Source organism: Pseudacidovorax sp. DMC4, from assembly GCF_056314265.1.
In genome coordinates this window covers 1-56,409 of record NZ_JBQUYR010000018.1, presented here as the reverse complement: position 1 = coordinate 56,409, position 56,409 = coordinate 1, and the positions used below count along the sequence as shown (strand labels likewise).

General features: G+C 68.1%; 50 protein-coding genes and 1 riboswitch (1 of these 51 only partly in view). Of the genes, 18 read left to right on the top strand and 32 right to left on the bottom strand.

Annotated features, from left to right (window positions below; translation table 11 throughout):
- Nucleotides 1-1,071: the 3' portion of a tRNA uridine-5-carboxymethylaminomethyl(34) synthesis GTPase MnmE gene (gene mnmE, locus ACT54X_RS26015; protein ID WP_294376565.1), read on the top strand. 348 nt of this gene lie to the left of the window's left edge; 1,071 of the gene's 1,419 nt are visible here — the last part of the coding sequence; its start codon lies beyond the left edge, outside the window; the stop codon is at nt 1,069-1,071.
- Between the two features lie 59 nt (nt 1,072-1,130).
- Here the strand turns inward: mnmE and ACT54X_RS26010 are convergent, their stop codons facing one another.
- Nucleotides 1,131-3,119, bottom strand: coding sequence for a monovalent cation:proton antiporter family protein (locus tag ACT54X_RS26010; protein WP_294376785.1), 1,989 nt, complete (start codon nt 3,117-3,119; stop codon nt 1,131-1,133).
- Nucleotides 3,120-3,188: 69 nt separating this feature from the next.
- On the opposite strand from ACT54X_RS26010, the gene ACT54X_RS26005 reads away from it, so the two are divergent.
- From ACT54X_RS26005 to ACT54X_RS25990, 4 genes are read left to right on the top strand one after another with little or no spacing between them, the layout of a single operon-like run.
- Nucleotides 3,189-4,175, top strand: a complete 987-nt coding sequence (locus ACT54X_RS26005; RefSeq protein WP_294376562.1) for a KpsF/GutQ family sugar-phosphate isomerase — start codon at nt 3,189-3,191, stop codon at nt 4,173-4,175.
- Complete coding sequence (locus ACT54X_RS26000; RefSeq protein WP_294376557.1) at nt 4,175-4,753, top strand: KdsC family phosphatase; 579 nt, start codon at nt 4,175-4,177, stop codon at nt 4,751-4,753. The genes ACT54X_RS26005 and ACT54X_RS26000 overlap by 1 nt, the downstream gene beginning before the upstream one ends.
- Entirely contained in the window at nt 4,750-5,385 is a 636-nt protein-coding gene (gene lptC, locus ACT54X_RS25995) for an LPS export ABC transporter periplasmic protein LptC (RefSeq protein ID WP_017760456.1), read from the top strand. Before ACT54X_RS26000 ends, lptC begins: the two co-directional genes overlap by 4 nt.
- Before the next feature lie 21 nt (nt 5,386-5,406).
- On the top strand, nt 5,407-6,210 hold the full coding sequence (locus ACT54X_RS25990; protein WP_294376551.1) for an SDR family oxidoreductase: 804 nt from the start codon (nt 5,407-5,409) through the stop codon (nt 6,208-6,210).
- Nucleotides 6,211-6,356: 146 nt separating this feature from the next.
- Here the strand turns inward: ACT54X_RS25990 and ACT54X_RS25985 are convergent, their stop codons facing one another.
- Nucleotides 6,357-6,896 (bottom strand): RNA recognition motif domain-containing protein, encoded by a 540-nt coding sequence (locus ACT54X_RS25985; protein ID WP_476349476.1) that lies wholly within the window; start codon nt 6,894-6,896, stop codon nt 6,357-6,359.
- A gap of 387 nt (nt 6,897-7,283) precedes the next feature.
- Nucleotides 7,284-7,461, top strand: a riboswitch (yybP-ykoY riboswitch).
- Between the two features lie 16 nt (nt 7,462-7,477).
- On the opposite strand from ACT54X_RS25985, the gene ACT54X_RS25980 reads away from it, so the two are divergent.
- From ACT54X_RS25980 to metW, 3 genes are all read left to right on the top strand, one after another.
- Complete coding sequence (locus ACT54X_RS25980; RefSeq protein ID WP_294376543.1) at nt 7,478-8,050, top strand: TMEM165/GDT1 family protein; 573 nt, start codon at nt 7,478-7,480, stop codon at nt 8,048-8,050.
- 156 nt (nt 8,051-8,206) lie between these two features.
- On the top strand, nt 8,207-9,334 hold the full coding sequence (gene metX / locus ACT54X_RS25975; protein WP_234193396.1) for a homoserine O-succinyltransferase MetX: 1,128 nt from the start codon (nt 8,207-8,209) through the stop codon (nt 9,332-9,334).
- Nucleotides 9,331-9,981, top strand: a complete 651-nt coding sequence (metW, locus tag ACT54X_RS25970) for a methionine biosynthesis protein MetW (protein ID WP_354321554.1) — start codon at nt 9,331-9,333, stop codon at nt 9,979-9,981. The genes metX and metW overlap by 4 nt, the downstream gene beginning before the upstream one ends.
- Here metW and ACT54X_RS25965 read toward each other — a convergent pair.
- Nucleotides 9,962-10,909: an ion transporter gene (locus tag ACT54X_RS25965; RefSeq protein ID WP_476349473.1), complete on the bottom strand. Its 948-nt coding sequence runs from the start codon at nt 10,907-10,909 to the stop codon at nt 9,962-9,964. The two genes, metW and ACT54X_RS25965, sit on opposite strands and share 20 nt — an antisense overlap.
- Nucleotides 10,910-11,076: 167 nt before the next feature.
- On the opposite strand from ACT54X_RS25965, the gene ACT54X_RS25960 reads away from it, so the two are divergent.
- The gene (locus ACT54X_RS25960; protein ID WP_354321555.1) at nt 11,077-11,607 is read left to right on the top strand and encodes a bactofilin family protein; all 531 of its coding nucleotides are present in this window, start codon (nt 11,077-11,079) and stop codon (nt 11,605-11,607) included.
- 34 nt (nt 11,608-11,641) lie between these two features.
- On the opposite strand, the gene ACT54X_RS25955 is transcribed toward ACT54X_RS25960, so the two are convergent.
- On the bottom strand, nt 11,642-12,436 hold the full coding sequence (locus tag ACT54X_RS25955; protein ID WP_476349471.1) for a DUF72 domain-containing protein: 795 nt from the start codon (nt 12,434-12,436) through the stop codon (nt 11,642-11,644).
- Nucleotides 12,437-12,538: 102 nt separating this feature from the next.
- Here ACT54X_RS25955 and ACT54X_RS25950 point away from each other — a divergent pair, with 102 nt between their 5' ends.
- The gene (locus ACT54X_RS25950) at nt 12,539-14,038 is read left to right on the top strand and encodes a M20 family metallopeptidase (RefSeq protein WP_294376526.1); all 1,500 of its coding nucleotides are present in this window, start codon (nt 12,539-12,541) and stop codon (nt 14,036-14,038) included.
- A gap of 81 nt (nt 14,039-14,119) precedes the next feature.
- Here ACT54X_RS25950 and ACT54X_RS25945 read toward each other — a convergent pair whose 3' ends face one another.
- A complete protein-coding gene (locus ACT54X_RS25945; protein WP_294376525.1) occupies nt 14,120-14,557 on the bottom strand; it encodes a YidB family protein in 438 nt (145 codons plus the stop codon).
- On the opposite strand from ACT54X_RS25945, the gene ACT54X_RS25940 reads away from it, so the two are divergent.
- The gene (locus tag ACT54X_RS25940) at nt 14,556-14,681 is read left to right on the top strand and encodes a hypothetical protein (protein WP_294376523.1); all 126 of its coding nucleotides are present in this window, start codon (nt 14,556-14,558) and stop codon (nt 14,679-14,681) included. The two genes, ACT54X_RS25945 and ACT54X_RS25940, sit on opposite strands and share 2 nt — an antisense overlap.
- Before the next feature lie 5 nt (nt 14,682-14,686).
- Here the strand turns inward: ACT54X_RS25940 and ACT54X_RS25935 are convergent, their stop codons facing one another.
- Nucleotides 14,687-16,072: a M20/M25/M40 family metallo-hydrolase gene (locus tag ACT54X_RS25935; protein ID WP_476349469.1), complete on the bottom strand. Its 1,386-nt coding sequence runs from the start codon at nt 16,070-16,072 to the stop codon at nt 14,687-14,689.
- 143 nt (nt 16,073-16,215) lie between these two features.
- Between ACT54X_RS25935 and ACT54X_RS25930 the strand changes: the two genes are divergently transcribed.
- Nucleotides 16,216-17,139: a LysR substrate-binding domain-containing protein gene (locus ACT54X_RS25930; protein WP_294376519.1), complete on the top strand. Its 924-nt coding sequence runs from the start codon at nt 16,216-16,218 to the stop codon at nt 17,137-17,139.
- Between the two features lie 7 nt (nt 17,140-17,146).
- On the opposite strand, the gene ACT54X_RS25925 is transcribed toward ACT54X_RS25930, so the two are convergent.
- The 13 genes from ACT54X_RS25925 to sucC form a co-directional block, all read right to left on the bottom strand.
- Complete coding sequence (locus tag ACT54X_RS25925; protein WP_294376516.1) at nt 17,147-17,872, bottom strand: 16S rRNA (uracil(1498)-N(3))-methyltransferase; 726 nt, start codon at nt 17,870-17,872, stop codon at nt 17,147-17,149.
- Nucleotides 17,872-19,032 carry a tRNA 2-thiouridine(34) synthase MnmA gene (mnmA, locus tag ACT54X_RS25920; protein ID WP_294376513.1) on the bottom strand — a complete coding sequence of 387 codons (1,161 nt, stop codon included), beginning with the start codon at nt 19,030-19,032 and terminating at the stop codon, nt 17,872-17,874. Before mnmA ends, ACT54X_RS25925 begins: the two co-directional genes overlap by 1 nt.
- A 145-nt stretch (nt 19,033-19,177) precedes the next feature.
- Entirely contained in the window at nt 19,178-20,587 is a 1,410-nt protein-coding gene (locus ACT54X_RS25915; RefSeq protein ID WP_476349466.1) for a PglL family O-oligosaccharyltransferase, read from the bottom strand.
- Nucleotides 20,588-21,025: 438 nt separating this feature from the next.
- Nucleotides 21,026-22,675 carry an NAD(P)/FAD-dependent oxidoreductase gene (locus ACT54X_RS25910; RefSeq protein WP_476349464.1) on the bottom strand — a complete coding sequence of 550 codons (1,650 nt, stop codon included), beginning with the start codon at nt 22,673-22,675 and terminating at the stop codon, nt 21,026-21,028.
- A 9-nt stretch (nt 22,676-22,684) separates the two neighbouring features.
- Nucleotides 22,685-24,592 carry a hypothetical protein gene (locus tag ACT54X_RS25905; protein WP_476349462.1) on the bottom strand — a complete coding sequence of 636 codons (1,908 nt, stop codon included), beginning with the start codon at nt 24,590-24,592 and terminating at the stop codon, nt 22,685-22,687.
- 50 nt (nt 24,593-24,642) lie between these two features.
- On the bottom strand, nt 24,643-25,113 hold the full coding sequence (locus ACT54X_RS25900) for a pilin (protein WP_476349460.1): 471 nt from the start codon (nt 25,111-25,113) through the stop codon (nt 24,643-24,645).
- A gap of 236 nt (nt 25,114-25,349) precedes the next feature.
- Nucleotides 25,350-26,174, bottom strand: a complete 825-nt coding sequence (locus ACT54X_RS25895) for an MBL fold metallo-hydrolase (RefSeq protein WP_294376779.1) — start codon at nt 26,172-26,174, stop codon at nt 25,350-25,352.
- Nucleotides 26,175-26,367: 193 nt separating this feature from the next.
- The gene (locus tag ACT54X_RS25890; protein WP_476349458.1) at nt 26,368-28,509 is read right to left on the bottom strand and encodes a CHASE2 domain-containing protein; all 2,142 of its coding nucleotides are present in this window, start codon (nt 28,507-28,509) and stop codon (nt 26,368-26,370) included.
- A gap of 31 nt (nt 28,510-28,540) precedes the next feature.
- Nucleotides 28,541-29,200: an FHA domain-containing protein gene (locus ACT54X_RS25885; protein WP_017761549.1), complete on the bottom strand. Its 660-nt coding sequence runs from the start codon at nt 29,198-29,200 to the stop codon at nt 28,541-28,543.
- Between the two features lie 97 nt (nt 29,201-29,297).
- Entirely contained in the window at nt 29,298-30,083 is a 786-nt protein-coding gene (locus tag ACT54X_RS25880; protein WP_294376497.1) for a Stp1/IreP family PP2C-type Ser/Thr phosphatase, read from the bottom strand.
- Nucleotides 30,084-30,088: 5 nt separating this feature from the next.
- Entirely contained in the window at nt 30,089-30,781 is a 693-nt protein-coding gene (locus ACT54X_RS25875; protein WP_294376495.1) for a TerC family protein, read from the bottom strand.
- A gap of 184 nt (nt 30,782-30,965) precedes the next feature.
- Nucleotides 30,966-31,859, bottom strand: a complete 894-nt coding sequence (sucD, locus tag ACT54X_RS25870) for a succinate--CoA ligase subunit alpha (protein ID WP_076507033.1) — start codon at nt 31,857-31,859, stop codon at nt 30,966-30,968.
- Between the two features lie 13 nt (nt 31,860-31,872).
- Nucleotides 31,873-33,033 carry an ADP-forming succinate--CoA ligase subunit beta gene (sucC, locus tag ACT54X_RS25865; protein ID WP_114801612.1) on the bottom strand — a complete coding sequence of 387 codons (1,161 nt, stop codon included), beginning with the start codon at nt 33,031-33,033 and terminating at the stop codon, nt 31,873-31,875.
- A gap of 191 nt (nt 33,034-33,224) precedes the next feature.
- On the opposite strand from sucC, the gene argC reads away from it, so the two are divergent.
- Entirely contained in the window at nt 33,225-34,148 is a 924-nt protein-coding gene (gene argC / locus ACT54X_RS25860; RefSeq protein ID WP_294378868.1) for an N-acetyl-gamma-glutamyl-phosphate reductase, read from the top strand.
- A gap of 5 nt (nt 34,149-34,153) precedes the next feature.
- On the opposite strand, the gene ACT54X_RS25855 is transcribed toward argC, so the two are convergent.
- The 8 genes from ACT54X_RS25855 to ACT54X_RS25820 form a co-directional block, all read right to left on the bottom strand.
- The gene (locus ACT54X_RS25855) at nt 34,154-34,987 is read right to left on the bottom strand and encodes a M55 family metallopeptidase (protein ID WP_294378866.1); all 834 of its coding nucleotides are present in this window, start codon (nt 34,985-34,987) and stop codon (nt 34,154-34,156) included.
- 76 nt (nt 34,988-35,063) lie between these two features.
- Entirely contained in the window at nt 35,064-36,140 is a 1,077-nt protein-coding gene (locus ACT54X_RS25850) for a P1 family peptidase (RefSeq protein WP_294378874.1), read from the bottom strand.
- Nucleotides 36,141-36,208: 68 nt separating this feature from the next.
- Entirely contained in the window at nt 36,209-37,132 is a 924-nt protein-coding gene (gene gsiD, locus ACT54X_RS25845; protein ID WP_294378864.1) for a glutathione ABC transporter permease GsiD, read from the bottom strand.
- 38 nt (nt 37,133-37,170) lie between these two features.
- Nucleotides 37,171-38,094, bottom strand: coding sequence for a glutathione ABC transporter permease GsiC (gsiC, locus tag ACT54X_RS25840; RefSeq protein WP_114801611.1), 924 nt, complete (start codon nt 38,092-38,094; stop codon nt 37,171-37,173).
- Nucleotides 38,095-38,340: 246 nt separating this feature from the next.
- The gene (gene gsiB / locus ACT54X_RS25835) at nt 38,341-39,888 is read right to left on the bottom strand and encodes a glutathione ABC transporter substrate-binding protein GsiB (RefSeq protein WP_294378862.1); all 1,548 of its coding nucleotides are present in this window, start codon (nt 39,886-39,888) and stop codon (nt 38,341-38,343) included.
- A 54-nt stretch (nt 39,889-39,942) separates the two neighbouring features.
- On the bottom strand, nt 39,943-41,832 hold the full coding sequence (locus ACT54X_RS25830) for a dipeptide ABC transporter ATP-binding protein (protein ID WP_476349454.1): 1,890 nt from the start codon (nt 41,830-41,832) through the stop codon (nt 39,943-39,945).
- Nucleotides 41,833-41,838: 6 nt separating this feature from the next.
- Nucleotides 41,839-42,813, bottom strand: coding sequence for an isoaspartyl peptidase/L-asparaginase family protein (locus ACT54X_RS25825; RefSeq protein WP_476349452.1), 975 nt, complete (start codon nt 42,811-42,813; stop codon nt 41,839-41,841).
- Nucleotides 42,810-43,748, bottom strand: a complete 939-nt coding sequence (locus ACT54X_RS25820) for a MurR/RpiR family transcriptional regulator (protein ID WP_294378856.1) — start codon at nt 43,746-43,748, stop codon at nt 42,810-42,812. The genes ACT54X_RS25825 and ACT54X_RS25820 overlap by 4 nt, the downstream gene beginning before the upstream one ends.
- A 356-nt stretch (nt 43,749-44,104) precedes the next feature.
- On the opposite strand from ACT54X_RS25820, the gene ACT54X_RS25815 reads away from it, so the two are divergent.
- Nucleotides 44,105-46,216 carry a carboxypeptidase regulatory-like domain-containing protein gene (locus ACT54X_RS25815; RefSeq protein ID WP_294378854.1) on the top strand — a complete coding sequence of 704 codons (2,112 nt, stop codon included), beginning with the start codon at nt 44,105-44,107 and terminating at the stop codon, nt 46,214-46,216.
- 96 nt (nt 46,217-46,312) lie between these two features.
- Here ACT54X_RS25815 and recX read toward each other — a convergent pair whose 3' ends face one another.
- Nucleotides 46,313-46,768 carry a recombination regulator RecX gene (gene recX / locus ACT54X_RS25810; protein ID WP_294378873.1) on the bottom strand — a complete coding sequence of 152 codons (456 nt, stop codon included), beginning with the start codon at nt 46,766-46,768 and terminating at the stop codon, nt 46,313-46,315.
- Nucleotides 46,769-46,936: 168 nt separating this feature from the next.
- Nucleotides 46,937-47,992, bottom strand: a complete 1,056-nt coding sequence (recA, locus tag ACT54X_RS25805; protein WP_294378852.1) for a recombinase RecA — start codon at nt 47,990-47,992, stop codon at nt 46,937-46,939.
- A 127-nt stretch (nt 47,993-48,119) separates the two neighbouring features.
- Between recA and ACT54X_RS25800 the strand changes: the two genes are divergently transcribed.
- From ACT54X_RS25800 to ACT54X_RS25790, 3 genes are all read left to right on the top strand, one after another.
- The gene (locus tag ACT54X_RS25800; protein WP_476349450.1) at nt 48,120-48,599 is read left to right on the top strand and encodes a MarR family winged helix-turn-helix transcriptional regulator; all 480 of its coding nucleotides are present in this window, start codon (nt 48,120-48,122) and stop codon (nt 48,597-48,599) included.
- Between the two features lie 26 nt (nt 48,600-48,625).
- Nucleotides 48,626-49,300, top strand: a complete 675-nt coding sequence (locus ACT54X_RS25795) for a response regulator transcription factor (RefSeq protein ID WP_076507056.1) — start codon at nt 48,626-48,628, stop codon at nt 49,298-49,300.
- Nucleotides 49,301-49,403: 103 nt separating this feature from the next.
- On the top strand, nt 49,404-50,936 hold the full coding sequence (locus ACT54X_RS25790; RefSeq protein WP_476349447.1) for a sensor histidine kinase N-terminal domain-containing protein: 1,533 nt from the start codon (nt 49,404-49,406) through the stop codon (nt 50,934-50,936).
- A gap of 66 nt (nt 50,937-51,002) precedes the next feature.
- Here ACT54X_RS25790 and ACT54X_RS25785 read toward each other — a convergent pair whose 3' ends face one another.
- The 3 genes from ACT54X_RS25785 to ACT54X_RS25775 are packed head-to-tail and all read right to left on the bottom strand — an operon-like array spanning nt 51,003 to nt 52,724.
- Nucleotides 51,003-51,233 carry a sporulation protein gene (locus ACT54X_RS25785; protein WP_354321577.1) on the bottom strand — a complete coding sequence of 77 codons (231 nt, stop codon included), beginning with the start codon at nt 51,231-51,233 and terminating at the stop codon, nt 51,003-51,005.
- Between the two features lie 7 nt (nt 51,234-51,240).
- Entirely contained in the window at nt 51,241-52,050 is an 810-nt protein-coding gene (locus ACT54X_RS25780; protein ID WP_476349445.1) for a biotin--[acetyl-CoA-carboxylase] ligase, read from the bottom strand.
- Nucleotides 52,050-52,724 (bottom strand): SET domain-containing protein, encoded by a 675-nt coding sequence (locus ACT54X_RS25775; RefSeq protein ID WP_476349443.1) that lies wholly within the window; start codon nt 52,722-52,724, stop codon nt 52,050-52,052. Before ACT54X_RS25775 ends, ACT54X_RS25780 begins: the two co-directional genes overlap by 1 nt.
- A gap of 188 nt (nt 52,725-52,912) precedes the next feature.
- On the opposite strand from ACT54X_RS25775, the gene ACT54X_RS25770 reads away from it, so the two are divergent.
- A complete protein-coding gene (locus ACT54X_RS25770; protein WP_476349442.1) occupies nt 52,913-55,879 on the top strand; it encodes a DNA topoisomerase III in 2,967 nt (988 codons plus the stop codon).
- Nucleotides 55,880-56,409: the final 530 nt, after the last annotated feature.

The window sequence follows — 56,409 nt, the reverse complement described above, 5'->3', positions numbered from 1 at the left end:
GGCCTGCGCGTGGCGCAGCCGGGCGAGTTCAGCCAGCGCGCCTTCCAGAACGGCAAGATCGACCTGGCCCAGGCCGAGGCCATCGCCGACCTGATCGACGCCAGCACCGAGGCGGCGGCGCGCAGCGCCGGCCGTTCGCTGGGCGGCGCCTTCTCGCGCGAGATCCATGCGCTGCGCGATGCGCTGATCCACCTGCGCATGCTGGTGGAGGCGACCCTCGACTTTCCCGAGGAGGACATCGACTTCCTGCAGCAGGCCGATGCCGCGGGCCAGCTTGCGCGCCTGCAGGCGCAGCTGGCGTCCGTGCAGCAGCGGGCCCGTCAGGGGGCTCTGCTGCGCGAGGGCATCAAGGTGGTGATCGCCGGCCAGCCCAATGCCGGCAAGAGCTCGCTGCTGAATGCGCTGGCCGGCGCCGAGCTTGCGATCGTGAGCCCGGTCGCCGGCACCACGCGCGACATCGTCTCGCAGACCATCCAGATCCAGGGCGTGCCGCTGCATGTGGTGGACACGGCCGGCCTGCGCGAATCGGGCGACGAGGTAGAGCGCATCGGCATCGCCCGCGCCTGGGGCCAGATCGAGGATGCGGATGCGGTGCTCTTCCTGCACGACTTGACGCGCGCCGCCCAGCATGACTACCAGGCCGCCGACGCCGAGATCCGCGCGGGCCTGGCCGGCCGCTTGCCGCCGCGCGTGCCGCTGCTGGAGGTCTGGAACAAGTCCGACGCGGTCGAGGCCGCCTCGATGCCGGCGCTGCCTGAAGAGGCCCTGCGCCTGTCGGCCAAGGCTGGCGAGGGGATCGAAGCCCTGCGCCAAAAGCTGCTGGCTCTGGCGGGCTGGCAGGCAGTGCCCGAGGGTGTCTACCTGGCCCGCGCCCGCCATGTGCAGGCGCTGCATCGGGTGGCCGGCCATCTCGACATGGCATCGGCCCATCTCGAGGCGCCGATGCCCGCGCTGGATCTGCTGGCCGAAGAACTGCGCCTGGCCCAGAACGCGCTCAACGAGATCACCGGAGAGTTCGGGTCGGACGATCTGCTGGGCGTGATCTTCTCGCGCTTCTGCATCGGCAAGTAACCGGGCCGCCAGCGCGCCGGCCGCCCTGGCGTTCCCGGCCGCGGGCTGCGACGAAGACTTCAGCCGCGTTGGAGCCGTTCGGTGGCCGTGGCGAGCGGCCCGGGCAGGCCCGAGAGCACCAGCGTGTCGCCGGGCTCCAGCACCGTGTCTTCCTCCGGCTCCATCGTGCGGCCGTGGCTGCGCCGCAGGCCCACCACGCGCACGCCCGCATCGGACAGGCCCAGGCGTGCCAGCGCCTGTCCGACCCAGCGGCTGCCGGTCTGCAGGGTGAAGCTGTCCAGCCGCTCCTGCTCCAGGTCTTCCAGCGAGGCATCGTCGTCCGCGCCGCGGAAGTAGCCGCGCAGCAGGTGGTAGCGGGCATCGCGCGCCTCCTGGGCCAAGCGGATCACCCGCCGCATCGGCACGCCGACCAGCGCCAGTGCATGGCTCGCCAGCATCAATGAGCCTTCCACCGTCTCCGGCACGACGGCGGTGGCGCCGGCGCGCCGCAGTTTCTCGAGCTCGTGGTCGTCCTGTGTGCGCACCACCACGGGCACCGTCGGCGCATGGGCACGCACCGCGGCCAGCACCTTGAGGGCGCCCGGCACGTCGAGGTAGGTGATGGCCACGGCGCTGGCCCGCGACAGGCCGGCCGCCATCAGCGCCTGCGGGCGCGCCGCGTCGCCAAAGACCACCGAGTCGCCCGCGGCGGCGGCCTGGCGCACGCGGTCGGGGTCCAGGTCCAGTGCCATGTAGGGAATGCCTTCACGCTCCAGCATGCGGGCCAGGTTCTGGCCGCAGCGGCCGTAGCCGCAGATGATCACGTGCTCCGCCGTGTCGATCATCTTGCGCGCCAGGCTGGTCACCTGCAGCGACTGCTGCATCCAGTCGCTGGCCACCAGCTTGCGCACGATGGCCTCGCTGTACATCACGATGAAGGGGGTGGCCAGCATCGAGACGATCATCGAGGCCAGGACCGGATCGCCCAGCCACGGCGGCATCAGCCCCCGGCCACTGGCCAGCGACAGCAGCACGAAGCCGAATTCACCGGCTTGGGCCAGGTACAGCCCGGTGCGCAGCGAGACGCCGGCCGTCGCGCCCAGCAGCCGCGCCAGCACCGTCACCAGCAGCAGCTTGAAGCCCAGCGGCACCATCAGCAGCACGACCACCAGCGACCAGCGCTCGACCACCACATGCCAGTCCAGCGACATTCCGATGGTGATGAAGAACAGGCCCAGCAGCACGTCGTGGAAGGCGCGGATGTCGCTTTCCACCTGGTGCTTGTATTCGGTCTCGGACACCAGCATGCCGGCGATGAAGGCGCCCAGCGCCAGCGACAGGCCAGCCATCTCGGTCAGCCAGGCCAGGCCCAGCGTCACCAGCAGCAGGTTGAGCATGAACAGCTCCTCGCTGCGGCGGCGCGCCACCAGCGTGAGCCACCAGCGCATCACGCGCGGACCGCCGTAGAGCAGCAGGCCGATCAGGGCGGTGGCCTTGATCAGGGCCAGGCCCAGGCCACGCAGCAGCGCCTCGGGCGGCGCACCCAGGGCGGGGATCAGCACCAGCAGCGGCACCACGGCCAGATCCTGGAACAGCAGCACGCCCATCACGCGGCGGCCATGCTCGCTCTCCAGCTCCAGCCGCTCGGCCATCAGCTTGACCACGATGGCGGTGCTGCTCATCGCGAGGGCGCCCGACAGGGCGAGCGCCGTCTGCCAGCTCATGCGCCAAGGGTCGGGCAGCAGGCGGGCCAGGGCCAGGGCACCCGCCGTGGCCAGCAGCATGGTCAGCGCCACCTGCAGAAGGCCCAGACCGAACACATGCTGGCGCATGGCGCGCAGCTTGGGCAGGCTGAACTCGAGCCCGATCACGAACATCAGGAACACCACGCCGAACTCGCCCAGGTGGCGCACGCCGTCCGAATCCTGCGCCAGCGCGAAGGCGTGCGGGCCGATCAGCACGCCGGCCACCAGATAGCCGAGCATGGGTGGCAGCTTGAGCGAGCGGCAACCCACCACGCCCAGCACGGCGGCCAGCAGGTAGAGCAGCGTCAGCTCGAAGGTGTTCATCCGCTGGATGCTAGCAAGGGCCATGCACTGCACCGGGGCGGGGGCAAGGCGCGCCGATAAAATCGCCCGATGAGCTTTCCGGCCCCGGACCCCGACGCGTTGCTGGCCCGCGCACGCGCCACTTTCGACATCGAGGCCGCCGCCGTGCTCGGCCTCAAGGCACGCGTCGGCCAGAGCTTCGTCGAGGCGGTCCGGCGCATCCTGGCCCTGCAGGGCCGGGTGGTGGTCATGGGCATGGGCAAGAGCGGCCATGTGGGCCGCAAGATCGCTGCGACTCTGGCCTCCACCGGCACGCCTGCCATGTTCGTGCACCCCGCCGAGGCCAGCCATGGCGATCTGGGTATGGTCACGGCCGCGGACGTGGTGCTGGCCATCTCCAACAGCGGCGAAAGCAATGAACTCGACGCGATCCTGCCCGTGCTCAAGCGCCAGGGCGTGCCTCTGATCGCCATGACCGGCGGCGCGACCTCGTCGCTGGCCCGGCATGCCGACCTGGTGCTGGACAGCGGCGTCGAGAAGGAAGCCTGCCCGCTGAACCTGGCACCGACCGCCAGCACCACCGCGCAGATGGCGCTGGGCGACGCGCTGGCCGTCGCGCTGCTCGATGCGCGCGGCTTCGGTGCCGAAGACTTCGCCCGCTCGCATCCGGGCGGCGCGCTGGGGCGAAAGCTGCTCACCCATGTGGCCGACGTCATGCGCCAGGGCAGTGCGGTGCCGCAGGTCTCGCCACAGGCCGGCATCACCGAGCTCATGCGCGCCATGAGCGTGCAGGGCTTCGGCGCCGCGGCGGTGATGAATGCCCAGGGCCGTGCCGAAGGCATCTTCACCGACGGCGACCTGCGCCGGCTGATCGAGGCGGGCGCCGACCTGCGCGGGATCCGTGCGGCTGACGTCATGCACCGCGGCCCGCGCACCATCCGCCAGGACGCCCTGGCCGTCGAGGCGGCCGAACTCATGGAGCAGCATGGCATCACCCGCCTGTTCGTCGTCGATGCCGAAGGCCGGCTGGCCGGGGCACTCAACACCACCGACCTGATGCGGGCGAAGGTCATCTGATGGCGCCGCAACCGCAGGGCGCCCGACCCGTGCTCAACTTCGACCCCGAACTGCTGCTGGCCGCGCAGGATGTCCGCGTCGCCTTTTTCGATGTCGACGGCGTGCTGACCGATGGTGGCATCTACTTCACCGACGCCGGCGAGACGCTCAAGCGCTTCAGCGTGCTCGACGGCTACGGGCTGCAGATGCTGCGCAAGGCCGGCATCGAGCCCGTGGTGGTCACCGGCCGCGACTCGGCGCCGCTGCGCGCCCGGCTGCAGGCATTGGGCGTACGGCATGCGCGCTACGGGGTGATGGACAAGATCGCTGCGTCCACCGAGATCCTGGCGGCCCTGGGCCTCGACTGGGCACAGGCGGCGGCCATCGGCGACGACTGGCCCGACCTGCCCGTGCTGCGCCGGGTGGCCTTCGCGGCCGCACCTGCCAATGCGCATCCGGAGGTGGCGGCCACCGTGCGCCATGTCACCCGCCTGCGGGGCGGCGAGGGCGCGGCCCGCGAGTTCTGCGACCTGCTGCTGTGCGCATGCGGGCGCTATGCCGGCCTGCTCGACGCCGCCATCGGGGTGCCCGACGCATGAAGCGCGTCGTCTCCGTCTTCGGGCTGGCCTTCGACCGGCTGAGCCTCTACCTGCCGATCATCCTGACAGGCCTGCTGGCGCTCGGCACCTACTGGCTGGTGCGCAACGCGCCGGAACTGATCAAGCCGCACGCCGCGGCCCCGGTCTCGCACGACCCGGACTTCTTCATGCGCAACTTCACCGTGCGCAGCTTCCTGCCCGACGGCTCGCTGCACAGCGAGATCAGCGGCCGGGAAGGCCGTCATTACCCCGACACCGACACGATGGAGGTCGATGACGTGCGCGTGCGCTCGGTGTCGCCCCAGGGGCTGGTCACGCGGGCCACGGCCAACCGCGGTCTTTCCAATGGCGATGCCAGCGAGATCCAGCTCTTCGGCAATGCCGTGGTGATCCGCGACGAAGGCAAGCTTCCCGATGGCAAGCCGGCGCCCCGGCTGGAATTCCGGGGCGACTTCCTGCATGTGTTCACCAACGAGGACCGGGTGCGCTCCCATCTGCCGGTCACGCTGATCCGGGGCAGCGACACGTTCAAGGCCGATGCGATGGACTACGACCACATGAGCGGCATCGCCAATCTGCGTGGGCGCGTCCGGGGCCAGATCATGCCGCCGGCCCCGGCGGGCAGGCGCTAGCCGTATCTGCGGGAGCCGTCCATGTCCGCCCCTGCCCTTGCCCCCCTGGTCTTCATCACCGGCGCGTCCAGCGGTATCGGGCAGGCGATGGCGGCCCGCTATGCCCAGGCGGGCTGGCGGCTGGCGCTCGTGGCGCGGCGCACGGCGCAGATGCAGGAGTGGGCGGCGTCCCAGGGCCTGGGGCCGGAGCGCTGCGGCATCTACGGCGCCGATGTGGCTGCGGTGGACAGCATCGTCGCGGCGGGCGAGGCCTGCCTGGCTGCGCAGGGTCTGCCCGAGGTGGTCATCGCCAATGCGGGCATCAGCGTCGGCATGGACACGGCCGAGCGTGCGGATCTGGACGTGATGGCCGAGACCTTCGCACTCAACAATGTGGGCTTGGCCGCCACCTTCCATCCCTTCATCGCCGCGATGGTGCGCCGGGGGAGCGGGCGGCTGGTGGGCATCGGCAGCGTTGCCGCGATTCGGGGGCTGCCGGGGCACGGCGCCTACTGCGCCAGCAAGGCGGCGGTCGTGGCGTATTGCGAGAGCGTGCGCACCGAGTTGCGCGACAGCGGCGTCCGGGTGGTGACAGTCTGTCCGGGCTATGTGGACACGCCGCTCACCCGGGGCAATCGGTATGGCATGCCCTTCCTCATCTCCGCGGAGGTCTTTGCCGACCGAGCATTCCGCGCCATCGAGGCCGGGGTCAGCTACCGCGTCATTCCCTGGCAGATGGGGGTCGTCGCCAAACTGATGAGGGTGCTGCCCAACGCCATCTACGACCGGGCGGTGCAAGGCCGCGGCCGAAAGCGCCGCCGGGACGAAGCCGATACGCCTCGCTGAGCGCTGCGGCGTCGCAGCCTGTCTGCTTGACCGACTGGCGTGCGGAGGGCTGTGGCAGGACCGTCACAAGCAGGCGCGCATGAAAAAGGCTCCCGAGGGAGCCTTTCATTGAGTCGTTCCGCAAAGCGGAACGGCAACGTGTGCGATCAGTAGTTGTTCCCGCCGCCACCGCCGCCGTAGCCGCCGCGACCACCGCCGCCACCGCCACCGCCACCGCCACGGGGGCCGGTGCCGTAGGGGCTGCGGAAGCTGCCGTCGTTGCCGCCGCCACCGCCGCCGCCGCGGCCGCCGTAGCCGCCGCCACCGCTGCGGCCACCGCCGCCGCCGCCGTAACCACCACCGCCGCCGCCGTAGCCGCCGCCACCGCCGCCGCCGCCGCCGCCGTAACCACCGCCACCACCACCGTAGCCGCCGCCACCGCTACGGGGCGGACGCGGCTCCATGGGGCGCGCTTCGTTGACCACGACACTGCGGCCGCCCAGCGGCTGGCCGTTCATGCCCTGAATGGCAGCCTGCGCCTCGGCGTCGCTGCCCATTTCCACGAAACCAAAGCCTTTGGAACGGCCGGTTTCGCGCTCCATCATGACCTTGGCGCTGGTCACTGCGCCGAACTGGCCGAAAGCCTGTTCGAGATCACCGTCGCGCACCGAATAGGGCAGGTTGCCGACGTAGAGTTTGTTGCCCATGAATGGGACTCCTGTAAAACACAAAGAAAAGCAGCGATGGAGTCCCGGGCGCAAGACCCGCAGCATGTTGGCCTGCGGGGCTGACGAAACTGACCGATCACCCAATGGCCTGCGGCTTTCCGGGCCGAAGGTCCACCCATTATGGGTGATTTATTTGGGAGGGGGGCAGGAATTTCCCTTGAATTGCAACAACCTCCGTGAGTCTGCGAAGCTTGCGCACACTGACATCGATGGCCCGGTGAAAACACAGGTTTCCTAAGTAGTCGGAAGAGATCATCGCGTTAATCGGGCGCGGTTGCGCCTCCTTTTTCTGACGCCAACTGCGGCAGGCGTTCCTGCGCCCGCACCCATAGTTCATGCTGCAGTGCGGCAAGAGCCGCTAGAATCTGCCCCGTCTTTGGGGAGTAGCCGCCTTCCGAGTTCGAGAAGGGCATGCGTCAACAGACTTGTACCGCGCCCCACGCGGAACATGGCGCATGCAGTGAAGACCTGGCGAGACCATTGACCACGCAGCTTCGGGAACAAGGCCGAAGGCGCTGCGTGGTCGATTGCGTCCTTCGGCCGAGGAACCCCACATCTCTATGGAAGCCTTTCTGGTAGCCACCGGCATCGTCGCGCTGGCTGAAATGGGTGACAAGACCCAACTCCTTTCCCTCGTCCTCGCGGCGCGTTTCCGCAAGCCCTGGCCCATCGTGCTGGGCATCTTTGCGGCCACGGTCGTCAACCATGCGCTGGCGGGCGCCGTCGGCGCCTGGGTGACCGGCTTTCTCGGGCCCACGGTCCTGCGCTGGATCCTGGGCCTGTCTTTCATCGCCATGGCCGTCTGGATGCTGATTCCCGACAAGCTCGACGAGGACGAGGCGCCCCGCGGTGTCTCCAAGTTCGGCGTCTTCGGCACCACGCTGGTGGCCTTCTTCCTGGCCGAGATGGGCGACAAGACGCAGATCGCCACCGTCATGCTGGCGGCCCGCTTCACGCACGACTACCTGTGGGTGGTGATCGGCACTACGCTGGGCATGATGCTGGCCAATGCACCCGTGGTATGGCTGGGCGAGCGCATCGTTCGCAAGGTGCCGATCAAGCTCGTGCACAGCATCTCGGCCGTGATCTTCCTGGTGCTGGGCGTGGCCGCGCTCATCGGCTGGGGCGCCTGAGGCATGACCCTCGCCGGGCGGCGACGGCGCCGCCCGGCCTATACTTTCCACAGCGCCGATTTGCTCCAGCTTGCGGGCGCTTGATAAATGCAGCTAAAGACGGATGCCCGCAACCCGGCTCGTTTTTGGCGAGGCCGGGTTTTCTTTTTTGCTCCCATGTCCTTCGACGTCACACCCCAGTCCATGTCCTTCGCGACGCCGCTGCCGCTGCGCAGCGGCAGCGCCATCGGCGACTACGCGTTGGCCTACGAGACCTACGGCACGCTCAATGCCGACCGCAGCAATGCCGTGCTGGTCTGCCATGCGCTCAATGCCTCGCACCATGTGGCCGGCCAGTACGCCGGCCAGCCGAAGTCGCAGGGCTGGTGGGACAACATGATCGGCCCCGGCAAGTCGGTGGACACCGACCGCTTCTTCGTCATCGGCATCAACAACCTGGGCTCCTGCTTCGGCTCGACCGGGCCGATGCACACCAATCCCGCGACGGGGCGGCCCTGGGGCGCGGACTTTCCGGTGGTGACGGTGGAAGACTGGGTGGATGCCCAGGCCCGCCTGCTCGACGCGCTTGGCATCGACACCCTCGCGGCCGTGATGGGCGGCAGCCTGGGCGGCATGCAGGCGTTGTCGTGGACGCTGCAGTACCCCGAGCGTGTGCGCCACGCCGCGGTGATCGCCAGCGCGCCCAACCTGAATGCCGAGAACATCGCTTTCAACGAGGTCGCGCGCCGGGCCATCGTGACCGATCCCGACTTCCACGGCGGCCACTTCTACGACCACGGCGTGGTGCCCAAGCGCGGGCTGACCATCGCCCGCATGATCGGCCACATCACCTACCTCAGCGACGACGTGATGAACGCCAAGTTCGGCCGCCAGCTGCGCGAGGGCATGCAGGTGCGCTACACCACGCACGACGTGGAGTTCCAGATCGAGAGCTATCTGCGCCACCAGGGCGACAAGTTCAGCGAGTACTTCGACGCCAACACCTACCTGCTGATCACCCGCGCACTCGACTACTTCGACCCGGCCGCGGCCTATGGCGGCAGCCTGCGTGCGGCCTTCGAGCGGGCCATGGCCAAGTTCCTGCTCGTGAGCTTCACCACCGACTGGCGCTTCTCGCCGGCGCGCAGCCGCGAGATCGTCAAGGCGCTGCTCGACAACCGCCGCAGCGTCAGCTATGCCGAGATCGACGCGCCGCATGGTCACGACGCATTTCTGCTGGACGACACCCGCTACCTGGGCGTCGTGCGCGCCTGGTTCGACGGCATCGCGAAGGAGCTGCAATGACCACCCGCCCGGCTGCTCCCAAGGGCCCTCGCACCGCAGGCGACGCCGAAGGCACGCCCTTGCGCACGACCCACGACATCAACGACCGCATCGTCCGCCTCGTGCCCGAGGGCGCGCGCGTGCTCGACCTCGGCTGCGGCGACGGCGCGCTGCTCGAGCGCCTGCAGCGCGAGCGCGGCTGCACCGGCTACGGCGTGGAGATTGCCGACGGCAACGTGCTGCAATGCGTGCGGCGCGGCGTCGACGTGATCCAGCTGAACCTCGACGAAGGCCTGTCGATGTTCGAGGACGCCAGCTTCGACGTGGTGCTGCAGATCGACACGCTGCAGCACCTGCGCAATGCCGAAATCATGCTGCGCGAGACGGCGCGCGTGGGTCGCATCGGCATCGTCGCCTTTCCCAACTTCGCACACTGGCCCAACCGGCTGAGCATCCTGCAGGGCCGCATGCCGGTGACGCGGCGGCTGCCCTACCAGTGGTACGACACGCCCAACATCCGCGTGGGCACCTTCCGCGACTTCGACGCCCTGGCGCGCAAGAACCGCCTGCGCGTGCTGGATGCGTTCGGCGTGCAGCACGGCCGCGAGGTGCGCTGGTTGCCCAACCTGCGCGCCGCGACGGCCGTCTTCAAGTTCGAGCGGGACTGAGTGCGACCCCGGCGCGCGGCAGCGCGGTGCCGCACCGCCGGCAGTAGTGCGCGTCGTCCGCATGGCCGCCCGCGCCGCAGGCGGTGCAATGCGCATCGGCGGCGGCGCGGTCGCGCAGCGTCTGCAGCCGCCGCTGCGCGCCCATCTCGGCCGTGACGATGCCGGTGGGCACCGCCAGCACACCCCAGCCGGTCAGCATCATGGCCGACGCGATGAGCCGGCCCATGTCGGTGCGGGGCACCAGATCGCCGAAGCCCACCGTCGTCATCGTCGAGACCGCCCAGTACATGGCGGTGGGAATGCTGGTGAAGCCGTGCGGCGGCCCTTCCACCACGTACATGAGCGTGCCCGATACCAGCACCAGCAGCATCACGAAGCCCAGGAAGACCGTGATCTTGCGCGCGCTGGCCGCCAGCGCGAGGGCGAGCGTGCGGTATTCGTGCGCATAGCGCGACAGCTTGAAGATGCGGAACACCCGCAGCAGCCGCAGCACGCGCACGTCGATCAGCGCGCCGAGCGATGGCTCCAGGGCCACCAGGTAGGTCGGCAGCAGGGCCAGCAGGTCGATCACGCCATAGAAGCTGAGGGCATAGCGCAGCGGGCGCTGGACGCACACCAGGCGGGCCAGGTACTCCAGGGTGAAGAGCGCGGTGAACACCCATTCGAGCCCGTGCAGCAAGGCGCCATGGCGGGCCCGCATCCCGGCCATGCTCTCGAGCATGACCACGCCGACGCTCGTCAGGATGGCCGCGATCAGCAGCAGGTCGAAGCTGCGGCCGGCCCGCGTCTCCGATTCGAAGATGACCGTGAAGAGCGTGCGGCGCCAGCCGGAAGCGGGTTTGCCGAAGCGGGCGTCGGCCGCCCGGTCATCGAACATGCCTGGGATGTCGTCGTCGGCGTGATGGGCGGGGTCGATGTGCGGGGCCATGAAGAGAGAGGTACAGCGGCGTGAGCCGGACGCGGCGAATTCTGACGGCAAGGCGGCGAGGCCGGCGACATCGGCCTTGCCGCGGGTTGTTACCGATCTTTCGCAAAGAAGTGTCAACATTCAGAATCACTTGCCTACCATTGGCGCTTTCGCAAGGAGATCACCCTTTGGCTTCGCAATCCCCCTTCTTCGGCAAACGTGACCGTGACCCCAACGACAGTCTGACCTCGCGTCCCGCCCCGCTGATGGGCGCCGGCACGCTGTCGGGCCATCCTGTGGGTGGGCCGGCGCTGGCCTCGGCACCTGCCGCCACGCCAGCCGCCGCACAGGCTCCGGTGCAGGAAACGGGCAGCAAGCTGACCGTCGGTCCCAACATCAAGCTCAAGGGCGTCGAGATCACCGACTGCGACACGCTGGTGGTCGAGGGCACGGTCGAGGCGACCATGGATTCGCGCGTCATCCAGATCGCCGAGCAGGGCGCCTTCAAGGGCTCGGCCGAGATCGACATCGCCGAGATCCGAGGCGTGTTCGACGGCAACCTGACCGTGCGCCAGAAGCTGGTGATCCATGCCACCGGCAAGGTGTCGGGCAAGATCCGCTACGGCAAGATCGTGATCGAGGAGGGCGGCCAGCTCTCCGGCGAGATCAGCGTGGGCACGAGCACCTCCAGCGACGCCAAGCCCGCCCTGGCGGCCTGAGCATCGCCATCGCCCGCGCCGCTCGGCGCGCCGTTCAAGGCGCGTCGGCCAGCCGCTTCAGAAGAGCCTCCGCCGCGGCGGGGGCTTTTTCTTTGTGGCCGTTGATGAAGAAGACATAGGTGGGCCGCTCGGCCACCCAGCCCCGCGCCTGGGTCGCCAGTGCATCGAGCGCACTGGGCGCGTAGCCGTTGGCGAAGCGCGGCTGCGCATCCATCAGCCGCGCATAGACGATGGGGCCCTGCGGCGCGTCGAAGGACGGGAATTTCGGGCTGTCGGTGAAGACAGTCGCCGCGCCATGGCGCTTGGCCAGGGCCTGGTAGGTCGGGTCGATGAAGCTGGGATGGCGCACCTCCATCACATGCTGCAGCGGCAGGCCATCGACCTGGGGCGGCAGCAGTTCCAGGAAGGCGCCGAAGTCCACGGCGTCGAAGGCGTGCGTGGGCATGAACTGCCAGACGATGGGCCCCAGCCGGTCGCCCAGTTCGGCCAGGCCGCTGCCGATGAAGCGCTGCACCGCATCGCCGGCCTTGGCCAGTTCGCGGCGGTGCGTGGTCACACGGTGCGCCTTGAGCGAGAAGACGAAGCCCTCGGGCGTGGCTTCGCGCCACTTGCGGAAGGTGTCGGGCTTGAAGGTGCTGTAGAAGGTGCCGTTGACCTCGATGGCCGTGAGCCGCCGGCTGGCGTGGACCAGCTCCTGCGCATGCGGCAGGCCGGGCGGGTAGAAGCTGCCGCGCCAGGGCGCGAAGGTCCAGCCGCCGATGCCCACCCGCACGGGCGTCTGCGGCGGGGCGGGCAGGTCGGCGGCGGTGGGCGCAGCTTTCTTGGGCATGGGCGTGCTGGGGTGATGCGGCTGGCGCACTCTACGCCGGGGGGCATCCCGGCGCAAAATGGATCGACTGCCCCGGCCACGCGCCCCCAAGGAGAAACGCCGATGAACGCCCCTTTGCACAAAGAAATTCCCGCTGGCCTGCTCGACACCGAGCGCGCTCTGGCCGACGTCACCGCCCGCTGGGATGGCGACATCGTCCGCCAGCTCAGCGACTACATCGCCATTCCGGCCAAGTCGCCGGGCTTCGATCCGGACTGGTCGGCCAACGGCTACCTGGAGACGGTGCTGCGCAATGCCGCCACCTGGGTCGAGGCGCAGAAGGTCAAGGGCCTCAGGCTGGAGATCGTGCGCCTGGAAGGCCGCACCCCGGTGCTGTTCTTCGAGCTGCCCGCCAGCGGCACGTCGATGAACGAGACCGTGCTGATGTACGGCCACCTGGACAAGCAGCCCGAGTTCACCGGCTGGCGCCGCGACCTCGGCCCCTGGACGCCCAAGTACGAGGACGGCCTGCTCTACGGCCGTGGCGGCGCGGACGACGGCTACGCCATCTACGCCAGCGTGGCGGCCATCCAGGCGCTGAAGGCGCAGGGCGTGGCCCATCCGCGCATCGTCGGCCTGATCGAGACCTGCGAGGAATCGGGCTCCTACGACCTGCTGCCCTACGTGGACACGCTGCGCAGCCGCCTGGGCGAGGTGGCGCTGGTGGTCTGCCTGGACTCGGGCGCCGGCAACTACGACCAGCTCTGGCTCACCACCTCGCTGCGCGGCCTGGCCGGCGGCACACTGAAGGTGGAGATCCTCACCGAGGGCATCCATTCGGGCGACGCCTCGGGCCTGGTGCCGTCGAGCTTCCGCATCATGCGGCAGGTGCTGGACCGGCTGGAGGACAGCAAGACCGGCCGCCTGCTGCCCGCCAGCTTCCACTGCGAGGTGCCCGCCGAACGTCTGGCCCAGGCCAAGGCCACGGCGGCCATCCTGGGCGACGAGGTCTACAAGCGCTTCCCCTGGGCGCACTACGACTGCGGCGGCGCCACCGCCTTCGCGCTGCCGACCACCACCGATCCGGTGGAGGCGCTGCTCAACCGCACCTGGCGGCCGACGCTGTCGGTGACGGGCGCCGAGGGCTTCCCTGCGCTGAAGGATGCCGGCAACGTGCTGCGGCCCTACACGGCCTTCAAGCTCTCGCTGCGCCTGCCGCCGCTGGTGGAGGCGGCGCAGGTGGTGCAGGAGCTGAAGGCGCTGCTGGAGGACAACGCGCCCTACCAGGCCAAGGTGACCTTCGAGTCCGGTGGCGGCGCCACCGGCTGGAACGCGCCGGCCATGGTGCCGTGGTTCCAGCAGGCGCTGGACGCTGCCAGCCAGGCCCATTTCGGCGCGCCCTGCGGCTACATCGGCCAGGGCGGCACGATTCCGCTGATGAACATGCTGAGCGCCGGCTTCCCGAAGGCGCAGATGATGGTGTGCGGCGTGCTCGGTCCGAAGAGCAACGCGCACGGGCCCAACGAGTTCCTGCACGTGCCCTATGCCAAGCGGCTGACGGCCGCCGTCGCGCAGGTGATGGCCGCGATGCCGGCCAAGCACGCGGCCGAACAGGCGGCCTGAAGCGAGGTTGTTGCCGATGTGGCCGGGCGTTCAGCCCGGGCGCTGGCGTGCGCCGGCCGACTGATCGGGCCGGACCGCCGTTTACCGTCGGCCGAGCAGCGGGCCCAGCGCTCCGAGCAGATCGCCCAGCCCGCCCGCGCCGGCCGACAGCGACGGCTCCTGATCCGGCAACCGGCCGTGCGGCGTCAGGCGGTCGATGAGCACCGGCAGCAGCGTCGCCAGCAGCGGCAGCAGCGTCTGCACGTTCAGGCCCAGCTTCTGCGCCACGGCGCCGATCACGTCCTGGCCCAGCGCGCCGTGCACCTGGTCGGGCGACACGGGCTGGTTCTGGCCGGTGCCGATCCACGAACCTACGGCGTCCCCCAGGCCGGCCTGCTGCAGCTTCTGCACCAAGCCACCCACACCGCCGCTTTCCTGCAGCAGGCTGCCGAAGATGGCGACCGGATCGCTGCCCGGCGAATGCGGTGCCGGTGCGCCGCTGTTGAGCACCTGGCCGAGGACGGAATCGAGCAAGCCCATGGCTTCTTCCCTGCGAAATGAAAACGAGGCCGCCATTGTTCAGGGCAGCCTCGTGTTCTTCGCGGAACGGCGCCGCTTTTTCAGCGAAGCCGTGCGTAATTCACCTTTTGGACACTGGATTTGACGCAATCACGGCGCGCGCGGCGGCCGCTTTTCCAGCAGCGGCGGCGTCACGCCCTGGACGCCCACCAGGCCCAGCACCGTGGCCAGGGAGTTCTGCGCGCCCTTCCAGCCGTCGGTCAGGTCGATCCATTCGCTCAGCGCGTGGAAGCCGCCCGTCTTGCCGCCGCCGCCCACGATGATGGCCGGAATGCCCAGCGCCATCGGCACGTTGGCGTCGGTGCTGGCGCCCGTCAGCAGCGTCTTGTGGCCGAAGGAGGCGTTGGCACGCGTGGCCGCTTCCACGATCACCGAGTCCGACGGCGTGCGGCCGCCCGGCCGGTCGCCGATCAGCTTGGTCTGCACGGTGAGGGTCTCGACGTTCCAGCGCTTGTTTTCCTCGGCCACGGCTTCGTCGATGGCAGCGAGGATCTTCTTCTCGGTGGACAGCAGCGAATCCATCTGGTCCGAGCGGATGTCCACGGCCATGCGCGCATCCGGCGCGATGGTGTTGACCGAGGTGCCGCCACCGACGGTGCCCACGGTGAAGGTGGTTTTGGGGAAGGTGGGCGTGCGCACCTCGGCGATCTTGGCGATGGCGCGGCCCATGCCGTGGATGGCGCTGGGCACCTGGCCGAAGGCGGCGTAGCTGTGACCGCCCGGGCCCTTGAAGTTGACCTCGTAGCGGTGGCTGGCGGTGCCCAGGATCAGCACGGTGCCGTCCGGCGCCGGCTCCAGGCCGACCATGCCGTCGATGTCGCGGTGCTCGGCAAAGATGTGCTTCATGCCGCGGAGGTTGCCGAGTTCTTCCTCGCCCACGTTGCCCACGAAGAGCAGGTCGCCAACGGTCTGGATCTTCTGGTCGTTCAGCACCTTGAGCCAGGACAGCAACACCGCCAGGCCGCGCGTGTCGTCGGAGATGCCCGGCGCATACAGGCGGCCGTCGCGCTCCTTGACCTTGACGTCGGTGCCGGCGGGGAAGACGGTGTCGAGGTGGGCCGAAATCAGCAGCTTGGGCCCCTGGCCGCTGCCCTTGCGCAGGCCGACGACGTTGCCTTCGCTGTCGATGCGGGCGTCCGCCAGGCCCAGGGCCTTCATGCGCGCGAGGAAGGCCTCGGCGCGCGGGCGCTCCTTGAAGGGCGGCGCCTCGATCTCGGTGAGCATCTTCAGGTCGTCGATGGAGCGCGCATGGTCGGCCTTGACCGCCTCCATCAGCGCCTGGATCTGCGGGGCCGACAGCAGTTGCGTGTAGGCCTGGTCCACCGCCGGCCGCACCTGGGCGGGCGTGGGGGCGATGGCGGCGAAGGACTGGGCCCAGGCCGCCGAGGCGCCGGCAAAGGCAAGGGACAGGGCGAGCAGCGAGGCGAGCGGCCGCAGGCGTGGCATGGGGGGCCGGTTCGAAGAGGGGCGAGTCATGGGCGTCGGTTGGAGGGCAATCGGGGCGGGGGGATGCGGCACCTGTCATCAGGCTGACCGGGTGCCGCGGGTCGGCGGAAATTCTGGCGGCTGCATGCAGGCCCCGCTCTGATTTAATCCGCCGCACCGTCAGTTTTTCTTACATGCCCCGGCACCTTCCCAGTACCCGCGCCCTGCTCGTGTTCGACGCCGTCGCCCGCTGTCACGGCGTGGGCAAGGCCGCCGAGGAGCTGTGCCTGACGCACAGTGCCGTCAGCCAGCAGTTGCGCCTGCTGGAGCTGCAACTGGGCGTACGCCTCGTGCAGCGCAGTGCCCGGGGCACGCTGCTCACCGAGGCGGGCCGGCGCTATCACGCGCAGGTGGCCGGCGACCTGCTGCGGCTGGAGAACCACACCCTCGAGGCCATGGCCCAGCGCCCCGACGGCGAGCGGCTGCTGGTGGGCGCCGTGCCCATGCTGGCCGAGCGCTGGCTGCTTCCACGGCTGCCGGGCTTCCTGGCCGAGCAGCCGGCCTGCAGCGTGCATCTGCAGGTCTTTCCCACGCAGGTCTACATGGACGAGCCCCATTTCGACGTCGCCTTGCAGTACGACGACGCCAGTTGGCCCGGTGCGGCCGTGTGGCCGCTGCGCGCCGAGCGGGTGGTCGTGGTGTGCGCACCGCGGTCGCGCTGGCGTGCCGCGGTGGCCCAGGGCGACTTCCGCGACGTGCCGCTGCTGCAGCTCAGCTCGCGCCTGGGCGCCTGGCAGGCCTGGTTCGCGCAAGCTGGCATCGCCCGGCCTCCGGCGAACGCGATGGTGGGCCACCGCTTCGATCTGTTCTCGATGGTGCTGGAGGCGGTGCGCGCCGACCTGGGCATCGGCCTGCTGCCGCGCTACGGCGTGGCGCGCGAGCTGGCCAGTGCCGAACTGTGCCTGGCCCATCCCTTCGAGGGAGACGGGCCGCGCGGCTACAGCCTGTTCGTGGCACCGCACCGGGCGGGAGACGCGACCGTGCAGGCCTTCGGCGCCTGGCTGGATGCGCAGGTGGCCGAGGAGTCGCAGGGCATCCCGCCGCCGGGCGGCCGGTGAAGCCGGCTCAGCCGGCCACGGCCAGCAGGTGCACCAGCGCCGCCAGCGGCGCCGTCTCGGCACGCAGGATGCGCGGGCCCAGGGTGGTCAGCACGAAGCCACTGGCGCGGGCCCGGGCCTCTTCCTGCGGGTTGAGTCCGCCCTCGGGGCCACTGAGGAACAGCGCGCTGCCCCCCGCTGGCGCCCCGCGGCCCAGCGGCTGCGCCTCGTCGCCGAAGCCGAGCACATGGCGGGCGGCGGGCGCATCCGCGCCCAGCCCGTCCAGCCAGGTGCCCAGGTCGCGCACCGGATGCACCGCAGGCACCTGGTTGCGGCCGCACTGCTCGCAGGCGGCCACGGCCACGGCCTGCCAGTGGTCCTGCTTCTTCTGTGCCCGCTCGCCCGCCAAGCGCAGCACGCCGTGGGCCGTCTGCAGCGGCTGGATGCTGGCCACGCCGAGTTCGGTGGCCTTTTCGACCAGCCAGTCCATGCGGTCGTTGGCGGGCATGCCCACGGCCAGGTGCACGGCCAGCGCGGCCTCGCGCTCGACCGTGTGGTGGGCGCCCACACGCACGTCGACATCGTTGCGGCCCATGCGCTCGACCGTGGCCTCGAACTCGCCGCCGCGGCCGTCGAACAGCGTGATGCCGTCGCCGGGCTGCAGCCGCAGCACCTGCACGTGGCGGGCGGCGCCGGGCGGCAGGCCCAGCGACTGGCCGCTGGCCAGGGGCGTGGCGCAATGGATGCGCGGCATCAGCGTGCGCCCTCTGCCGCGTCGATCACGCCGCCGCCCAGGCAGACCTCGCCGTCGTACAGCACGGCCGACTGGCCGGGCGTGACCGCCCATTGCGGCTGCGGAAACACCAGCTGGAAGCGGGCTTCGGGCAGGGCCTGCAGCAGCGCGGGCGAATCGGCCTGGCGATAGCGGGTCTTGCTGCCGTAGGTGCCTGCGGCGGGCGGCGCGCCGGCCACCCAGCTCGCGTCGGCCGCCAGCAGCGCGCGCGACTGCAGCCAGGGATGGTCATGGCCCTGCACCACCCACAGCGTGTTGGCCTCCACGTCCTTGCGGGCGACGAACCACGGTGCGTGCTCGCCGCCGCCGCGCTGTGCGCCTTTTTCCTTGATGCCGCCGATGCCCAGGCCCTGGCGCTGGCCCAGCGTGTAGAAGGACAGGCCGTGGTGCTCGCCCAGCTTGCGGCCGCGCTCGTCCTTGATCGGGCCCGGTGCCTTGCTGATGTAGCGGTTGAGGAACTCCCGGAAAGGCCGCTCGCCGATGAAGCAGATGCCGGTCGAATCCTTCTTGGTGGCCACGGGCAGGCCGATGTCGGTGGCGATCTGGCGCACCTGGGTCTTGTGCAGTTCGCCCACCGGGAACAGCGCCTTCGACAGCTGCGCCTGGTTGAGTCGGTGCAGGAAGTAGCTCTGGTCCTTGGCGGGGTCCAGGCCCTTGAGCAACTCGTAGCGCGCGGAGGCCGGCACCGGCTCTCCGGCGGCGAAGGCCAGCCCGGTGGCGGCGTCGACAGCGCGCACGCGGGCATAGTGGCCGGTCGCGATCTTCTCGGCGCCCAGGCGCATCGCGTGGTCGAGGAAGGCCTTGAACTTGATCTCGGCGTTGCACAGCACGTCGGGGTTGGGCGTGCGGCCGGCCTGGTATTCGCGCAGGAATTCGGCGAAGACGCGGTCCTTGTAGTCGGCGGCAAAGTTGACGTGCTCGATCTCGATGCCCAGCACGTCGGCCACGCTGGCGGCGTCGACGAAATCCACGTTCGACGAGCAGTATTCGCTGTCGTCGTCGTCTTCCCAGTTCTTCATGAAGATGCCGACGACCTCGTGCCCCTGCTGTTTGAGCAGGTGCGCCGTGACGGCCGAGTCCACGCCGCCCGACAGCCCGACGACGATCCGATGTTTGGTCATCCGGCGATTGTCCCTTGGCCACGGTGGGCGTTGCCTGGGCGGGGGCACGGGCGGATCGGTGGCCTCGGGGCGTGGACGCGCCCAGGCTGATCGACGTTCTGGCTTGGGTAGGGTCTGTCGGCTCGGCGTGCCGCGCCGCGCCCGGTTAGGCGGGCGGCTTTCCGGCCAGCCAGCGCGCGTAGGTTTCGGGATAGACCACGCGCAGGCGCTCCAGGTGGAACTGCGCCTCCTGCTCCAGCCCCAGCAGGCGCGCGCTGTCGATCAGCTTGACCACCACGCGCGGCTCCGGCGAGAAGGCCAGTGTGGCCTGGGCGAGTGCATGCACGCGCGCAGCCGTCTGCGGCGTCAGGGGCGTCAGCGCCAGTTCCGCAAAGCGCGCCTGGCGGGCGAAGAGCCAGTCCCGGCCGTCCGGATCCAGCTGCGCGAGCGGATCGTCACGCCAGCCGGCGAGCCGCTCTGCCGCCGGAAGGAAGGGCTGGCTGACGCGCACGTAGCTCCAGCCCGCGTAGGCGACGACGGCGAGCAGGGCCGCCGCCGTCAGGCGGGCCGCCCACCGCGCGCGGGCGGCCTGGCGCTGCAGGACGGCAATCGACGCGGCGCCGGCGCCGGCGTCGTGCGGCACGTCGCAGGCGCGCCTGCGGCCGGGCCAGAGCATGCCCAGGCACAGCCCGAACACGAGCTGGAAGGGCCCGTACCACAGCGGATATTCGACCAGGCTGTGCAGCACGATCATGGCCAGCACGCCCCAGGCCATCAGCCGGGCGGGATCGCGCTCCTGCCAGGGCCGGGCCGCCGCCACCATCCACAGGAAGCCGCCGCAGATCAGCACCGCGGCCGGAATGCCGAGCTCCACCGCCAGATGCAGCGGCAGGTTGTGGGCGTTGTCCAGGATCTCGACAAAGCGCGGGCCCGGGTATTCGGCCAGGTAGTGCGCGAGGCTGAGCTGGCCCCAGCCCCAGCCCGTCCAGGGCCGCTGGGCGATCAGCCACAGCACGTTGTGCCACAGCAGCCAGCGGCTGTGGCCGGGCGGCGCGCCTTCGCGCAGCCGGGTGAGCATGCCCTGGACGTCGGCCCCGGCGCTCCCGCCGCCTGCCAAGAACGACGCGACCATGACGGCCGACCAGGGGAGCGCCCAGGACAGCAGGGCGTAGAGCGCCAGGGCGCCCAGGAACCAGCCGGGGTGCGGCAGCAATGGCTGCCGGGCGGCTCCTTGCGCCACGGCGCCGGATTCGACCGGCCCGCGCTCGTGCCATGCCATCCACGCACCCACGGCGGCGATGACTCCCAACTGCAGCAACCCGGTGCGGGATGTTGAGGCGGCCAGGCCCGCGACGAGCAAGGCGCCGGCGGCCATCAGGACGCGCCGTCCGCGGGGGCCCGCCTGGCCATGCGCCCAGAGCAGGGCCACGAGCCCCATGCTCAGCAGCGTGGCGAACTGGTTGCGCTGGCGCAGGTTGCCGTAGGCCATGCCGATGGGCTCCATGGGGACGGCGACCCAGGGGCGCAAGGGGGCGGCGAGCCCGTGGTACTGGAGGAGGCCTGCGGCGGCATTCAATACGCCGACTCCAACAAGCGCGCCCAGTGCATGGCGGCGCCATACGTCCAGAGAGGAGCGAGGCACCCGCCGCGAGGCCCCAGAAATCAGCGAAATCGCGCCGATCAAAGGTGCATATTTCGCGCTAACAGCAAGAGCTACGAGACAGGCCGCAACGATTGAAAGCAGCCACATCCATCCACTGACCCAGGCGGGACTTCGCGCCATTAATAGAAATGAGCACAAGAACAAGAAACCCGTTGCCAAGCCCTGCCATGCAGCGAAAGAAAAACCTCCAAAAAATGGCAATAGGAACACAGGATAGAGAATCAACGCTGCTCCCGAATAGTCGAAACGGAAAAGATCTTTGAAAACCTTCCTTGGCCGTCGAATCGAAAACTATATTTGTCCGCGTCATCCTCGAAAGCAGTCGAATTCCCGAAGAAATTTCTTCGAAGATCAGCGAGCCATGGAAATGTTTCCTGCTTGCTCTATCGTAGCTCCGGCTTCTGAAGAAGGCACGTCATGCGCGGACGCCATGATTTTCTTGGGCACTTCCTTTTCCTCGTGGTATTCATCATCGATGTTGATGGACCAGATTTTTTCCTTGTTGATCTTTCCACTGATAATTTGCTGTGCCGCCTCCCGCGCTGTGAGCATCGAGTGATCTTGATTGTTGTAGCGATGCATGCCGTTGCGTCCAATCAGGAAAAGATTGGAGATCTTGTCAACTTCACTGCGTAATACATCGAATCTTTCGTACGATTCGCCAAAATACCCCGGGTAAGCCTTAGGCACCTTTAGTACGATGAAATCCAGTGCGCGTGACGATTTTACGATCTGCAGTCGTTTGATTTCTGATTGTGCAATCATATTTATTTGATCGTCAGTCATTGGCCAAAAGTCGTCGTCTTCTCGGCAGAAAAATTCCAGTCCAAGCCAGACGCAGGAAGCATCCGCGACCATATATGGACTCCAATTATTAAAGACCTGAATTCGCCCGACCTTGTATCCCGGTTCTTGGACGTATATCCAGTTGTCGGTCAATTCCGCACAAAGATCACTCTTCTTGTAGAGCAGTCCAACCGTTATAAAATCCCGATACTCCAGGTTTTCGGCGACTTTCTTTACTTCTGGGTTCCAGTAACTCGATGAGGCGCTTACAAGGTCTTTGACAGGCATCGTGGAAATCAAATGGGTGCAATTGATTTTTTTTGTCGAGCCATCGCTATCTTGCGCGACGACGGATCTAACTGCACCACTTTGGATATTGATGCGACTCGCCGTATGACGGAGTAGTAAGGTTCCGCCTCGCTCAACAAATCGCTTGGCTACTTCTTCCCACATTTGTCCTGGACCATACTTGGGATAAATGAATGATTCGATCAGCGAGGTTTGTTTTGCCTGCTGCGAACCAATTCTAAAAAGCGATTTGATTCCGTGGATCAACGCGCCTCCCACCGAGAGGCTCTTAACTCTTTGGGCTCCCCAATCAGCACTGATTTCGCTGCAGGAAACGCCCCATACTTTTTCTGTATATTCTTTGAAAAATTGCAGATAAAGAAGCTTTCCAAATCGGTTGATAAAAAAATCTTCGAGCGATGTTTCAGGCTTGATTGGCCGCAAATGGGCACGAATATAGCTAATGCCGAATGAAAATGTCTTCTTCAATCCTAGCTTTTTAATGGTGGAAAAATTGATCTTCAGAGGATAGTCGAAGAATTTTCCATTGAAGTAAATCCTGGACTGACGCTGACGGATGAGCATGGATGCTTGGATGAAGCAAGCTTTGCTGGCAGTCAATGCGCCGGGGAGCCCTTGGCGTTCCCGCCCCTGGTACGCGAATCGCATATTCTGGTCCTGGATTTTTTCAAGTGGAAGAATGCTGTTCCACCAATCCATTACCCAGTCAGATTTGGAGAAAAATCGATGTCCTCCAATATCTATACGATTTCCATGGTGCTCTACAGTACGCGAGATTCCTCCGACCTGATCATCGGTTTCAAGAACACAGATATTTTTTAACCCGGCTTTTTGAAGCTCGTAGGCTGCTGTCAGGCCTGCAGGTCCTGCGCCAATAATAACAACGTTGAATTCAAGATCATTCATGCTCGTCTTTCAAAATTGTGACCGTTTATGATTTGCGGCCGCGCTCATTGACTCATATTGCTGCAATATATGAGTACACTTGTATAAATAGTATGTTTTTGCTCGGCTTTTATCCCTGAGAGGAGGCGTCCAAGCACTCAGATAAAACGGTTCAATACGTGATGAAGTGACGACAAAATCGAGTGCTCTATCGGCCTCGCACGTAGGAACCAAGGACAATATATCCAGTGTGCAGCGACCATTCTGATTGTGTAGCGCATCCAGTAAACCGCACATTTCCTTTTGTAGATCGAAGGGTGCTGTAACTGATCTTCGACGCTCGAGTTCCATTGCTGTGCCGCGGTTGAACACAATCCCTGCTGCCTGTATCCCGCTTACATAGCTTTTTCGATGCATCAGCAACCAAGGTGCTAATGCCTCACCTTGCCAATAGACCTCTGCCGTGGATGGAACAAAGGCCTGAAATATGTGTGGCCCACTGATAGAAGTTTCTTCAATGATCTTTGATATTTCTGGACGGCGATCCCAATCCGCGATACTAAGCGGCGTAACGACGAGCATTGATATCATGAAAATGCGTTTACCTATTACACCAGCGCGCAAAGAAAAAAAGGAAAATAGTATAAATATACTCGCTGCCAGATAGGGTTGTTTTAGAAGAATCGCAAGCTTCGTGGTTAGTGTCAGTTCAGTTCCATCCAGCAAATAGTTTTGGACTTTTATAGCTTGAATAAAGTCGATCTTCCAGTTGTAAAAAGCGGCTAGCATGAGCAGTAGAGCGCAACTGAAGAACACGGTCCTCGAAATATCAGGTGATCTTTTTGTTTCGACCAACAATAGCAAAATAATACCCATGAGGATTGCCAAAGTTCCGGTGGTCAAGTCCTTAAAAATTAGTCCATAGACGAGAACGCTCGCAGCCAGTCTACCTAAATTTCCCTGTTTGACCGCACTTAGTAAATACGGCGAAATCAATATCAAAGCTATGATGTGGCATAGCCACTGAATTCGCCATAGCTGAAGACTGGCAAAAAAAGCGTTGGAGAGAAAATCTGCTCCAACGAATGATGCGGCGCAACAAGTGATTAGCGAACCTAGAGTTACAGCAGCTAGCTTGCGAGACTGGGCTGTACTGAAGTGGGTACAAAAACCAAGAATGGCAAAATCGCAACCCAACGCAAGCCAACTTTGCAGAGGCCAATCGCTCATGAAAATGTAGTTGTACGAGTGGACGAGTTCACGCCACTCGCTATCCAAATACACATGCAATCGATCAAACGGCTGCAAGGAAAATAGTCCGGCGAGCCATGCGAGTGGTACAACGACGATGAGCCAAAGCCACCGCTTATCTTCAAGAGATTGCCACAGAAAAAAAATAACTACTCCAGGTAAAGCCATTACGGGATGAATAATGGCGGCAGCGGCGATAGCAAAAACCGATAGGAATGTGTGGCGGCGTATCAAAAAAACAATGCCGAGAAGAACAAAAATTTCTGCATAGGTTCTCGCGGTGAGAAATGGTTCAGCGTAATGAAAAATGGTCGAGTGGCCATACGCGCTCGAAGAGCCAAAAATTAGCAATAGTGCAGGCGCACGCGAATGTTCTGGAACGACAGCCTGCACCAATTGATAGCAGAACAAAAAAAACAGAATTTGAGCAACGGAAACGCCAATGGCAGATGCCGTAGAAAATCCGAGATGAGCTACCGCGATTCCATATATTTTCCCAAATATAGAAAATGAATCTTGCGATCCATATTTGAAGAAAAGGTCGGAAGAAAATATTTCCGGATCGATATTCTTTAGCGCTTGTGCCGCGTAAAGAAGACCATCATGCCGAATTCCGGAATATGAATGATTCAGCAAAAATACGGGGACTGCCAAAAGCAAAAGCGAAAAATCAACCTTTTGTTTCATGATGAAATAAAAAAGCCCACTTTCGTGGGCCTTTAGTATTTTAACTGTTCTCAGGTGGGCGAAGCATTACGGCATTCGCTCGGAACATATTTGAACTTGTCCGAGGAAGTGGAGCAGGTCCAGGTAATTTGCTTGGTCGGCGGAGTATTTGCTGCGATCGCAGTTCCGTTAGATTGGGGCGTCAATTTGAGAGTGACGCTACCAGCTGCCGCGGTTGTGACGATGGTGATAAGACCACTGCTACCGTCGATGGTCATGGAACTGACATTCTTCGTTGAAGATACAGACGTAGAGTCGAAGCCAAGGCTCAGACTGGACGCAGCGTTGGCGGCGTTCTCGCCGACCAGCGTCTTAGCTGCCGAGCCAAGCACCATCGCTTCCGACACCCGTGCGCGCACGGTGTAGTCCTGGTAGGCGGGCAGCGCGACGGCGGCCAGGATGCCGATGATCGCCACGACGATCATCAGTTCGATAAGGGTGAAGCCCTTCTGGGCGGTGCGGGCGATGGTGCGACGGTTCATGGTCAGACTCCAGGTTGAAAGCGGTCCGGGTACTGCCCCGGTCGTGCCTTCTCTTTGCAGACCGCGTGCCATGCGGCCGCCTGCCTTGAATGCGCCTAAAAGTTCACACTCAGGCCACACAGTCTGACACTTCTTGTTTGTAAACAACTGTTTCCGAGTGACAAAAAAGTCAGAGTCGCTGGCGGTGACAGCTTTGGTCGCCCCTTGCGCCTCCGCGGAGGCCGGGCCTGCAGGCCTCAGCTGCGCGGATGCCCCGCGCCGTGCACCTCAATCGTCTGCCCCGCCTCCAGCCAGCGCAGTTCGATCCGGTCCCACAGCCGCAACTGGCCCACCAGGGCGTTGACCTCGGCCATGATCTCGGCGGCGGCGGCCGGCTTGGTGTGCGTCACGTAGACGGGGTAGCGGGCCATGGGGGACATCTGCGCCAGCTCTTCCACCAAGGTGGGGGGCGACAGGTGCAGGCTGCGTTCGGCCAGCTGGCGCTCGCGCGTGCTGAAGGCGGTCTCGATCACGAGGGCGCCCACGTCCATCTGGTTGATCCGGCGCCAGAAGGGCTTGTTGCGCTCGGTGTCACCGCTGTAGACCCAGTGCGAATGGCCGTCCGCGCGCCGCACGGCGAAGCCGCAGGCGGGCACGGTGTGCACGGCGGGCAGCACCTCCACCACCTTGGGCGCGCGGCGGCCGAGCATCAGGCTCTGGCCGACGTCGAACTCGACGAAGTGGACCAGCGGCGCATCGCTGCTGGGCAGGGCGGTGAAGTCCGGCCAGACCAGGTTGTTGAACACATGCGCCCGCAGCACCTGCAACGTGGCGCGCAGCCCGTGCACCCGCAGCGGCCGGCGGCGCAGGCTGGCGACCGCGTCCACCATCAGGGGAAGGGCCGCGATGTGGTCCAGGTGCGAGTGGGTCAGCACCACGTCGTCGATCTGCGCCATCTCTTCCAGGGACAGGTCGCCGACGCCGGTGCCGGCATCGACCAGGAGGTCGTCGTCGATCAGGAAGGAGGTGGTCCGTGCGCCCCGGGCGATGGCGCCGGAGCAGCCCAGAACACGCACCTGCAGGCTGTTCATGAAGAGCTCTGAATAAAGGAGGCGATGGAGCCGGGCGGGCACCGCGGCAGGCCGGCTCGCCCGCGGACAGTGCAGGCTAAGGCGTCGGTTGCTGCGGCGCAAAGGACTTCCGTCACGCCGCGCCGGGGCGCGAGTATGCCTGTTCGTCGGGGCCGCACAGGATTGGTTGTCACTAATTTGCAGTTCAGGCCGGCGCCGGTGGGCGAGAGCCCCCAGCGTGCCCCCGGTGCACCGGAGCGGCGGCAGGCGGCCTGGCCGGCGCGGGCCCCTCGGGCGTGTAGATGCGCACGCCCCGCTGGCGCCCGCGCACCTGCACCTCGCCCAGTTCGCGCCAGGGCGCATCCGGCATCAGCGCGCGGGTGTTCTCGCCGACGACGATGGGCACGCCATGGGGCGTGCACAGGCCTTCCAGCCGCGCGGCGAGGTTCACGGCGTCGCCGATCACGGTGTAGCTGCGGCGTAGCGCCGAGCCCATGTTGCCGACCACCACCGGGCCGGTGTTGAGGCCGATGCCGATGGCCACCGCGGGCAGGCCAGCCGCCTCGTGCTGCGCATTGAGCGCGGGCAGCGCGGCGACGATGTCCTGCGCGGCATGCACCGCCCGCGCGGCATGGTCGGCCTGCGCGACCGGTGCGCCCCAGAAGGCCATGAGGCAGTCGCCCATGTATTTGTCGACGGTGCCGCCATGCCGGTTGACGATCTCGGTGAAGCGGGTGAAGACCTCGTGCAGCAGGGCCTGCAAGGTCGTGGGCGCCATGTGCTCGGCCAGGTGGGTGAAGCCCCGCATGTCGCAGAACATGATGGTGAGCACCCGGCTTTCGGCCCGCATGCTGTAGCGGTGCGGCTCGCGGGCCATGTCGTCCACCAGCTGCGGCGGGACATAGGCGCCGAACAGGCGCATCAGTCCCCGGCGCTTGCGGCTTTCCACGAAGTAGCCCCAGCTCATGCTGAGCAGCAGGCCCACGGCGCCGGCCAGCAGCGCGGCGGCCTGGGGCAGCACCAGGCCGCCATGGCGGTAGAGCAGGTCATTGAGCAGCAGCAGCCCGCCGCAGGCCCCCAGCCCGATGGCGAAGCCGGCGGCGGCCGAGCGCCGGGTCACGCCCAGAACCAGCAGCAGGCCGATCACGACCAGACTGGCCCAGGCATAGCCCGGCGCGTAGTCGGGCACATGCGGCAGGCGCCGGTCGAGCAGGCCGGAGAGCACATGGGCATGCACTTCCACCCCCGGCAGGGCCGCGGCGATGGGTGTGGCGCGCAGGTCCTGCAGGCCGGCGGCGCTGGCGCCGACCAGGACGATGCGGTCCCGCAAGGCCGCAGGCGGCAGGCGGCCTTCCAGCACGTCGCGGGCCGAGACATAGCGAAACCGCGGCCCCGCGTCCTCGCCAGAGCGCCGGTAGGGGACGACGAGGCCGCCGTCGGTGCCCACCGGCACGTCCAGGCGGCCGCTGGCGGTCTGCAGCCCCAGGGCGACGAGCCGCGGGGACGCCCCCGGCGCCGTGGCGAGCCGCAGCACCGGTGGCGCGCTGCCGGTGGCGGCCCGGAAGGTCGCCAGGGCCAGCGACTCGTAATAGCCGCCGGGCGCGGTGTCCAGCCGGGCCAGCAGCGGTACGGTGCGCACCACCCCGTCCTGGCCGCGTTGGAAGACGACGTTGATGAAGCCCGGTCGGGCGCCCGTCGTCCGGCCGGGCAGGCTCGCGACCAGCGTGGGCCAGGCCGGAATCCGGGCGGCATCCGGCCCCAGTGCGTCGGCGGGCAGAAGCGGCGCTGGCGGTTGCACGTTGGGTGCGGCGGACGGGTGGTCCGGGGCGCCAGCCTCGCCGTCGAAATGGACGCCCAGCACCACGCGGCCGGGCGCCGCGGCCAGCGCCCGCGCGAATTCGCCATCAGGGTCGAGGGCCGATGCGCGGCGGGCGAGTTCGGCATCGAAGCCGGGCTCGGCCGGCCAGCGGCCGCCCAGCGCCTGCACCAGCGCCGGTCCGCTGGTGCGATCCGCTTCCGCGAACACCATGTCGAAGGCCAGAACGCGCACCTGCTGGCGCTGCGTCAGTTCCTGCGTCAGGCGGGCCAGCCGCTCGCGGCTCCAGGGCCACTGGCCGAAGGCCTTCAGGCTGGGCTCGTCGATGTCGACGATGACGATGCGGGGGTCGATGCCGCGCGGGGCGTGCCAGCGCAGCCGGGCGTCCTGCAGCTGGGCATCGAGCCGATCCACGCCAGGCAGATGCAGCAACCCTGCCGTGTGGGCCAGCCCGGCGAGGAGGGGCAGCAGGGTGATCGCGATGCGCCAGCCATGGCCCCGAAGGCCGCGCAACAGCCTTCCCGGTCCCATGCCGTGGCTCGGTGCCCTGACGTCCGGGCCCTCAGCCCAGCACGAACTGCATGCGGGTGCCGCCCAGCTCCAGGATGTCGCCGTCCTGCAGGGCCGCCGCGCGCGGCTGGAGTGTCTCGCCATTGAGCGTGGCGCTGCCGTCCACGGGTGCCACCACATAGCCCTGCAGGCGACGGGTGACGGCCGCCACCGCCACGCCGGGCTTGCCGATGGTGGTCACTACCTTGCGCAGCACGATCTCGTGGCCCGCCGCCGATCCGCTGAGGATGCGGATGCAGGCCTGCGCCCCGCTGCCGCCTTCCAGCGCCGCCGGCACCGTCTCGCCCTCGGTCAACGGCATGGGTCGCGAGTCGTGCAGCGGTGCGGTGGCGGTCATGCGCAGGTGTGCGCCTTCGTCGATCTCCGCCGTCTGCAGGTAGCGGATCTTGTACTTGCCGACCTCGATCAGGTCGTTGTGCTCCAGCACCTGCTTGCGGATGGCCCGCGAGTTGACGTAGGTGCCGTTGGTGCTGTCCAGGTCCTCGAGGTACACGCTGCTGCCGATCTTGTGCAGCACCGCGTGCTCGCCGCTGATGGCGAGGTTGTCGATGACGATGTCGTTGTAGGGGCGCCGACCGAGCGTGGTGCGTTCCTTGAGCAGGGGCACTTCCTTCAGCACGACGCCATCGATGGCAACTACCAATTTCGGCATGGCCGACACTCCTCAGACCGGACGGGCGCGCAGGCGCAGGACATCAATTTGTAACCGCGAGCGGGCAGGCCCGCAACCTTTCGGATGACATGGGCGGTCAATGGCCGCCGAAGCGTGCCAGGATGACCGACACGTTGTCCTTGCCGCCGTTGTCGTTGGCCACCGTGATCAGCAGGGCGACCTTGTCGGCCAGCGGGATGTCGGGGGTCAGCAGCGACACGAGCTGCTCGTCGGTGACCATGTCGGTCAGGCCGTCCGAGCACAGCAGGTACAGGTCGCCGCGCTGCGCGGGCTCGTGCAGCAGATCCACCTCCACCTCGGCGCCGATGCCCAGTGCGCGCGTCACCAGGTTGCGATGCGGCGAGGCGAGGGCCTCCTGGGCCGTCATGAGGCCGGCGTCGATCTGGGCCTGCAGGAAGGAATGGTCGCGCGTCAGCGCGGTCAGGCGGCCGCCCCGCAGCCGGTAGCAGCGCGAGTCGCCGATGTGGCCGACCACCGCGCCGCACGGCCCGAATACGGCGCTCACCAGCGTGGTGCCCATGCCGCGCAGGGCGGGGTTGACTGTGCTGGCGTTGAAGACGGCACGGTTGGCCTGAGCGATGCCTTGATGCAAGGCCTTCATGACCGCCCGGCTGCCGGGCGCGTGGCCGGCCTGGGCCAGCCACCGGCCCATGGAGGCCTGCAGCAAGGCCACGGCCATCTCGCTGGCCACCTCGCCGCCGGCATAGCCGCCCATGCCGTCGGCCAGCACCGCCAGACCCAGGCGTGGGTCGAAGGCGATGGAATCCTCGTTGTTGCGACGCAGCCGGCCGGTGTCGGTCTGCGCGGCGAACTCCCAGGGCGGCCCGGCGAGGTCCTGGAGGATGGCAGCCGGGCGCGCCATGGGGCTCAGTGCTGCGCGGCCTGCTGCCGGCCGCGGCTGGCCAGCAGCTTGCCGATCGCCACCACGAGCACGGCGCCGACAGCGGCCGCCACGTAGTGCAGCGCAGGATTGGCGGCCATGGCGTCGTGCAGCGACACGTCGCTCGCCATCGTCTCGCCGCCGACCCAGCCGATCAGGGCTGCACCCAGCAGGATGATGATCGGGAAGCGGTTCATGAGCTTGATCATGAGCGAACTGCCGAAGATCACCAAGGGGATGCTGATGGCCAGGCCCAGCACCAGCAGCACCATGCTGCCGTTGGCGGCCGCGGCCACGGCGATCACGTTGTCCAGGCTCATCACGAGATCGGCGATCAGGATGGTGCGCACGGCGCTGGCCAGGGTCGAATGCTGCTTGCCGCCGCCTTCCTCGCCCTCGTCCTCGCCGCCGAGCAGCTGCACGCCGATCCACAGCAGCAGCAGGCCGCCGATGATCTGCAGGTAGGGCAGGGACAGGAGCTTGACCGCCACGATGGTCAGCACGATGCGCAGCACGACGGCCGCGGCCGAGCCGAGCATGACGGCCTTCTTCTGCTGGTCGGGCGGCAGGGCACGCGCCGCCAGGGCGATCACCACGGCGTTGTCGCCCGAAAGAATGATGTTGATCCAGATGATCTTGAGCAGACCGATCCACAGATCAGGGTTGGAAAGAATCTCCACGGCTTGCTACCTCCACGGTGTAGTGAATTGATGAAGGGCGCCTGCGGTCTCCGACAACCACGGGCGCCCTCCGGCTTTTTTTATGGAGTGGCTGAAGGCACGGCGTTCGTTCGACGCCTCTGGCTTCGCCTGGGATGCGGGCGCCCGCCGGATCGATCGACCGGCTGGGCGCGCCGTCACCCGTTCAGATCAGCGACTTCAGGATGCGGCCCATCTCCGACGGGTTGCGCGTGACCTTGAAACCGCACTCTTCCATGATGGCGAGCTTGGCATCGGCCGTGTCGGCGCCGCCCGAGATCAGCGCGCCGGCATGGCCCATGCGCTTGCCGGGAGGGGCGGTGACGCCGGCGATGAAGCCGACCACCGGCTTCTTCATGTTGGCCTTGCACCATTGGGCTGCTTCGGCCTCGTCCGGGCCGCCGATCTCGCCGATCATGATGACCGCGTCGGTGTCCGGATCGTCGTTGAAGGCCTGCATCACGTCGATGTGCTTGAGGCCGTTGATCGGGTCGCCGCCGATGCCCACGGCCGACGACTGGCCGATGCCCAGCTCGGACAGCTGCGCCACGGCTTCATAGGTCAGCGTGCCGGAGCGCGAGACCACGCCGATGCGGCCCTTCTTGTGGATGTGGCCGGGCATGATGCCGATCTTGATCTCGTCGGGCGTGATCAGGCCGGGGCAGTTGGGGCCCAGCAGCAGCGTCTTCTTGCCGCCCTTGGCTTCCTTGGCCTTCATCTTGTTGCGCACTTCGAGCATGTCGCGGACGGGGATGCCTTCCGTGATGCAGATCGCCAGGTCCAGGTCGGCCTCGACGGCTTCCCAGATGGCGGCGGCAGCGCCCGCCGGCGGCACGTAGATCACCGACACGGTTGCGCCCGTCTGCTGGGCGGCTTCCTTGACCGAGGCGTAGATCGGGATGTTGAAGATCGACTCGCCGGCCTTCTTCGGGTTCACGCCGGCCACGAAGGCGTTCTTGCCATTCGCGTATTCCTGGCACTTCTCGGTGTGGAACTGACCGGTCTTGCCCGTGATGCCCTGGGTGATGACCTTGGTGTCCTTGTTGATGTAGATCGACATGGCTGGTGATTCCTTACTTGACGGCCGCCACGACCTTCTGGGCCGCTTCTGCCATGGTGTCTGCGCTGATGATCGGCAGGCCGGATTCGGCCAGCATCTTCTTGCCCAGCTCTTCGTTCGTGCCCTTCATGCGCACGACCAGCGGCACGGACAGGTTCACGGCCTTGCAGGCGGTGATCACGCCGGTGGCGATGGTGTCGCACTTCATGATGCCGCCGAAGATGTTGACCAGGATGGCCTTCACGTTCTTGTTCTTCAGCATGATCTTGAAGGCCTCGGTGACCTTCTCGGGGGTGGCGCCGCCGCCCACGTCCAGGAAGTTGGCCGGCTCGCCGCCGAACAGCTTGATGGTGTCCATGGTGGCCATGGCCAGGCCGGCACCGTTCACCAGACAGCCGATGTTGCCGTCCAGGCTGATGTAGGCCAGGTCGAACTTGGAGGCCTCGATTTCCGCGGGATCTTCCTCGTCGAGGTCGCGCAGGGCGACGATCTCGGGATGGCGGAACAGCGCGTTGGCGTCGAAGTTGAACTTGGCGTCCAGGGCGATGATGTTGCCCTTGCTGTCACGGTTGAGCGGGTTGATCTCGACCAGCGAGGCGTCCGTCTCCATGTAACAGGTGTAGAGCTTCTTGCAGACGTCGATGAACTGCGCTTCGGAGTCGGCGGGCAGCTGGATGCCCTTGGCCAGTTCCTTGGCCAGCTCGTCGGTCATGCCGGTGAGCGGGTCGACGAAGACCTTGACGATCTTCTCGGGCGTGCTGTGCGCCACTTCCTCGATGTCCATGCCGCCTTCGCTGGAGGCGATGAAGGCCACCTTCTGCGTGCCGCGGTCGGTCACGGCGGAGAGGTAGTACTCCTTCTGGATGTCGGCGCCGTCTTCGATGTACAGGCGGCGGACCTTCTGGCCTTCGGGGCCCGTCTGGTGCGTGACCAGCTGCATGCCGAGGATGTCGGTGGCGCGGGCCTTCACGTCCTCGATCGACTTGGCGACCTTCACGCCGCCGCCCTTGCCGCGGCCGCCGGCGTGGATCTGGGCCTTCACCACCCACACGGGGCCGCCCAGCTTCTGTGCGGCCTCGACCGCTTCTTGCACGGTGAACGCCGGAATGCCGCGCGGCACAGGCACGCCGAACTTGGCAAGGAGTTCCTTGCCTTGGTACTCGTGAATCTTCATGGAAAGAGTCTCTCGGAACGGAGGATGGGAGGTGCTGTTGTCCGCAGGCCACGCCAGCCGGCCGGCCGGGAGCGGCGGAGCAGCCCGCGAATGTATCATGGTGCGCCGCGTCATGGCGGCCTCGCGCCGTTGTGGCGATCACGTAGTCTTCCCACTGTCCATGGGGAGAACACCCCATCGAGGATCCCGCCATGACCCAGGTTTTCATCGACGGCGAGGCCGGCACCACCGGCCTCCAGATCCGCGAACGGCTCACCGGCATGCCCGGCATCGAGCTCGTTAGCATCGCCCCCGAACTGCGCAAGGACGCCGCCGCCAAGCGCGACCTGATGGCGGCTGTCGATCTGGTCATCCTCTGTCTGCACGACGATGCGGCCCGCGAATCCGTGGCGCTGATCGACGGCCTGGGCGGCCGCAAGCCCCGCATCATCGACGCCTCCACCGCGCACCGCGTGGCGCCGGGCTGGGTCTACGGCTTCCCTGAACTCACCGAGGGGCATGCCGCCAAGGTGAAGGCCGCCGAGCGCGTGGCCAACCCCGGCTGCTACGCCACCGGCGCCATCGCCATCGTGCGCCCGCTGGTCGATTCCGGCCTGCTGCCCAAGGACCATCCCATCGCGCTGCCCGCGGTCAGCGGCTATTCGGGCGGCGGCCGCACCATGATCGAGGCCTACGAGGCGGGCACCGCGCCGGCCTTCGAGACCTACGCGCTGGGCCTCAAGCACAAGCACATCCCTGAGATCATGGCCTGCACCGGCCTCACGGCGCGGCCGGTGTTCATCCCCTCGGTGGGCAACTTCCGCCAGGGCATGCTGGTCAATCTGCCGCTGCACCTGGACGCGCTGCCCGGCAAGCCCACGGCGGCCGACCTGCACGACGCGCTGGCCGCCCACTACGCGAAGAGCAACACGCCCGAGCAGTACGTGAAGGTGCTGCCGCCGACGGAAGACGGCAAGCTGGAGCCGCAGGCGCTGAACGACACCAACGACCTCGAGATCCGCGTCTTCCCCAACGAAGACCATCGGCATGCCGTCGTCATCGCCCGCCTGGACAACCTGGGCAAGGGCGCGAGCGGGGCGGCGGTGCAGAACATGCGGCTGATGCTGGGGGTCTGAGCCCCTCAGCGCAGCATCATCGCCATCGCCGAGCAGCAGTTGAGCATGCGCACCGCCGCCTCCATGGTGGGGGCGTCGAAGCGCAGCACGGTGCCGTCCACCCGTTCGAAGCTGGGCCACTGGCAGAACAGGTCGGCATGGGCCGGCGTCTGGGTGTGCAGTTCCACGTTCAGCGGCCCGGGCACGCGCAGCGGTGCGGGCCGGGCATCGGCGGCCGTCGCCACGGCGCGCGCCACGCCTTCGCGGATGGCCGCGCAGGCGGCCTCGGACGACAGCGAGACGCCGCTGTTCATGCCCGTCGCCTCCTTGGTCTGCACGAAGACCGTCCCGGGCAGCCGCGGTGTCGTCTCCGCGATGAAGGCATCGTCCCCGCTGGCCATGAGCACGGGCACGCCATACTCGCCCGCCAGCGCGCCGTAGAGCGTGGCCTCGCTCTGCCACTCGCCGTTGATCCGGATGCCGGCGAAGGCGCCGCTGTTGATGGTGTGGGCCAGGATGCCCGGCGCATGCGCGCGGGCGTGGTAACCCACCATGCACACGCCCGCGGTGCCGGGCCGTTCCGCGCCGGCGACCATGCTCAGATAGCGCGGCTTGCCCTGCACGATGCTGGCGCGCGGATCCAGCCTGGCCGCCGGCATGTTGCGAAAGCTGCCGTGCGAGTCGTTCACCACCACGGCTTCGGCTCCGCCGTCGAAGGCGCCGGCGATGGCGGCGTTGGCCTCGTCGGTCATCCAGAGCCGGGCGCGTTCGTACTCGCCGTTGCCGGGTCGTGTCTGCTCGGGATGGAAGACGCCCGCGACGCCTTCGATGTCGACGGAGATGAGGATGGTGTGGGTCATGGGTTCGGGCGCTTCGCGCAAGGAGTCGACCATCGTCCGATGCGGTGTCGGCAGGAGGAAAGGGCGGATGCGTGCCTCATGCCGAGACCGGCAGCAGCGAACGCGTGAACGCATCCGCCGGCCAGTCGGCCAGCAGTTCGCCCAGGCCGCGCCGCACATGGCCCGCGCGGCCGCGCAGCGTCGACGCATGCCACAGCGAGGACAGGATGGCCTGCTCCACGCTGTCGGCCGCGGCCTGGAAGAAAGAGTCGAGCCGCGCATCGTGCAGCAGCGCGACGGCCGGCATGGGTTGGGCGGCAAGCTGCGGCAGCGTGTAGGCGGTCGACAAGGCCAGCGCGATGTCCCCGCTGCCGTGGCCGAACACCGAGCCGGTACGCGCCAGGCCGGCTCCGGCGCGCAGGGCCAGGCGGCGCAACTGACGCGCGTCCAGTGGCGCGTCGGTGGCCAGCAGCATCAGGATGGAGCCGCGCTCCGGGCCTGTCGCCGGCGCCAGCGCGCCGGACTGCTGCAGCCAGGCGCCAAGCGGCCGGCCTGCCACCTGCAATTGCTCCGGCCGTCCCTGGTTGCTCAGCACCAGCGCGCCGACCGTCCAGCGCAGCGTGCCCGTCTCGTCGGCGATGCGCCGCGATGCGCTGCCGATGCCGCCCTTGAGCCCATGGCACGACATGCCGCGCCCCGCACCCACCGCGCCCTGCGCGAAGCCCGTAGTCGCGGCCTGCCAGGCGGCGAGGTAGTCGGCCTCACCCACGGCGAAGCGCTGCATGTCGCTCAGGAAGCCGTCGTTGCACTCCAGCACCAGCGGATTCAGCGAGGGCCAGCCCCTGCCGCATTCGGGATGGGCCGCGATGCACTGGCGCATCTGTGCCTCGGCCACGGCGGGGACGGCAAAGGTGTTGGTCAGGGCGATGGGCGACTCCAGCACGCCCAGTTCTTCCACCTGCATCAGCCCCAGGCTCTTGCCGAAGCCGTTGAGCACGGCCACGCCGGCCGGCACGCGCTGCAGGTAGGGGCTGCCGGCATGCGGACGCACGACCGTGACGCCGGTGTGCACCTCCTGCTCTGGATCGTCCAGTGTGGCATGGCCAACCATGACGCCGGCCACGTCGGTGATGGCATTGCGGGCACCCGCGGGCAGGGCGCCGATGTGCGGCAGCACCGGGCCGCGCGCCAGCTGGCCGGTGGCGCAGACGCGAGCGCCTTCGTTCGTGACCGGACGGAGGCTCACAGCCGGTCGATCTTCGGGTCCAGCGCGTCGCGCAGGCCGTCGCCCAGCATGTTGAAGGCCAGCACCGTGAAGAAGATGGCCAGCGACGGGAACAGCGCCACATGCGGCGCGTTGACCATGTCGGCCCGCGCCTCGTTGAGCATCGCGCCCCACTCGGGCGTGGGCGGCTGCGCACCCATGCCCAGGAAGGACAGGCTGGCCGCCGTGATGATCGACGTGCCCATGCGCATGGTGAAGTACACGACGATGGCCGACAGCGTCCCGGGCAGGATGTGGCGCAGCAGGATCGTCAGATCGCCCGCGCCGATGCTGCGCGTGGCCTCGATGTAGGTCAGGTTCTTCAGCGCCAGCGTGTTGCCGCGCACCAGCCGCGCGAAGGCCGGCACGCTGAACACCGACACCGCGACCACCACGTTGGTCATGCTGCTGCCCAGGATGGCCACCACCGCGATGGCCAGCAGGATGCCGGGGAAGGCGAACAGCACGTCGCACATGCGCATGATCAGCCGGTCCCACCAGCCGCCATAGAAGCCGGCCACCAGGCCGAGGGCGGTGCCCACCACCGCGCCCAGCGCGACGGAGACGAAGCCCGTGGCCAGCGAGATGCGCGCGCCCATCAGGATGCGGCTGAAGATGTCGCGACCCAGCGGATCGACGCCGAACCAGTGCGCGGCCGAGGGTGGCGTGTTGAGCCGGTCGTAGTCGAAGAAGTTCTCGGCATCGTAGGGCGAGATCCACGGCGCCAGCACGGCCACCACCACCAGCAGCACGATGAAGGCGAGGGCGGCCAGCGCCATCGGCTGGCGCTTGAACTTGCGCCAGAACTCGGACCAGGGCGAGCGCACCGCCAGCGGCGCGCCGCTGGCCGCGGCGGCCGCGGCCGAGGTGTCGGAGGCGGGAAGGGAGGACGAGGAGGACATGGTGCGATGCGAAGCCTGCGTGGGATCGGCAGTCCGGCTCACTTGCCGAAGCGGATGGCCGGGTTGATGAGGCCGTAGAGCACGTCCACCACCAGGTTGATGAGGATGAACTCCAGCGAGAACAGCAGCACCAGCGCCTGGATCACCGGGTAGTCGCGCATGTCCACGGCGTCCACCAGCAGGCGGCCCAGGCCGGGCCAGTTGAAGACGGCCTCCACCACGATGGAGCCGCCCAGCAGGAAGCCGAACTGCAGGCCCATCATGGTCACGACCGGGATCAGCGCATTGCGCAGACAGTGCTTGAACAGGATCCACGACTCGGGCACGCCCTTGGCGCGGGCGGTGCGCACGAAGTCCTCGCCGATCACCTCGATGAAGGAGGCGCGGGTGAATCGCGCCATCACGGCCGCCACGGCCGCGCCCAGCGTGAGCGAAGGCAGGATGTAGTGGCGCCACGAGTCGGCGCCCACGGTGGGCAGCCAGCCCAGCTGCACCGAGAACAGCTGCATCAGCAGCATGCCCAGCGCGAAGGCCGGAAAGGAGATGCCCGAGACGGCCAGGGCCATGCCCAGCCGGTCGGGCCATTGGTTGCGCCACACGGCCGAGGCGATGCCGATGGCCATGCCGAACAGCGTGGCCCACACCATGCTCGTGACCGTCAGCCAGAAGGTGGGCATGAAGCGTGCGCCGATCTCTTCCGACACCGGTCGCTTGGTGCGCAGCGAGGTGCCCAGGTCGCCATGCAGCAGGCGGTTGAAGAAGGCGACGAACTGCTGGGGCAGGGGCTTGTCCAGACCCAGGTCCTGGCGCACCAGTTCCACCGTTTCCGGGCTTGCGTCCACGCCCGCGGCCAGCCGCGCCGGATCGCCGGGCAACAGGTGCACGAACAGAAAGACCAGCACGGCCACGATCAGCAGCGTGGGAGCAAGGCCGAACAGGCGGCGGACGACGTAGTGGAGCATGGAGATACAGGTGGCTCAGGCAGGAAGCGCGGTACGGGCTCAGGCAGATGAAAGGCGCGGGTGGCGGCGGACCGCGCCGCGGCACTTGAAGCGCACTTTCAAAGATCAAGCGGCCGCGGAGCAGGCCCCGCCAGTGCACCCGCGGAACCGGCTTTGCCGGGCTGCCGGGTGCGCCCCTTGAGGGGTAGGCAGCTACACGAAGTGAGCAAGCAACGGGGAGGGCCTTGTGCTCAAGCAACGGGGGTGTTACTTGAGTTCCACTTCGTCGAAGTTGAAGCTGCCGTCCGGAATCACATAGAAGCCCGCCAGGTTGCGCGCACGCACCGACAGCAGCTGCTCGGTCACCAGGAAGGCCCAGGGTGCGTCCTTCCAGATGCGTTGCTGCGCATCGGCGTAGATCTTGGCCTTCTCGGTGTTGTCGGTGGTCACCAGCGCCTTCTGGATGTCCGCATCGACCTGCTCGTTCTTGTAGTAGGCCGTGTTGAACAGCTTGGGCGGGAAGGACTCCGAGGCCAGCAGCGGGCGCAGCGCCCAGTCGGCCTCGCCGGTCGAGGAGGACCAGCCCACGTAGTACATGCGCACCGGCGCGGTGGCCGGGTCCTGTGCGCTCTCCACGCGCTCCACGCGCTGGCCGGCCTCCAGCGCCTGCACCTGCACCTTGATGCCGACCTGCGCCAGCTGCTGCTGCACGAACTGGATCACCTTCTGCGCGGTGCTGTAGTTGTAGGCGCTCCACAGCGTGCTCTCGAAGCCGTTGGGGTAGCCCGCCTCCTTCAGCAGCTCGCGCGCCTTCTTCGGGTCATAGGGCCAGGGGCCGAGCTTGGTGTTGTACTGCACACCCTTGGGCAGCACGCCTTCGGCCGGGATCGCGTAGCCCGAGAACGCCACCTTGGCCAGGGCTTCCTTGTTGATCGCGTAGTTGATCGCCTCGCGCACCTTCGGGTTGTCGAAGGGCTTCTGCTGCACGTTCATCGAGATGTAGCGCTGGATGATCGACGGGGCGCTCGTCACCTCCAGGCTGGGCTTGGCCTGCAGCGTGGCAGCCGCTTCGGGCGGCATCGGGAAAGCGAAGTGCGCCTCGTTGGTCTGCATCATCGCGGCGCGGGTGTTGTTGTCCACCACCGGACGCCAGGTGATCGAGTCGATCTTGGGGTAACCCTTGCGCCAGTAGCCGTCGAACTTGGCGACCTTCAGGTAGTCGGTGGACTTCCACTCCACGAACTTGAACGGGCCCGTGCCCACCGGGTTCTGCGCGATGCCCTTGCTGCCGTACTTGGCCAGCGCGGCCGGCGAGATGATCACCGCCGAGGGATGGGCCAGCGAGTTGATGAAGGGCGAGAAGGCTTCCTTCAGGGTGAAGCGCACCGTGGTCGGGTCCACCGCCTCGGTCTTGGCGATGTTCTTGTACAGGTTGTAGCGCTTGAGCTTGTTGTCCGGGTTGGTCACGCGGTCGAAGGTGGCCTTCACCGCCTCGGCGTTGAAGTCGGTGCCGTCGTGGAACTTGATGCCGGTCTTGAGCTTGACCGTGTAGACCAGGCCGTCCTTGCTGACGGTGTAGCCGGTGGCCAGCACCGGCTGCATCTTCATGTCCTTGTCGAAGCCGAACAGGCCCTGGTAGAAGGACTTGGCCACCGCCTGCGACAGCGTGTCGTTGGCATCGTAGGGGTCGGTGGTGGTGAAGTTGGACTGCACGGCCACGACGATGTCCTTGGCGGCGTGGGCCGAGGCGGCGAAGCCCGCCAGCCCGGCCAGGGCCAGGGCGGCGGCGATGCGGTGGGGACGCTGTTGTTGCATGCGAAGCTCCTTCAGAAGACGAGGGGGACGGAAAAGGGAAAGGCGCACCGGGCGTCAGCCCTGCGGCGGCGCCACGAAATGATCGGGGCCGACCTGCACCAGCGGCGGCACGTCGGGCTCATGGCCGGCCGGGAAGATGGGGCTCGGGATCTCGCCCTGCAGCAGCGCCCGCGGCTGGTGGCGGCGCGACGGGTCGGCCACCGGCACCGCGCTCATCAGCTTGCGGGTGTAGGGATGCTGCGGGTTCTCGAACACCGCGCGGCGCGGGCCGATCTCCACGATGCGGCCCAGGTACATCACGGCCACACGGTGGGCGATGCGCTCCACCACCGCCATGTCGTGCGAGATGAAGAGGTAGGCCATGCCCATCTCGCGCTGCAGCTCGAGCATCAGGTTGACGATCTGCGCCTGGATCGACACGTCCAGCGCCGACACGGCCTCGTCCGCCACCACCACCTTGGGCTGCAGCGCCAGGGCCCGCGCGATGGCGATGCGCTGACGCTGGCCGCCGGAGAACTCGTGCGGATAGCGCTGCGCATGCTCGGGCGCCAGGCCCACGCGGGTGAGCAGCGCCTCCACGCGGGCGCGGGCCTCGTCGCGCGTGGCCAGGCCGTGCACCAGCAGCGGCTCCATGATCGAGAAGCCCACGGTCAGCCGCGGATCGAGCGAGGCATACGGGTCCTGGAAGATGAACTGGATGTCGCGCCGAAGCGCCTGCACCTCGGCCGGCTTGAGCGCCAGCACGTCGCGGCCGTCGAAGCGAATGCTGCCGCGCTGGCTCTCCACCAGGCGCAGCAGCGAGCGGCCGGTGGTGCTCTTGCCGCAACCCGATTCGCCCACCAGCGCCAGCGTCTCGCCGGCGCGCAGGTCGAAGCTCACCTTCTCCACCGCATGCACCTCGCGCGTCACGCGCTGCAGCCAGCCGCCGCGCAGCGCAAAGCGCGTGACCAGGTCGCGCACCTGCAGGAGGGGCTCGGCGTCGTGGCGCACGGTGTCGTGCTCGGGCCGGGGCGAAGCAGCCTCGTCCGCCGCATCCACGCGCAGCAGCTCGAAAGGCGCCGGCCGGTCGGTGCCCTGCATGGCGCCCAGCCGCGGCACGGCCGACAGCAGGGCGCGGGTGTAGGGATGGGCGGGCGCCGCGAAGAGCGGCGCCGCCGGGCCTTCCTCGACCTTGTCGCCGCGGTACATCACCAGCACGCGGTCGGCCACCTCGGCCACCACACCCATGTCGTGCGTGATGAAGACCACGCCCATCTGCATCTCGCGCTGCAGCTCGGCGATGAGGGCCAGGATCTGCGCCTGGATGGTCACGTCCAGCGCCGTCGTCGGCTCGTCGGCGATCAGCAGCTGCGGCTTGCACGACAGCGCCATGGCGATCATCACGCGCTGGCGCATGCCGCCCGACAGCTGGTGCGGATAGCGGCGCAGCACCTCGCGCGCCTCGGGGATGCGCACCAGCTCCAGCATGCGCAGCGCCTCGGCGCGGGCGGCCGTCTGGCTCTTGCCCTGGTGGATGGCGATGGCCTCGGCGATCTGGTCCCCGGCGGTGAAGACGGGGTTGAGCGAGGTCATCGGCTCCTGGAAGATCATGGCGATGTCCGCGCCGCGGATGCCGCGCATCGTCGCCTGCGAGGCCTGTGCCAGGTCCAGCACCTCGCCATTGCGCCGGCGCAGGGCCATGCGCCCGTTCAGGATGTGGCCGCCGCCGTAGTCGACCAGCCGCATCAGCGCCAGCGAGGTGACGGACTTGCCCGAGCCCGACTCGCCCACGATGGCCAGCGTCTCGCCGCGGTCCACGTGGAAGCCCAGGTGCTTGACCGCATCGACGGTGCGCTCGCGCGTGGCGAAGCGCACGCTCAGGTCGTCGACCTGCAGCACGCGGCCTTCGGGAAGGGCGACGCCCGCGCGGGTGGCGGCGGGCGCCTCGGCAATGGCAGTGCTCATGGGGATTCAGCGGTGGATGGCGGTGACGGGCGCGTCGGCGCCGCGCACGTAGGCACGGTACATGCCCTCGGTGTTGAAGGGCAGGGCGAGGTTTCCATGACGGTCCACGGCGATCAGCCCGCCGGTGCCGCCCAGGGCAGGCAGGCTCTGGTGGACCACCGCGTCAGCCGCGTCGGCCAGCGACTGGCCGGCATAGCGCATGCGCGCGCAGACGTCGTAGGCGGCGGCGGTGCGGATGAACATCTCGCCACTGCCGGTGCAGGAGATCGCTGCATAGCGGTCGTCGGCATAGGTGCCGGCGCCGATCAGCGGCGAGTCGCCGATTCGGCCGACGCGCTTGTTGGTCATGCCACCGGTGGAGGTGGCGGCGGCCAGGTGGCCGTGCCGGTCGACAGCGACGGCGCCGACCGTGCCCATCTTTCGGTCCTCGTCCAGCGGCGTGCGCGGCTTCCCGGAAGCCTCGGCCACGGCGGAGGCGCCGTCGTGGTCCAGCACCACGCGGCCGGCGTCGCGCACGCGCGCCAGCTGCTCGCGCCGCATGGGCGTGGAGAAGTAGCTGGGGTCGACGAAGGCCAGCCCGCGCTCCTGCGCGAAGGCCTCGGCACCGGCGCCGGCCAGCAGCACATGGGCGCCGTCCTCCATCACGGCGCGCGCCGTGTGCACCGGATTGCGCAGCCGGCTCACGCCGGCGATGGCGCCCGCGCGCAGGTCGCGGCCGTCCATCACGGCGGCGTCCAGCTCGTGCGTGGCGGCATGCGTGAACACGGCGCCGTGGCCGGCGTTGAACAGCGGGCAGTCCTCCAGCATCTGCACGGCCAGGCAGACGGCGTCGAGCGCGCTGCCGCCGTCCAGCAGCAGCGCCTGGGCGGCGGTGGCGATGTCGTGCAGTGCCTGGTGGTAGCCGAGGGCGTCCTGGGCACTCAGGCTGGCGGCCGTGATGGTGCCGGCGCCGCCGTGCAGCGCGAGGGCGGGAAGGGTCATGCGGAAAGGTCCTTGGGGTCGACGCCGCGGCGGCCGGTGCGGGTGTTCCAGATCCACGGCGCGATGGCCTCGGCCGTGCCGCGAACGGCCTGCAGCGCTTCGCGGCTCTGCAGCGACAGGGCAATGATCAGCGCCTCGATCAGCGCCAGGGCGCTGCTCTCGCAGTTGGCACGGAAGCGGCTACGGGCCTGGGCGAAGAGAGCCACGTCGGCCAGCGGCGCCAGGGGCGACGCCGCATGGTCGGTAATGGCGAGCACCGGCGTGCCGCGGGCGCGCGCCTGTTCGGCCAGCGCGACCGTGTCGGCCAGGTAACGGGGAAAACTGATGGCCACCACCAGGTCCTGCGGCGTGCTGCGGGCCAGTGCGCGCGCGGCGTGGGTGGCACCCGCGGCACTGGCCAGCAGGCGCACGTCGCCGCAATGGGTTTCCAGCCCGTGCTGGAGCAGCCCACCCAGCCACGCGCTGGCGCCGTAGCCGGCGATGTAGATGGTGCGTGCCTCGCGCAGCAGCGCCACGGCGGCCTCGCAGGCCTGGGGCGTGAGTGCCTGGCGGGTGCCCTCGATGTTCTGGCGGCATTCCTCCAGCGCGCTGGCGAACGCGTCCGCCGCGCTGGCCGGGCCGGACTCGACCTGGCTGCGCAACTGTTCGACCGGCGCCAGCAGCGCCTCGAAGCCGTGCACCAGCTCGGCCCGGAAGGCCGGGTAGCCGTCGAAACCCAGCGCCCGCGCGAAGCGGTTGGCCGTGGCCACCGACACGCCCGCGCGCGCCGCCAGCTCGTCGATGGAGAGCGTGGCCACCTGCAGCGGCTGGGCCAGCACCACATCCGCCACCTGCCGATGCAGGCGCGACAGCTGCGGCCGCGCCTGCGCGATGCGCTGGGCGACGGAATGGGTGCCATGGGGCGCTGACGAGGCGGGGACAGAACGGGTGAGCACGGAAATGGGGCGGATTTGAAAGCGAATTTACACGCTTGGTGCATCCGAAGAAAACTTTTGATCGTTTTCGTGTGCCTGCAGCAAGCTTCGGACCAGCGGTTGCAGAGCCGGAGCACGCCGCTTGGGCTGCCAGCGTGCGGGTGCACTTCAGCGATCGTTGCGCTTTCCCCTCGCTGTGTGTCGTTGTTTGCCGATGTGTGGACGCCGGCTCCCTCGTTCATGGGAGCGCCCGCCCGCGTCACCAATTCTGGCGATGCCCCCTGCGGACCGAATCCCTACAAAGGCCGAGCCCGCCGGCGCGCCGCCTCCGCGGCCGCGCGCCATCACCAATCGTTCATTCAATGAGGAGCCGATCCATGGGTGTGTCCCTGTCCGAATTCCCTTCCTTTTCCCGCCGGCCCGTGTGGCTGGCCTCGACCGTCCTGGTCTGCGCGCTGTCCGCCTGCGGGGGTGGCGGCGGAGGCGGGGGTGGCTTCGCGCTGCTGCCCACCAGCTCGGGCAATGGCGCTGCGCCGGCCCCGGCCCCTGCGCCCGTCCCGGCCGCCACCGTCCTCACGGGTGTGGCGGCCACCGGCGCCCCCTTCGCGGGTGCCGTCGTCCGGGTGACCGATGCGGGCGGCCAAGTGGTCTGTTCGACCGAGACCCAGGCCCAGGGCGGCTACAGCTGCGTCCTGCCGGCGGGCACGCAGGCGCCGCTGCTGGTGCGCGTCTCGCGCGACGACGAGGTGCTCTACAGCGCGGCGGTGAAGGTCGAAGGCACGGCCAACGTCACGCCGCTGACCACGGTCGTGGTCTCGCGCCTGGCGCCCGACGGCAACCCGGACAGCCTGACGGCCAGTCCCGCGCCGATCACCGCCGAGGCCCTGGCCCTCCAGGTCGCCCAGCTCAACGCGGCGCTGCAGCCCGTGCTGGCCGCACTGGGCGTGAGCGCCGCCAATCCGCTGACCGACACGCTGGTGGCCGATGGCACCGGTCAGGACAAGCTGCTGGACGCGCTCAGCGTCAGCAGCCGTGCCGACGGCACGGCGGCGAACATCGAGATCACGGTCAAGACGGCCGATGGCGTGCCGGTGGCGATCAGCTTCCGCAGCAGCGACACGGCGATTCCTGCGCTGCCCGCCAACGTGCAGGTGGCGCAGCTGCCGTCGCCCGATGTGGTGGCCGCGCTGATGCAGCGCATCACGGCCTGCTATGCCCTGCCGCTGACCCAGCGCGTGGGCACTGCCTCCAGCGACAGCGGGGCGGCCGTGGGCGGGGCGGCCGACGTGGTGGCGCCGGCCTGCCGGCAGCTGTTCCTGAGCGACGACCCGGCCACCTATTACCAGAGCGGCCAGCGCGTGGGCCGCAACGCGAACAACAACGGCGCCTGGGCCAGCCTGTTCCGCAGCGGCGCCACCGGCATGACCTTCGGTCGGGGCAACGTGGCCTTCGTGCGGGGCAATGGCGATCTGGTGCTGAGCTACCGCTGGGAAGACGCCCAGGGCAACAGCGATTTCGACACGCTGGCGGTCCGCCAGGTGGATGGCGCGCTCAAGCTGGTGGGCAACGGCTACGACTACGCGGCCAGCGTCACGCCCTACGCGCAGCACCGCGACCTGCTCAATTCGCCGGCCTACAGCTCCTACGGCACGGGCTACGACATCAACATCAACAACCGCACCGACGGCAGCGGCAATCCCGTCTTCAGCCGGGTCGAGGTGCTCACGCCCAGCGGCAAGACGCTCACCTATGTGCCGCAGGCGGGGCTGTCCTTCCTGGTGATCCAGCGCGGCGACGGCACGCCGACCGGCACCTCGGTGCTGCGCGTGCGCGGCGAGTACGGCTCCAGCACGACGGCCGGCAATCCTGCCGACCGCGAGGCGAGCCTTTATTTCGTCGATCCGCAGGCCAGCGAGGACGACATCCGCGCCTATGGCAACCAGGGTCGCTGGACGATGACCTTCTTCCATGCCGACACCAGCAAGCCCTCGGTGGAGCAGAGCTACCGCACCCTGTCGCGTGCCCTGACCATCGGCGAGTTGCGCCAGCTGCCGATGCCTTCGCTGCCCGACAGCAGCCGCGCGGAGCTGGTCGCCGAGACGGCCGCGACCGGCTACGTCCTGTTCGGCGCGCCCTCGCAGAACGAGCGCAACGTGGTGGACATCAGTGCCACCGGCGGCACCGATGGCTGGATCGTGCCTGCCGGCGCGCTGGCGCCGACCTCGATCACCGTCTACGGCTATGCGCCCTTCGGCAGCACCGTCGCCGGCCAGCAGGGCAACCGCTTCAACGACAGTGCCACGGTGCGAAGCACTCAGCGCACGGTGGTGATCGGCTGCTCGTCCCAGTCGGTCGGCGACAAGCACTGCGATGCGGGCGATCCCACGCAATATGCGCAGGGCACCACCATCAACAGCCTGCAGTTCTACGCGCGCAACGCGCGGCAGGTGGGTGTGAGCAAGCTGATTGGGCTTTACAAGCTGCAGTGAGGCGGGTTGCCCGCCGAGCGGGCGGCGGGGCGCGCCGGTCTGGCGGCGCGTCCGCGTCCCGATGCGCGGCGCCGAGGCAGCCGCCGTGCCGGGGCTTCAGCGCCCGTCGGCCTCGTCCTCGTCGGGCGGTGCGCGCATGGCGCGCGCCGCCACCTCCGCCGAGAAGCCCCGCGCCATCAGGAAGCGCATCTGCCGGCCCCGCTCGCGGGCGTCGGCCGGGGGCGCGCCGAAGCGCCGCAGCCACAGGGCGCGGGCGCGTTCGGGCTCGGATTCCTTCAGCCCGGCCAGCGCGTGGGCGGCGGCCTCGGCGTCCACTCCCTTGGCGGCGAGTTCCTGGCGCAGGCGGCTGGCGCCCAGCCGCCCGGCGCGCTGGTGCAGCAGCGAATCGATCACCCGCTGCTCGTCGATGAAGCCGCGCGCCTGCAGTTCGTCAAGCACCCGGGCCAGCTCGCCCGGCTCGGCCTCGTGCGCGGCCAGCTTGCGCTCCAGTTCCAGCCGTGAATGCTCGCGGCGACTGAGCAGCTGCAGGGCGCGGCCCTTGAGTGACAGCACGGGCCGCCGGCGCGCAGGCGCAGCCTCCGCGTCGGCCGCGCCGTCCGTGGCCGGTGCCCGCGGGCCGCGGGCCTGGCGCAGGCCGGCGGTGCGGTCGGGCGGCGTGTCGTCCTGCGGGGCGCGCCTGTCCGGGGCGCGGGGGCGCCCGGACGCCCTCCACATGCCGGCTTACTCCGCGTCGGGCGCGTCCACCACGCCGTCGGTGGGCAGCAGGCTGATGCCCAGGCTCTCGCGCACCTTGTTCTCGATCTCCACGGCCAGGGCCGGGTTCTCGCGCAGGAACTCGCGGGCGTTGTCGCGGCCCTGGCCGATCTTCTCGCCGTTGTAGGCATACCAGGCGCCCGACTTCTCGACGATGCGCGCCGTGACGCCCATGTCGATGATCTCGCCCTCGCGGCTGATGCCTTCGCCGAACAGGATGTCGAACTCGGCCGTCTTGAAGGGCGGGCTCACCTTGTTCTTGACCACCTTGACCTTGGTCTCGTTGCCGATGGCCTCGTCGCCCTTCTTGATGGTGCCGGTGCGGCGGATGTCCAGGCGCACCGAGGCGTAGAACTTCAGCGCATTGCCGCCGGTGGTGGTCTCGGGGCTGCCGAACATCACGCCGATCTTCATGCGGATCTGGTTGATGAAGATGACCATGCAGTTGGTCTTCTTGATCGTGGCGGTCAGCTTGCGCAGCGCCTGGCTCATCAGGCGGGCCTGCAGGCCGGGGAGGCTGTCGCCCATCTCGCCCTCGATTTCGGCCTTGGGCGTGAGTGCGGCCACCGAGTCGACCACGATCAGGTCCACGGCGCCCGAGCGCACCAGGCTGTCGACGATTTCGAGCGCCTGCTCGCCCGTGTCGGGCTGGCTGATCAGCAGGTCCGACACGGTCACGCCCAGCTTCTGGGCATATTGGATGTCCAGCGCATGCTCCGCATCCACGAAGGCGCACTGGCCGCCCTGCTTCTGCATCTCGGCGATGACCTGCAGCGTGAGCGTGGTCTTGCCGGACGATTCCGGGCCGTAGATCTCGATCACGCGGCCGCGGGGCAGGCCACCGACGCCCAGCGCGATGTCCAGGCCCAGCGAGCCGGTGGAGACGACCTGGATGTCCTCGATCTTCTCGCCCTCGCCCAGGCGCATGATGGTGCCCTTGCCGAACTGCTTCTCGATCTGGGCCAGTGCGGCCTGCAGGGCCTTGGCCTTTTCGCTGTTGGCGGCCTTGACGGGTGCGTCCATGGGTGACTCCTTGAGGTGTGTGGATGGGTGCCTGTCTCGAACTACAGGCTGGATGCTTGAACAGTAGTGTAGGGGCGAGTATCTTTCTGCCAAGCCATTTTTTCGTCAGTTTGGCTTACTATCTGGCATGGACGTTCAAGAGCCCAAGGATGACGACTGGCGCCAGACCCACCTCGGCCGCCTGCTCGGTCATGCCGTGCGACGCTTCGACGCCCGCGTCTACGAACTGATGGCCCATGACGTGGAGGTCCCGCTGGCGCTGTCGAACCTGGCGGCACGCCAGCAGGTGACGGCGGCGCACATCCACATCACCCGCCACCTGGCGCGGGGCGGCTCGCGCCTGGGCGAACTGGCCGAATCGGCCGGCATGACCAAGCAGGCCATGGGCGCGCTGGTGGACCAGTGCGAGGCCTGGGGCCTGGTGCGGCGCGAGGCCGATCCGCTGGACGCGCGGGCCCGGCGGATCGTCTTCACCGCCGACGGCCTGGCCTGGCTGGAAGCCTTCCGCCGCTGCGTCGCGCGGGCCGAGGCCGAGTTCCGCGCCAGCGTGGGCGAGGAGGTCGCGACCGTGGTTGCCCTGGGGCTCGAAGCGTATTGCGGCTCCTAGAATCCGCCACCCTCCAGAGAGCCCCCATGCGCATCCTCATCGCCGAAGACGACCAGGTGCTTGCCGATGCCCTGCTGCGCAGCCTGCGCACCTCGGGCGCGGCCGTCGACCATGTGGCCACCGGCCCGCAGGCCGATGCGGCGCTCATGACCAACAACGAGTTCGACCTGCTGATCCTCGACCTCGGCCTGCCCAAGCTGCACGGGCTGGAGGTGCTCAAGCGCCTGCGCGCACGCGGCTCGCAGGTGCCGGTGCTGGTGCTTACCGCCGCCGATTCGGTGGAGGAACGCGTCAAGGGCCTGGACCATGGCGCCGACGACTACATGGCCAAGCCCTTCTCGCTGCAGGAGCTGGAGGCGCGGGTGCGCGCCCTCACGCGCCGCGGCATGGGCGCCACCAGCAACGCCATCAGGCACGGGCCGCTGGTCTACGACCAGGCCGGCCGGGTGGCCACCATCGACGGCAAGATGGTCGAGCTGTCGGCACGCGAACTCGGCCTGCTGGAGGTGCTGCTGCAGCGCGCCGGCCGCCTGGTCAGCAAGGACCAGCTGGTGGAGCACCTGTGCGAATGGGGCGAGGAGGTGAGCTTCAACGCCATCGAGGTCTACGTGCACCGGCTGCGCAAGAAGATCGAGAAGGGCCCGATCCGCATCGCCACCGTGCGCGGCCTGGGCTATTGCCTGGAAAAGATCGACGGCTGATGCGGGCTGCACCGACAGGCGTCCGCCGCCTGCGTCGCATGCCGTCGACCACCGCGCCGCCCGCGGCCCGACCGGCGGGAACGCCATCCTTCGACACCCCGGCATGAAGCTCTTCCAGCGCGCCCAGAACTCCCTCTTCGGCGAGATCCTCGATTCGCTGCTGGCGCCGGCCATCGTGCTCATCCTGCTGAGCATCGGCCTGACCTGGCTGGTGGCGCAGGGCATCGCCAACGCGCCCTACGACCGGGCCCTGGCCCACGGCGTGCGGCTGATCGCCGCCGAAGCCGCGCGCGCCGCCGCCCAGGGCCGCGCGCCCGACGTGCCGCCCCTGGTCACCGAGGTGCTGCGCGGCAGCGAGGACGATCGCGTCTGGTTCCAGGTGCTGGATGCCCAGGGCCGGCGGCTGGCCGGCACCGGGGGGCTGCCCGGGCCGCACCTGGCCCAGACGCCCGTGCCCGGCGTGGTCTACATCGACGACGGCCAGATGCAGGGGCGCGAGGTGCGCATCGCCCACCTGTGGGTGCGTCCGGGCAATGCGGGCCTGGCCCCCTCCGGCCGCATCGCGCTGGCCACCGAAGGGGCGTCGGACTTGCCGGAGACCATCACCGAACCCGAGGACGCGGACGGCGCCGGCCTGCTGCTGGTGCAACTGGCCGAGACCCGCGCGCGCCAGGCCGCGCATGCGCGCGAGATCATCACCGGCGTGCTGCTGCCGCAGTTCGCGCTGGTGCCGCTGGGCGTGATGCTGCTGTGGATCGCGCTCGCCCGCGGCATCAAGCCGCTGTCGGTGGTGGAAGACCGCATCCGTGAGCGCGAGCCCGACGACCTGCGGCCCATCGACGCCACTTCCATCCCGCTGGAGGTGGCCCCGTTGGTGTCCTCGCTCAACGAGCTGCTGACCAAGCTGCACGACTCCATCGGCACGCAGAAGCGCTTCCTGGCCGACGCGGCCCATCAGCTCAAGACGCCGCTGGCCGGCCTGCGCATGCAGGCCGACCTGGCCCAGCGCGAAGGCGCCAACGCCGACGAGCTCAAGCAGTCGCTCAAGCAGATCGGCCGCGCCAGCATGCGCGCGACACACACCGTCAACCAGCTGCTGGCGCTGGCGCGGGCCGAGGGCGGTGCCGGCGTGCTGGCGCGCCAGCCCTGCGATCTGGCGCGGCTGACCATCGACGCCGTGCGCGAGTTGCTGCCGCGCGCCATGGACAAGTCCCTGGACCTGGGCTACGACGGCGCCCAGCCCGGCGCGGCCGGCGTGACGCTGCCGGGCAACCCCACCCTGCTGCGCGAGCTGATCCGCAACCTGCTGGACAACGCCATCAACTACACGAGTTCCACGCCGGGGCGCCCCGGCGTGATCACGGCGCGCGTGCTGGCCGACCCGTTCGGCCATGTGCTGCTGCTGCAGGTGGAAGACAACGGCCCCGGCATCCCCGAGGCCGAGCGCGAGCTGGTGTTCGAGCCCTTCTACCGCGTGCTGGGCAACGAGGCCGACGGCTCGGGCCTGGGCCTGCCGATCGTGCGCGAGATCGCCGGCCAGCACCGGGCGCAGGTGTTGCTGCAGGAGGCGCATCCGGGCCAGCATCCGCCGGGCACGCGCTTCACCGTGCGCTTTGACACAGAGCTGGAGAGTTGACACCCCAGTTCCTCGGGTGCCCTGGCATGGCCTGCTCCGCGGCCTTCTGAAGCTGGAAGCCTGCGTTCAGCGCGCTGGCGAGGAGCTGGCGGGTTCGGGTGCCGGCGCCGCGGGGGCGTCGGCCGGCGCGGGTCGCACCTCCAGCAGCTCGGGCCGGATCTGCGTGTTGAGGCGCTGCGGTTCGCGCTCGTGAAGGCTGGCGGGCACCAGGCCAAAGCCTGCCAGGTCGCCGCGGGCCCACAGGAAGTAGCCGGCGTTGGCCAGCAGCAGGACAAGGACGATCAGGCGCAGGGCCATGGGCCGCTCAGAAGGCCTGGCCCAAGGGCCGCACGCTGACCTCGGCGCTATCGACCAGCCGCAGGCCGGCAGTGGTGGCGATGCGCAGCTCGCCGCCCGGCGCCACGCCTTCGCAATGGCCGGCGGTGCCGTCGCTCAGGTGCACGTCGCGGCCCAGCAGGGCGTCGCGCGCCGCAAAGCGCGGCGCGACGGGCGCAAACCCCTCGTCGGCGAAGCGCAGCACCTCGGCGAGCAGCGCCGGAGCCAGAGCCAGCAGCACGCTGGCCGGTTCGGCCTGCGGCGCCCACTGGCGCACCCAGGCCGGCGGCGTGCGCATGGCGTCGGCGGGCCGCGGGCCGATGTTGATGCCGATGCCGATCACCACCTGCCGCGGTCCCGCCGCGGCATGGCCGGTGGAGGCGGTCTCGATCAGGATGCCGGCCAGCTTGCGGTCCTGCACCCACAGGTCGTTGGGCCACTTGATCTGTACGCCGGCCGTGCCGAGCGGATCGAGCGACTCGGCGGCACTCACGCCCACGGCCAGCGACAGGCCCGACCAGCTGCGCGGCGTCAGCGGCAGGGACAGCGAGAAGGTGAGCGAGGCGGCAGGCGCCTGCGGCTCACCGCTTTCCCATTGCCGGCCCAGGCGCCCGCGGCCAGCCGTCTGGCGCTCGGCCACCAGCAGCACGGCGCGGGTGTCGCCGGCACGGGCGCGGCGCATGAGCTCGGTGTTGGTGGAGGCTATCTCGTCCACCACCTCGACGCTCAGGCTGGGTAGCTGCGCGGCCAGGGCCTGCTGCAGCGCGTCGACGGGCCAGACCGATGCCATGGCGGCCATCAGGCCTTGTCCTTCGCCTTCTTCTTGCGGGCCTTGCCGTCGGCATCCGCCTTCTTGGTGGCCTTCTTGCCCGACTTCGCCGTCTTTGCGGACTTTTCGGCCTTGACGGCCTTGACGGCCTTTTTGCCGGACTTGGCCTTCTTCGCCTTCTTGTCCTTCTTCCTGGCGCCCTTGCCGGGCACGGCCTCGGCGTCCTCCGGCGGTGCAAGCAGCGTGCCGCGGCAGTCGGGCGAGCCGCACCAGCAGGGGAAGTCGGCCAGCAACTCGGGCGTGTACGGCGAGTCGATCACCAGGCCGTAGTCGTAGTTGAGCTCTTCGCCCGCGGCGATGTCGCGCAGCGCCCGGATGAACACCCGGCCGTCCTCGACCTCGGTCTCGCAATTGGGCCCGCAGGAGTGGTTGATCCACTTGGCCGAATTGCCGTGCACCTTGCCATCGATCACATGCTTGTCATCGATGTGGAAGTAGAAGGTGTGGTTGGGCTGGGCCGGGTCGTGCGGATGGCGCCGCAGCGCCTCCTTCCAGCTGATGACCTCGCCGGTGTACTCGATCACCAGCTCGCCGGCGGCGATGTCCTGCGTCGCGAACACCCCCTTGCCATGCACGCCGGAGCGCCGTGTCTGGATGCGGCGGCCGGCAGTGGGTGCGGGCGAAGAAGGGGATTTGGAGGGCATCGCCGAGTTCTGATAGCTTGAGATGTGCACATGTGCGCGCATGCGCACGTGCGCGAGAGGCGCAGAGTATAGAGAGCCGTCCGGCGCGTCGCCGGCCGCCGCCGCCCATCGTGGGCGCCGGTGTTTTGTCCCCGAAGGTGCCGGTCCGTCCGGGCCCCTGGCGGCTCTTGCCCATGAGAGATTTCCAGATGACGAAGACCTTGGTGATAGCGGAAAAGCCGTCGGTGGCGCAGGACATCGTGCGCGCGCTCACGCCCGTGTCCGGCAAGTTCGACAAGCACGACGAGCATTTCGAGAACGACAACTACGTCGTGACCAGCGCCGTGGGCCACCTGGTGGAAATCCAGGCCCCCGAGCAGTACGACGTCAAGCGCGGCAAGTGGAGCTTCGCCCACCTGCCGGTGATCCCGCCGCACTTCGACCTCAAGCCCGTGGACAAGACCAAGGGCCGTCTCAACGCCGTGGTGCGCCTCGCGCGCCGCAAGGACGTGACGCAGCTGGTCAACGCCTGCGACGCGGGCCGCGAGGGCGAGCTGATCTTCCGGCTGATCGAGCAGTACGCCGGCGGCGCCAAGCCGCTGGGCAAGCCGATCCGCCGGCTCTGGCTGCAGTCGATGACGCCGCAGGCCATCCGCGACGGCTTCGACCGCCTGCGCTCCGAGCGCGAGATGCAGGGTCTGGCCGACGCCGCCCGCTCGCGCTCCGAGGCCGACTGGCTGGTGGGCATCAACGGCACGCGGGCCATGACGGCCTTCAACTCGCGCGACGGCGGCTTCTTCCTGACCACCGTGGGCCGGGTGCAGACGCCCACGCTGTCCATCGTGGTCGAGCGCGAGGAACAGATCCGCAAGTTCGTCAGCCGCGACTACTGGGAGATCCATGCCGTCTTCCAGGCGCAGGCCGGCCAGTACCCGGGCAAGTACTTCGACCCGGCCTGGAAGAAGGCCAACGCGCCGCTGCTTCCCAATGGTGAGCCCGACCCCGAGCAGCGCGCCGACCGCCTGTGGACCGCGGCCGAGGCCCGCGCCATCGCCGAGGCCGTGCGCGGCCGGCCTGCCACCGTCACCGAAGAGAGCAAGCCCACCACCCAGGCCAGCCCGCTGCTGTTCGACCTGACCTCGCTGCAGCGGGAGGCCAACAGCCGCTTCGGCTTCTCGGCCAAGACCACGCTGGCGCTGGCCCAGTCGCTGTACGAGCGGCACAAGGCGCTGACCTATCCGCGGACCGACTCGCGCGCCCTGCCCGAGGACTACCTGCCCGTGGTGAAGGACACCATGAGCATGCTCGCCAACAGCGGCATGCGTCACCTGGCGCCCTTCGCGCAGCAGGCCATCGACCAGAACTACGTCAAGCCCACCAAGCGCGTGTTCGACAACGCCAAGGTGTCGGACCACTTCGCCATCATCCCCACGCTGCAGGCGCCCAGCGGGCTGTCGGAGGCTGAGCAGAAGCTCTACGACTTCGTGGTGCGGCGCTTTCTGTCGGTGTTCTTCCCCAGCGCCGAATTCCAGGTCACGACCCGCATCAGCACGGTGGAGGCCGCGGGCAGGAAGCACAGCTTCCGCTCCGACGGCAAGGTGCTGGTCAAGCCGGGCTGGCTGGCCATCTACGGCAAGGAAGCCGCCACGGACGACGACGACAAGGACGGCAAGACGCTGGTGCCGGTCAAGCCCGGCGAGCAGGTCGACACCGAGAGCGCCGACGTCAAGGCCCTCAAGACCCGTCCGCCCGCGCGCTACAGCGAAGCCACGCTGCTGGGCGCCATGGAAGGCGCCGGCAAGCTGGTGGACGACGACGAGCTGCGCGAGGCCATGCAGGAGAAGGGCCTGGGCACGCCGGCCACCCGCGCCGCCATCATCGAAGGCCTGCTCAACGAAAAGTACATGCTGCGCGAGGGCCGCGAGCTGATCCCCACCGCCAAGGCCTTCCAGCTGACGACGCTGCTGCGCGGCCTGGGCGTCGAAGAGCTTTCCAAGCCGGAGCTCACCGGCGAGTGGGAATACAAGCTCGCGCAGATGGAGCAGGGCCACCTGAGCCGCGACGAGTTCATGCGCGAGATCGCCCGCATGACCGAGCACATCGTGCGCAAGGCCAAGGAATACGACCGCGACACTGTGCCCGGCGACTACGCCACGCTGTCGGCACCCTGCCCCAACTGCGGTGGCATCGTGCGCGAGAACTACCGGCGCTTCGCCTGCACCGGCAAGTCGGGCAGCGGGCAGGACGCCTGCGGCTTCTCCTTCACCAAGTCGCCCGCCGGCCGCACCTTCGAGCTGACCGAGGCCGAGCAGTTGGTGGCCAACAAGCACATCGGCCCGCTGGAAGGCTTCCGCTCCAAGGCCGGCTGGCCTTTCGTGGCCGAGATCGTGCTCAAGCACAGCGACGAGGACAACAACTGGAAGCTGGAGTTCGACTTCGGCGACGACGGCAAGGACCCGGCCGAGACCGGCGAGATCATCGACTTCGGCGCCGCGCCTTCGCTGGGCCCTTGCCCCAAGTGCGGTGCGGGTGTGCACGAGCTGGGCGCCAACTATGTGTGCGAGCGCTCGGTGCCCACGGCCGACCATCCCACGCCCAGCTGCGACTTCAAGACCGGCAAGGTGATCCTGCAGCAGCCGGTGGAAGAGGAGCAGATGCGCAAGCTGCTGGCCACCGGCAAGACGGACCTGCTCGACAAGTTCGTGAGCATGCGCACGCGCCGGTCGTTCAAGGCCTTCCTGGCCTGGAATGCGGAAGAGGGCAAGGTCACGTTCGAGTTCGAGCCGCGCACCTCCAAGTTCCCGCCGCGCAAGACGGCTTCGGCCGCGCCGGCCCGCGCGCCGGCTACCAAAAAGGCGGCTGCAAAGAGTGCGACAAAGACCGCGGCCAAGGCGCCGGCCGCCAAGAAGGCGGCTGCCCCCAAGGCCCCGCGCAAGACCAGCGCCGCCGCGGGCCGTCAGCCCAGTGCGGCGCTCGCGGCGGTGATCGGTCCGGAGCCGGTGGCCCGGCCCGAGGTCATCAAGAAGCTGTGGGACTACATCAAGGCCAACGGCCTGCAGGACGCCAAGGACAAGCGCGCCATCAACGCCGACGACAAGCTGCGTCCGCTGTTCGGTCGCGACCAGGTGTCGATGTTCGATCTGGCCGGGATCGTGGGGAAGAACCTGGAAGGCTGAGGTTGGAGAGTTCCGGGCCCTTGTCCCGGTCTGTCCGGGGCGGGTTCTCGACGGCGTACGTCATGAGCTTTGGACCGCGGTTCGTGGTTCGTGCATCGTGGCGTGGCGCGATGTGGCGTGGCGTGCGTGGCAGGGCGGGGTGCGCGGGTGGGATGGGCGCTAACCCGGCGGAGGACGCCGGCATGCGCGCTCCCGGTGCACGCTCGCGCTGACCGACTTGCGGCACGGGAGGGGTGCTCGCTCTCCACCAACGTGCTTGGGGCACTGCACGGCGCCGCGAATGGCACCTCCGCACGCACACCGTCATCCTCCGCCTGGACGCTGTGCCTGAACGGCCGGGATTGCGCCCCCGCCGCAAATCCGTTCGCCCTGAGCCTGTCGAAGGGCAGAGCGGCGCGCGGCGCAAAGGCCCAGTCGTTCTGGCCCGCGTCATCACAACCCTGACACGCGAGGCTTCGACAGGCTTGTATGGTTTGGTTTCCATCAACCAAACCGTAAGAAAGGGCGAGGAGCCGGGATGTAGGGACATC

Excerpts from the sequence above, each read along its gene's own strand:
- ACT54X_RS26010 (WP_294376785.1), bottom strand. The coding sequence starts at position 3,119 with ATGAACACCTTCGAGCTGACGCTGCTCTACCTGCTGGCCGCCGTGCTG.
- ACT54X_RS26005 (WP_294376562.1), top strand. The coding sequence starts at position 3,189 with ATGAGCTTTCCGGCCCCGGACCCCGACGCGTTGCTGGCCCGCGCACGC.
- ACT54X_RS26000 (WP_294376557.1), top strand. The coding sequence starts at position 4,175 with ATGGCGCCGCAACCGCAGGGCGCCCGACCCGTGCTCAACTTCGACCCC.
- lptC (WP_017760456.1), top strand. The coding sequence starts at position 4,750 with ATGAAGCGCGTCGTCTCCGTCTTCGGGCTGGCCTTCGACCGGCTGAGC.
- ACT54X_RS25990 (WP_294376551.1), top strand. The coding sequence starts at position 5,407 with ATGTCCGCCCCTGCCCTTGCCCCCCTGGTCTTCATCACCGGCGCGTCC.
- ACT54X_RS25985 (WP_476349476.1), bottom strand. The coding sequence starts at position 6,896 with ATGGGCAACAAACTCTACGTCGGCAACCTGCCCTATTCGGTGCGCGAC.
- ACT54X_RS25980 (WP_294376543.1), top strand. The coding sequence starts at position 7,478 with ATGGAAGCCTTTCTGGTAGCCACCGGCATCGTCGCGCTGGCTGAAATG.
- metX (WP_234193396.1), top strand. The coding sequence starts at position 8,207 with ATGTCCTTCGACGTCACACCCCAGTCCATGTCCTTCGCGACGCCGCTG.
- metW (WP_354321554.1), top strand. The coding sequence starts at position 9,331 with ATGACCACCCGCCCGGCTGCTCCCAAGGGCCCTCGCACCGCAGGCGAC.
- ACT54X_RS25965 (WP_476349473.1), bottom strand. The coding sequence starts at position 10,909 with ATGGCCCCGCACATCGACCCCGCCCATCACGCCGACGACGACATCCCA.
- ACT54X_RS25955 (WP_476349471.1), bottom strand. The coding sequence starts at position 12,436 with ATGCCCAAGAAAGCTGCGCCCACCGCCGCCGACCTGCCCGCCCCGCCG.
- ACT54X_RS25950 (WP_294376526.1), top strand. The coding sequence starts at position 12,539 with ATGAACGCCCCTTTGCACAAAGAAATTCCCGCTGGCCTGCTCGACACC.
- ACT54X_RS25940 (WP_294376523.1), top strand. The coding sequence starts at position 14,556 with ATGGCTTCTTCCCTGCGAAATGAAAACGAGGCCGCCATTGTTCAGGGC.
- ACT54X_RS25945 (WP_294376525.1), bottom strand. The coding sequence starts at position 14,557 with ATGGGCTTGCTCGATTCCGTCCTCGGCCAGGTGCTCAACAGCGGCGCA.
- ACT54X_RS25935 (WP_476349469.1), bottom strand. The coding sequence starts at position 16,072 with ATGACTCGCCCCTCTTCGAACCGGCCCCCCATGCCACGCCTGCGGCCG.
- ACT54X_RS25930 (WP_294376519.1), top strand. The coding sequence starts at position 16,216 with ATGCCCCGGCACCTTCCCAGTACCCGCGCCCTGCTCGTGTTCGACGCC.
- ACT54X_RS25925 (WP_294376516.1), bottom strand. The coding sequence starts at position 17,872 with ATGCCGCGCATCCATTGCGCCACGCCCCTGGCCAGCGGCCAGTCGCTG.
- mnmA (WP_294376513.1), bottom strand. The coding sequence starts at position 19,032 with ATGACCAAACATCGGATCGTCGTCGGGCTGTCGGGCGGCGTGGACTCG.
- ACT54X_RS25910 (WP_476349464.1), bottom strand. The coding sequence starts at position 22,675 with ATGAATGATCTTGAATTCAACGTTGTTATTATTGGCGCAGGACCTGCA.
- ACT54X_RS25905 (WP_476349462.1), bottom strand. The coding sequence starts at position 24,592 with ATGAAACAAAAGGTTGATTTTTCGCTTTTGCTTTTGGCAGTCCCCGTA.
- ACT54X_RS25900 (WP_476349460.1), bottom strand. The coding sequence starts at position 25,113 with ATGAACCGTCGCACCATCGCCCGCACCGCCCAGAAGGGCTTCACCCTT.
- ACT54X_RS25890 (WP_476349458.1), bottom strand. The coding sequence starts at position 28,509 with ATGGGACCGGGAAGGCTGTTGCGCGGCCTTCGGGGCCATGGCTGGCGC.
- ACT54X_RS25885 (WP_017761549.1), bottom strand. The coding sequence starts at position 29,200 with ATGCCGAAATTGGTAGTTGCCATCGATGGCGTCGTGCTGAAGGAAGTG.
- ACT54X_RS25880 (WP_294376497.1), bottom strand. The coding sequence starts at position 30,083 with ATGGCGCGCCCGGCTGCCATCCTCCAGGACCTCGCCGGGCCGCCCTGG.
- sucD (WP_076507033.1), bottom strand. The coding sequence starts at position 31,859 with ATGTCGATCTACATCAACAAGGACACCAAGGTCATCACCCAGGGCATC.
- sucC (WP_114801612.1), bottom strand. The coding sequence starts at position 33,033 with ATGAAGATTCACGAGTACCAAGGCAAGGAACTCCTTGCCAAGTTCGGC.
- argC (WP_294378868.1), top strand. The coding sequence starts at position 33,225 with ATGACCCAGGTTTTCATCGACGGCGAGGCCGGCACCACCGGCCTCCAG.
- ACT54X_RS25855 (WP_294378866.1), bottom strand. The coding sequence starts at position 34,987 with ATGACCCACACCATCCTCATCTCCGTCGACATCGAAGGCGTCGCGGGC.
- gsiD (WP_294378864.1), bottom strand. The coding sequence starts at position 37,132 with ATGTCCTCCTCGTCCTCCCTTCCCGCCTCCGACACCTCGGCCGCGGCC.
- gsiC (WP_114801611.1), bottom strand. The coding sequence starts at position 38,094 with ATGCTCCACTACGTCGTCCGCCGCCTGTTCGGCCTTGCTCCCACGCTG.
- gsiB (WP_294378862.1), bottom strand. The coding sequence starts at position 39,888 with ATGCAACAACAGCGTCCCCACCGCATCGCCGCCGCCCTGGCCCTGGCC.
- ACT54X_RS25830 (WP_476349454.1), bottom strand. The coding sequence starts at position 41,832 with ATGAGCACTGCCATTGCCGAGGCGCCCGCCGCCACCCGCGCGGGCGTC.
- ACT54X_RS25825 (WP_476349452.1), bottom strand. The coding sequence starts at position 42,813 with ATGACCCTTCCCGCCCTCGCGCTGCACGGCGGCGCCGGCACCATCACG.
- ACT54X_RS25815 (WP_294378854.1), top strand. The coding sequence starts at position 44,105 with ATGGGTGTGTCCCTGTCCGAATTCCCTTCCTTTTCCCGCCGGCCCGTG.
- recA (WP_294378852.1), bottom strand. The coding sequence starts at position 47,992 with ATGGACGCACCCGTCAAGGCCGCCAACAGCGAAAAGGCCAAGGCCCTG.
- ACT54X_RS25800 (WP_476349450.1), top strand. The coding sequence starts at position 48,120 with ATGGACGTTCAAGAGCCCAAGGATGACGACTGGCGCCAGACCCACCTC.
- ACT54X_RS25795 (WP_076507056.1), top strand. The coding sequence starts at position 48,626 with ATGCGCATCCTCATCGCCGAAGACGACCAGGTGCTTGCCGATGCCCTG.
- ACT54X_RS25790 (WP_476349447.1), top strand. The coding sequence starts at position 49,404 with ATGAAGCTCTTCCAGCGCGCCCAGAACTCCCTCTTCGGCGAGATCCTC.
- ACT54X_RS25785 (WP_354321577.1), bottom strand. The coding sequence starts at position 51,233 with ATGGCCCTGCGCCTGATCGTCCTTGTCCTGCTGCTGGCCAACGCCGGC.
- ACT54X_RS25780 (WP_476349445.1), bottom strand. The coding sequence starts at position 52,050 with ATGGCCGCCATGGCATCGGTCTGGCCCGTCGACGCGCTGCAGCAGGCC.
- ACT54X_RS25775 (WP_476349443.1), bottom strand. The coding sequence starts at position 52,724 with ATGCCCTCCAAATCCCCTTCTTCGCCCGCACCCACTGCCGGCCGCCGC.
- ACT54X_RS25770 (WP_476349442.1), top strand. The coding sequence starts at position 52,913 with ATGACGAAGACCTTGGTGATAGCGGAAAAGCCGTCGGTGGCGCAGGAC.